At 72.5% G+C, this 42,423-nt stretch carries 45 protein-coding genes; 26 read left to right on the top strand and 19 right to left on the bottom strand.

Going from position 1 to position 42,423, the window contains the following annotated elements; all coding sequences use genetic code 11:
• Positions 1–199 precede the first annotated feature (199 nt).
• From E1286_RS47945 to E1286_RS20945, 6 genes are all read left to right on the top strand, one after another.
• Positions 200–355, top strand: coding sequence for a hypothetical protein (locus E1286_RS47945; protein ID WP_165969823.1), 156 nt, complete (start codon positions 200–202; stop codon positions 353–355).
• A gap of 125 nt (positions 356–480) precedes the next feature.
• Positions 481–1,434, top strand: coding sequence for a hydroxyacid dehydrogenase (locus E1286_RS20960; protein WP_165969822.1), 954 nt, complete (start codon positions 481–483; stop codon positions 1,432–1,434).
• A gap of 96 nt (positions 1,435–1,530) precedes the next feature.
• Positions 1,531–3,492, top strand: a complete 1,962-nt coding sequence (locus E1286_RS20955) for a ligand-binding sensor domain-containing protein (RefSeq protein ID WP_132615051.1) — start codon at positions 1,531–1,533, stop codon at positions 3,490–3,492.
• Positions 3,493–3,557: 65 nt separating this feature from the next.
• Positions 3,558–5,558 (top strand): ligand-binding sensor domain-containing protein, encoded by a 2,001-nt coding sequence (locus E1286_RS20950; RefSeq protein ID WP_132615049.1) that lies wholly within the window; start codon positions 3,558–3,560, stop codon positions 5,556–5,558.
• Positions 5,559–5,666: 108 nt separating this feature from the next.
• Positions 5,667–5,885 (top strand): hypothetical protein, encoded by a 219-nt coding sequence (locus E1286_RS47940; protein WP_165969821.1) that lies wholly within the window; start codon positions 5,667–5,669, stop codon positions 5,883–5,885.
• Positions 5,886–5,895: 10 nt separating this feature from the next.
• Positions 5,896–6,567 (top strand): histidine phosphatase family protein, encoded by a 672-nt coding sequence (locus E1286_RS20945; protein ID WP_132615047.1) that lies wholly within the window; start codon positions 5,896–5,898, stop codon positions 6,565–6,567.
• A 2-nt stretch (positions 6,568–6,569) separates the two neighbouring features.
• On the opposite strand, the gene E1286_RS20940 is transcribed toward E1286_RS20945, so the two are convergent.
• On the bottom strand, positions 6,570–7,100 hold the full coding sequence (locus E1286_RS20940) for a uridine kinase family protein (RefSeq protein WP_132615045.1): 531 nt from the start codon (positions 7,098–7,100) through the stop codon (positions 6,570–6,572).
• Positions 7,101–7,175: 75 nt separating this feature from the next.
• Between E1286_RS20940 and E1286_RS20935 the strand changes: the two genes are divergently transcribed.
• From E1286_RS20935 to E1286_RS47930, 6 genes are all read left to right on the top strand, one after another.
• Complete coding sequence (locus E1286_RS20935) at positions 7,176–8,333, top strand: CaiB/BaiF CoA transferase family protein (protein WP_132615043.1); 1,158 nt, start codon at positions 7,176–7,178, stop codon at positions 8,331–8,333.
• A gap of 115 nt (positions 8,334–8,448) precedes the next feature.
• Positions 8,449–9,939, top strand: coding sequence for a carboxyl transferase domain-containing protein (locus tag E1286_RS20930; protein ID WP_132615041.1), 1,491 nt, complete (start codon positions 8,449–8,451; stop codon positions 9,937–9,939).
• A 57-nt stretch (positions 9,940–9,996) separates the two neighbouring features.
• Positions 9,997–10,149, top strand: coding sequence for a hypothetical protein (locus E1286_RS47935; RefSeq protein WP_165969820.1), 153 nt, complete (start codon positions 9,997–9,999; stop codon positions 10,147–10,149).
• Positions 10,150–10,408: 259 nt separating this feature from the next.
• Positions 10,409–11,395, top strand: coding sequence for an aldo/keto reductase (locus E1286_RS20925; RefSeq protein WP_132615039.1), 987 nt, complete (start codon positions 10,409–10,411; stop codon positions 11,393–11,395).
• A 499-nt stretch (positions 11,396–11,894) separates the two neighbouring features.
• Complete coding sequence (locus E1286_RS20920; protein WP_132615037.1) at positions 11,895–12,392, top strand: Hsp20/alpha crystallin family protein; 498 nt, start codon at positions 11,895–11,897, stop codon at positions 12,390–12,392.
• Positions 12,393–12,394: 2 nt separating this feature from the next.
• Positions 12,395–12,895 carry a YflT domain-containing protein gene (locus E1286_RS47930; protein WP_165969819.1) on the top strand — a complete coding sequence of 167 codons (501 nt, stop codon included), beginning with the start codon at positions 12,395–12,397 and terminating at the stop codon, positions 12,893–12,895.
• A 10-nt stretch (positions 12,896–12,905) separates the two neighbouring features.
• Here E1286_RS47930 and E1286_RS20910 read toward each other — a convergent pair whose 3' ends face one another.
• From E1286_RS20910 to E1286_RS20890, 5 genes are read right to left on the bottom strand one after another with little or no spacing between them, the layout of a single operon-like run.
• A complete protein-coding gene (locus E1286_RS20910) occupies positions 12,906–13,301 on the bottom strand; it encodes a hypothetical protein (RefSeq protein WP_132615035.1) in 396 nt (131 codons plus the stop codon).
• Positions 13,298–13,744, bottom strand: a complete 447-nt coding sequence (locus E1286_RS20905) for a hypothetical protein (RefSeq protein WP_246075011.1) — start codon at positions 13,742–13,744, stop codon at positions 13,298–13,300. The genes E1286_RS20910 and E1286_RS20905 overlap by 4 nt, the downstream gene beginning before the upstream one ends.
• 30 nt (positions 13,745–13,774) lie before the next feature.
• Positions 13,775–14,557, bottom strand: coding sequence for a carbon-nitrogen hydrolase family protein (locus E1286_RS20900; RefSeq protein ID WP_132615033.1), 783 nt, complete (start codon positions 14,555–14,557; stop codon positions 13,775–13,777).
• Positions 14,517–15,437: a DUF418 domain-containing protein gene (locus E1286_RS20895; protein ID WP_223190171.1), complete on the bottom strand. Its 921-nt coding sequence runs from the start codon at positions 15,435–15,437 to the stop codon at positions 14,517–14,519. Before E1286_RS20895 ends, E1286_RS20900 begins: the two co-directional genes overlap by 41 nt.
• A complete protein-coding gene (locus tag E1286_RS20890; protein WP_132615029.1) occupies positions 15,434–17,122 on the bottom strand; it encodes an alpha/beta fold hydrolase in 1,689 nt (562 codons plus the stop codon). Before E1286_RS20890 ends, E1286_RS20895 begins: the two co-directional genes overlap by 4 nt.
• 25 nt (positions 17,123–17,147) lie before the next feature.
• Between E1286_RS20890 and E1286_RS20885 the strand changes: the two genes are divergently transcribed.
• On the top strand, positions 17,148–18,314 hold the full coding sequence (locus E1286_RS20885) for a pyridoxal phosphate-dependent aminotransferase (protein ID WP_132615027.1): 1,167 nt from the start codon (positions 17,148–17,150) through the stop codon (positions 18,312–18,314).
• Between the two features lie 124 nt (positions 18,315–18,438).
• On the opposite strand, the gene E1286_RS20880 is transcribed toward E1286_RS20885, so the two are convergent.
• The 3 genes from E1286_RS20880 to E1286_RS20870 form a co-directional block, all read right to left on the bottom strand.
• Positions 18,439–19,527: an FUSC family protein gene (locus E1286_RS20880; protein WP_132615025.1), complete on the bottom strand. Its 1,089-nt coding sequence runs from the start codon at positions 19,525–19,527 to the stop codon at positions 18,439–18,441.
• Positions 19,528–19,580: 53 nt separating this feature from the next.
• Entirely contained in the window at positions 19,581–20,612 is a 1,032-nt protein-coding gene (locus tag E1286_RS20875) for an FUSC family protein (RefSeq protein ID WP_246075010.1), read from the bottom strand.
• A 255-nt stretch (positions 20,613–20,867) separates the two neighbouring features.
• Positions 20,868–21,533 (bottom strand): alpha/beta fold hydrolase, encoded by a 666-nt coding sequence (locus E1286_RS20870; protein WP_132615021.1) that lies wholly within the window; start codon positions 21,531–21,533, stop codon positions 20,868–20,870.
• 160 nt (positions 21,534–21,693) lie between these two features.
• Between E1286_RS20870 and bar the strand changes: the two genes are divergently transcribed.
• The 7 genes from bar (at position 21,694) to E1286_RS20830 (ending at position 27,719) form a co-directional block, all read left to right on the top strand.
• Positions 21,694–22,785 carry a barbiturase gene (gene bar, locus E1286_RS20865; RefSeq protein WP_132615019.1) on the top strand — a complete coding sequence of 364 codons (1,092 nt, stop codon included), beginning with the start codon at positions 21,694–21,696 and terminating at the stop codon, positions 22,783–22,785.
• An 87-nt stretch (positions 22,786–22,872) separates the two neighbouring features.
• Positions 22,873–23,403: an SseB family protein gene (locus tag E1286_RS20860; RefSeq protein WP_132615017.1), complete on the top strand. Its 531-nt coding sequence runs from the start codon at positions 22,873–22,875 to the stop codon at positions 23,401–23,403.
• Between the two features lie 57 nt (positions 23,404–23,460).
• Entirely contained in the window at positions 23,461–24,045 is a 585-nt protein-coding gene (locus tag E1286_RS20855; protein ID WP_132615015.1) for a prepilin peptidase, read from the top strand.
• A 43-nt stretch (positions 24,046–24,088) separates the two neighbouring features.
• Positions 24,089–25,270: a chorismate synthase gene (gene aroC, locus E1286_RS20850; protein ID WP_132615013.1), complete on the top strand. Its 1,182-nt coding sequence runs from the start codon at positions 24,089–24,091 to the stop codon at positions 25,268–25,270.
• A complete protein-coding gene (locus E1286_RS20845; RefSeq protein ID WP_132615011.1) occupies positions 25,267–25,767 on the top strand; it encodes a shikimate kinase in 501 nt (166 codons plus the stop codon). Before aroC ends, E1286_RS20845 begins: the two co-directional genes overlap by 4 nt.
• A complete protein-coding gene (gene aroB, locus E1286_RS20840; protein WP_132615009.1) occupies positions 25,764–26,834 on the top strand; it encodes a 3-dehydroquinate synthase in 1,071 nt (356 codons plus the stop codon). Before E1286_RS20845 ends, aroB begins: the two co-directional genes overlap by 4 nt.
• Positions 26,835–26,963: 129 nt before the next feature.
• Positions 26,964–27,719, top strand: coding sequence for an SGNH/GDSL hydrolase family protein (locus E1286_RS20830; RefSeq protein WP_132615007.1), 756 nt, complete (start codon positions 26,964–26,966; stop codon positions 27,717–27,719).
• An 89-nt stretch (positions 27,720–27,808) separates the two neighbouring features.
• Here the strand turns inward: E1286_RS20830 and E1286_RS20825 are convergent, their stop codons facing one another.
• The 3 genes from E1286_RS20825 to E1286_RS20815 form a co-directional block, all read right to left on the bottom strand.
• Complete coding sequence (locus E1286_RS20825) at positions 27,809–28,567, bottom strand: restriction endonuclease (RefSeq protein WP_223190169.1); 759 nt, start codon at positions 28,565–28,567, stop codon at positions 27,809–27,811.
• Positions 28,564–28,803: a hypothetical protein gene (locus tag E1286_RS20820; RefSeq protein ID WP_132615005.1), complete on the bottom strand. Its 240-nt coding sequence runs from the start codon at positions 28,801–28,803 to the stop codon at positions 28,564–28,566. The genes E1286_RS20825 and E1286_RS20820 overlap by 4 nt, the downstream gene beginning before the upstream one ends.
• A gap of 209 nt (positions 28,804–29,012) precedes the next feature.
• Complete coding sequence (locus tag E1286_RS20815; protein WP_132615003.1) at positions 29,013–30,989, bottom strand: ATP-dependent DNA helicase; 1,977 nt, start codon at positions 30,987–30,989, stop codon at positions 29,013–29,015.
• 240 nt (positions 30,990–31,229) lie between these two features.
• Between E1286_RS20815 and E1286_RS20810 the strand changes: the two genes are divergently transcribed.
• Positions 31,230–32,411, top strand: coding sequence for a hypothetical protein (locus E1286_RS20810; protein WP_132615001.1), 1,182 nt, complete (start codon positions 31,230–31,232; stop codon positions 32,409–32,411).
• A 78-nt stretch (positions 32,412–32,489) separates the two neighbouring features.
• Positions 32,490–34,109, top strand: coding sequence for a Na+/H+ antiporter (locus E1286_RS20805; protein ID WP_246075009.1), 1,620 nt, complete (start codon positions 32,490–32,492; stop codon positions 34,107–34,109).
• Here the strand turns inward: E1286_RS20805 and E1286_RS20800 are convergent.
• Together E1286_RS20800 and E1286_RS20795 are read right to left on the bottom strand one after the other, a co-directional pair.
• On the bottom strand, positions 34,106–34,363 hold the full coding sequence (locus tag E1286_RS20800; protein WP_132614999.1) for a UBP-type zinc finger domain-containing protein: 258 nt from the start codon (positions 34,361–34,363) through the stop codon (positions 34,106–34,108). The genes E1286_RS20805 and E1286_RS20800 overlap by 4 nt on opposite strands.
• Positions 34,364–34,744: 381 nt before the next feature.
• Positions 34,745–35,221, bottom strand: a complete 477-nt coding sequence (locus E1286_RS20795) for a nucleoside deaminase (RefSeq protein ID WP_132614997.1) — start codon at positions 35,219–35,221, stop codon at positions 34,745–34,747.
• Positions 35,222–35,442: 221 nt separating this feature from the next.
• Between E1286_RS20795 and E1286_RS20790 the strand changes: the two genes are divergently transcribed.
• Positions 35,443–37,167 (top strand): ABC transporter ATP-binding protein, encoded by a 1,725-nt coding sequence (locus tag E1286_RS20790; RefSeq protein ID WP_132614995.1) that lies wholly within the window; start codon positions 35,443–35,445, stop codon positions 37,165–37,167.
• Positions 37,164–39,014: an ABC transporter ATP-binding protein gene (locus tag E1286_RS20785; RefSeq protein ID WP_132614993.1), complete on the top strand. Its 1,851-nt coding sequence runs from the start codon at positions 37,164–37,166 to the stop codon at positions 39,012–39,014. The genes E1286_RS20790 and E1286_RS20785 overlap by 4 nt, the downstream gene beginning before the upstream one ends.
• Here E1286_RS20785 and E1286_RS20780 read toward each other — a convergent pair.
• From E1286_RS20780 to E1286_RS20760, 5 genes are all read right to left on the bottom strand, one after another.
• Complete coding sequence (locus tag E1286_RS20780; protein WP_132614991.1) at positions 39,011–39,436, bottom strand: hypothetical protein; 426 nt, start codon at positions 39,434–39,436, stop codon at positions 39,011–39,013. The two genes, E1286_RS20785 and E1286_RS20780, sit on opposite strands and share 4 nt — an antisense overlap.
• Before the next feature lie 119 nt (positions 39,437–39,555).
• Entirely contained in the window at positions 39,556–39,906 is a 351-nt protein-coding gene (locus tag E1286_RS20775; RefSeq protein ID WP_132614989.1) for a hypothetical protein, read from the bottom strand.
• Between the two features lie 22 nt (positions 39,907–39,928).
• On the bottom strand, positions 39,929–40,264 hold the full coding sequence (locus E1286_RS20770; protein ID WP_132614987.1) for a DUF202 domain-containing protein: 336 nt from the start codon (positions 40,262–40,264) through the stop codon (positions 39,929–39,931).
• 7 nt (positions 40,265–40,271) lie between these two features.
• Entirely contained in the window at positions 40,272–40,604 is a 333-nt protein-coding gene (locus tag E1286_RS20765) for a YidH family protein (RefSeq protein ID WP_132614985.1), read from the bottom strand.
• Between the two features lie 50 nt (positions 40,605–40,654).
• Entirely contained in the window at positions 40,655–41,050 is a 396-nt protein-coding gene (locus E1286_RS20760) for a hypothetical protein (protein ID WP_132614983.1), read from the bottom strand.
• A gap of 129 nt (positions 41,051–41,179) precedes the next feature.
• Here E1286_RS20760 and E1286_RS20755 point away from each other — a divergent pair, with 129 nt between their 5' ends.
• Both E1286_RS20755 and E1286_RS20750 read left to right on the top strand, forming a co-directional pair.
• Positions 41,180–41,773 carry a helix-turn-helix domain-containing protein gene (locus tag E1286_RS20755; RefSeq protein ID WP_132614981.1) on the top strand — a complete coding sequence of 198 codons (594 nt, stop codon included), beginning with the start codon at positions 41,180–41,182 and terminating at the stop codon, positions 41,771–41,773.
• 31 nt (positions 41,774–41,804) lie between these two features.
• Positions 41,805–42,423: MFS transporter (locus E1286_RS20750; protein ID WP_132614979.1), on the top strand; the 619-nt coding region annotated here is incomplete at its 3' end.

Below are 42,423 nucleotides of genomic sequence, written 5' to 3'. Positions count from 1 at the left end.
ATCACCCCCTGACCCCGCCGACCGCCGGTCAGGCCGGTTCCGGAGGACAGGCCCGTCGATCTGGCGATCGGCGGGCCTGTTCAGCGGGCGAGCGCGCGGTCGCGGGCATCGACGCGCTAGCGGTCCGGCGCCTGACTGTGGGGGTAGGCGGGGACCGGGCCCACGCGGACGCGGTTGTGGCGGCGCACTCCCGGACGGCGTGCTGAAGGTCCCGGTCGAGATCGTCCGCACCGCCCTCGACGGGGTCGAGGCCGGGAAGGTCGAGATCCTCGCCGGCGGCTTCGGCGCTGCGGCGAAGGCTTCCCTCGCCGGCGACCCGCGCCCCTTCGTCCTGGAGCCGTCTGCCGCCGGGTGACGCGCCGCCGCCCCGCAGGAAGCCGCCGCCTCGGATCTGGGATGCTCGGCCCTGTGTCCCGGCGTCCGGGTGCGCGGACCCGCGTCCGGACCGCCGGTCTCCCCGCCCCGTTCGAAAGGACTCCCATGATCGCTCTCTCCCTCACGCCTGAGTTGCGGGAGATGTTCCTGCCGTCGCCGATCTGGGATGACCTGGTGAAGCTCGGGCCGATCGTCCCGCTGGAGGAGGCGGAGGTGCTCGTCACCGGGTGGGAGACGCCGCGGCTCGACGCCGAGGCGCTGGCCCGGGCGCCGAGGCTGCGGCTCGTCGCGCACACCGGCGCCGCCGTGGGCTTCCTGGTCAGCGACGCCCTGTGGGATCGCGGCATCCGGGTCACCCAGACGGGGGCGGCGATGGCGCCCGCCGTCGCGGAGGTGGCGCTCACGTTCACCCTGAGCCTGCTCCACCAGGTGCACCGCTTCGACCACGCCCTGCGCTCGGGCACGGGCTGGGAGAAGGCCAGGGCCGCCGCGCGGCCGGCGCGCGAGCTGCGCGGCAGCGTGGTCGGCGTGGTCGGCGCCTCGCGCACCGGCCGGGCGTACCTCGAACTGGTCCGTCCGCTCGGTGCGAAGCTCCTGCTCGCGGACCCGCTCGTCGACGCCGCGCAGGCGGCGGCGCTGGGAGCCGCGCTGGTGCCGCTGGACGAGTTGCTGTCCCGCAGCGACGTCGTCGCCCTGCACGCCCCCGCCATCCCCGCCACCCGCCACCTGCTCGGACGCAGGGAGCTGGCGCTGCTGCGCGACGGCGCGGCGCTGGTGAACACGGCCAGATCGTGGCTGGTCGACTCCGGCGCCCTGCTGGACGAGCTACGCGCGGGCCGGATCGACGCGGCGCTCGACGTCTTCGACGAGGAGCCGCTGCCGCCCGACAGCCCGCTGCGCGCCCTCCCGAACGTGCTGCTCACCCCGCACCAGGCGGCGGCCACCGTGGAGGGGCACGAGCGGCAGGGCAGGTCCACGGTGGACGAGATCGCCAGGTTCCTGTCCGGCGAGCCCCTCCAGCACGAGATCACCAGGGAACGGCTCCGCTGGACGGCCTGACATTTCCTGATATCGGGCAGCTCCGTAACCTGCCTCTCTTGACGTGGCAATCTTCGCGATCTAGGTTTCGGTCTTAGCCGAAATTAGGGGAATGTCGTGAAACATGGGTTATTGGCGCTGCTCATGGTCCTGACGGTGTGCGCGCTGCCGGGCACCTCGTACGCGGACACGGGAGAGGAGAATCTCGGCCAGCCCATCGCCAACAGGATCCTCTCCCAGGAGCAGTCCCAGGGAGTGGACGCGGACGGACGCCCGCAGGCGTACTGGGTGACCGCCGGGAACTCCTACATGAACGCCATGTTCCAGGCGACCGACATCCGCTCGGGTGAGGTCGTCTTCAAGCAGCGCGTGCCCGACGGCGGGACGGACAGCTGGGCGAACACGTTCTCCGCCGCCGACGGCACCGTCTACTTCGCGATGACCAGCGGCCAGATGTACCGCTGGAAGCCCGGCGACGCCGCGATCACCTCGCTCGGCACGCCCTTCCCCGGCGAGGGCGTCTGGCGGCTGGCCGCCGCCCCCGACGGCGTGGTCTACGGCGGTACCTACCCCGGCGGGCTGCTGTTCTCGTACGACCCGGGAACGGGCGAGTTCACCGACCACGGGCAGATCGTCCCGGGAGAGACGTACGGCCGCGCCCTCGCCGTCGACGACACCTCCGTCTACTTCGGCACGCAACCGCGCGCCAGGCTGGCCAGGTTCGACCGCGCGACCGGACAGGTGGAGCAGATCCCGCTGCCCGCCGAGTACGGGACGAGCGAGGTCGTCTACGACATGACCCGCGCCCGCGACCTCCTCCTGCTGCGCGTGCAGCCCTCCAACGACCTGCTGTTCTACGACACCGCCGGGAAGACGTTCGTCAACGTCGTCAAGGGCATCAGCGCGCGGGCCGTCTCCACGCCCGACCCCACCGGCAAGTACGTCTATTTCCGGATCGCCGCCGACGGCATCGTCCAGTACGACCTGGACACCCACACCTACACCCCGGTGGGCTGGGGCCCGAACGCGTTCCCCGGCACCTGGGCCTGGATCGAGCTGAACGACCCGGACTTCCCCGGCAGGTCGCTGTCCATGACGTACTACTACGGCCGGATCTACATCTGGAACCCGCAGACCGAGAAGACCCGCTACCTGGGCGAGTCCGGGCTCGAAGGCTCGGCCAATCCCATCCAGGCGATCGGCGCCGGCCCCGGCGGCGAGGTGTACGCCGGCGGGTTCCTCTCGCCGCCCGGCATCAGCCGCTTCGACCCGGCGACGGGCGCGTACACGCTGCTCTCCTCCGGCGGGCAGGTCGAGGGCTTCGGCCGGTACGGCGACCACGTCGTCTACGGGCGCTACCCCAACGGTGAACTGCTCGACTACGACCCTGCCGAGCCGTGGACGTACGGCACCAACCCGGCGCCCGTGACGATCGGCGAGGAGCAGGACAGGCCGCAGGCGTTCGTCCAGGTCGGCGACCGGGTCGCGGTGGGCAGCGTGCCCAAGTCCGGCCGGCTCGGCGGCGCGCTCACGCTCTGGGACCCGCGGACCCGCGCCCTGGACGTGCACCGCGACGTCGTCCCCGGCCAGAGCGTGGTCTCCCTGGCCACCCGCGACGGGCTCGTCTACGGCGGCACCTCCATCCACGGCGGCTACGGCATCGATCCGGCCGCCACGAGCGCCCGGCTGTTCGTCTTCGACCCCGTCCGGGGCGAGCTCGTCTCCTCGGTCGTGCCGGTCGAGGGCGCCCATTCGGTCAACGCCCTGACAGTGGACGCGAAGGGCCGGATCTGGGGCCTGGCCGACGGACACCTGTTCACCTACCTCCCCGAGGCGAAGCGGGTGACCAGGGCGGCCGCCCTCTTCCCGCGCCAGTCCTCGCGGTACGGCGCCGACCGGGCCCTGGTCTTCCGGGGGAACGACCTGTACGCCGCCATGGCGGGCTCGCTGTGGCGCATCGACGTCCGTACCTGGAAGGCGACGGCCCTGGCCGGGGACGGCGTCTCCCAGCTGGTCACCGGCGGCGACGGGCACCTCTACTTCTTCCGGGGCACGGAGCTGTTCCGCCGGCGGCTCTGATTTTCGGCCCCAGCCGAAACCGGCGAACCATTGACGGAACCCTCGATGATTTCTAGGTTTCGGTCATGACCCTAATAAGAAGAGCGTTAGCCGCCGGCCTGGCGGCGCTGCTGCTGGCCGGGCCGGCCGCCCCCGCGCACGCCGACGACCGGGTGACCGACCTGGGCGTCCCGCTGCAGGACGTCCTGCTCATCGGCGGCACCGTCGCCCCCGGACCGGCCGGCGACCCGGTGATCTGGTCCGTCTCCTCCGGATCGCCGGCGCACCTCAACGCCGTCGATCCCGTCACCGGCGCCGCGGCGGCCTGGTACGACCTGCCCGGCGCCGACGGCTCGTGGGCGGTGACCGCGACCCCCGACGGCAGCGTCTACACGGGCACGTACGGCGCCGGCCACCTCTACCGCTGGACCGGCGACGGCGGCGTCACCGACCTCGGCCGCCCGATCGCCTCGGAGAGCTTCATCTGGTCGGTCGCCGCCGGCGAGGGCGCCACCGTCTACGGCGGCACCTACCCGGGCGGGCGCCTGTTCGCCTACGACCCCGCCACCGGCGTGCGCGACTACGGCCGGATCTCGCCCGACCACGTCTACGTGCGCAGCATCGCCTACGCCGGCGGCAAGATCTACGCCGGCACCGAGAACCCCGCCGCCGTCTTCGAGGTGGACGCCGCGACCGGCGCGATCGAGCGGCTGCCCGCGCCGCCCGGCATCGACCTGACCGACGCGTGGGCGTACGACGTGGACGTCGTCCAGGGCCACCTGTACGTCAGGTTCGGCAGCGCCTTCCCCGGCCCCCTGCACGTGTGGGACATCGCGGCGGGCGCGTGGGTGGACGTCGTCGAGGCCGCCCACGGACTCGACGTGTCACCGCCGGACGACCAGGGCGGGGTCTACCTCATCAAGGGGGGCGAGCTCGTCCGCTACGACCCGCGCACCCGGGAGACCACCTCCACCGGGATGCCGTTCACCGGCCGGGTGGCCAACGCGCGCGGCATCGGCTGGGCCGAGCTGAACCTGCCCGACTACCCCGGCAAGAGCCTGGTCGGCCTGCTCTGGCGCGGCATGATGTTCCGTTACAACCCGCAGACCGGGGCGCGGGAGTTCCTGCAGTCCGGCGTCCAGGGCGAGCCGATCGACATCACCGCCATCGCCGAGGGCCCGGACGGCCGCGTCTACACCGGAGGCTTCCTCAACGGCGGCTTCGCCGCGCTCGACCCGCGGACCGGCGAGCGCGAGGAGTTCCACACCTTCAGCCAGACCGAGGGCCTGGCGGCGCACGACGGGAAGCTCTACGTCGGCGCCTACCCCGACGCCCGCGTCTACGCCTACGACCCCGAGCTGCCCTGGCACAGCCCCGAGTACTCGCCCAACCCCGACCCCGGCGCGGCGGAGAACCCGGAGCGGCTCTTCGACCTCCACGCCGACAAGCAGATCAGGCCGCGCGCCCTGGCCTCCGCCGGTCGCTACCTCGCCGCCGGGACCATGCCGGACCTCGGCCACCTCGGCGGCGTGCTCGCCCTCTGGGACCCGGAGACGGGCGAGCTCAAGCACTCCGAGCGCAACGTGGTCCAGGACCAGAGCATCGTCTCCCTCGCCTACCGCGACGGCGTCCTGTACGGGGGCACCTCCATCCACAGCGGCCAGACGGCCACCCCGCCCACGCAGCCGGAGGCCAAGCTCTTCGCCTGGTCCGTCAAGCACGACCGGCTCCTGTGGGAGCTGGTCCCGGCCCCGGGCAAGCCGGCCATCCCGGCGCTGACGTTCGACGACCGCGGCCGCCTGTGGGGCATCGCGGGCGGCACGGTCTTCGCCGTGAACGTCCAGGCGCGGAAGGTGGCCACCAGCGTCACGCTGTCGGCCGGCGCCTCCACGAGCGGCGAGCTGGCCTACAACCCCGCGGACCGGCTCCTGTACGGCGCGCACGCCGGCCAGGAGCTGTTCACCCTCGACCCCAGGACGGAGAAGCGGACCGTGGTGCGGCAAGGGCCGGTGAGCCAGCTGGCGGTGCACGGGTCCGGCGACGTCTACTTCGCCGAGGGCGCGAACCTGTTCAGATACCGCCCCTGACGGACCGGCCGGGCGGCCGGGCGCGACGCGCCCGCCGTCAGGCAAGGCGACCGGAACAGGGTTCAACGGCGCCGAACGGGGGTCCACTGAAGGGAACCCCCCGACAGCGTGAGGCGCATCCGGGGGCTCCGCCGTGTCCCACGGGTCTGGTCCAACAGGTGCGGGCGGCCCCGTCGCACCCACCGGCGCCGCACCTCGGCCGGGGTCGCCGCGGAGCTGCCCGTGCCGCTGCCCGATCGCCGCGACCTGGCGCGCAAGCGGATGCCGTCGGGCCTCGCGCCGAGGCCCGACGATCTCAGCAGGGGACACGCCCGCGGCCGCGTGTGAGGATGGGGGCATGGGCCCCACCCTGATCATGGCGGTACGCCACGGCGAGAGCGAGGCCAACCTCGCCCACCGCGAGGCCGGCCAGGCGCCGCTGGTCTACGAGCGCGGCGACGACCAGGTGACCCTGACGGAGCTGGGCCGCGCGCAGGCCGCCGCGCTCGGCCGGCTGCTCGCCGCGCTGCCCCCGGACGAGCGGCCCGAGCTGGTGTGGTGCTCGCCCTACCTGCGCGCGCTCGACACCTGGAAGCTCGCCCAGCAGGAGTGGGGCACCGCGCCGCTCCCCGTCACCGTGGACGAACGGCTGCGCGACCAGGAGCCAGGGCGGTTCGCCGGCCTCAACCCGGCGGCCGTCGAGCAGCGCTTCCCCGAGGAGGCGGCCCGGCGGCGGGCCGAGGGCGCCTACGCCTACCGTCCGCCGGGCGGCGAGTCGCTCGCCGACGTCGTGGTCAGGCTCCGCGGATTCCTCGCCGACCTGCGCGAGCGGGTCGGCGGGCGGCGGGTGCTGATCGTCGCCCACGACTCGGTGGTGCTGGCGCTGCGCCACGTCATCGCCGGAGCGCCGGACGCGGAGCTGGCCGCCGTGCTCGACTTCGCGCCGGTGCTGAACGCCTCGGTATCCGTCTGGCGCACCGACGGCGGCCGGTTCGAGCTCGTACGCTTCAACGACGTCGCCCACCTCTGACGTCAGGTCGTGACCACCAGGTCGGCCCGCTCCCGCGTACGATCTGCGGCGAACCAGGCGCGCTCGGCCGCGAACCACTCCCGCCAGCGCGGCTCCAGCTCCGCCCCGTCCCGCTCCAGGACACGGCCCAGCCGGACGGGCTCGGGCGCCTCCACCCAGACGGTGTACGCCAGCAGGTCGGCCACCGACGTGCGCGCCGTGCCGACGCCCTCGATCACCAGGGCCGGCGCCACGGGCACCGCCACGTGCCCGGCGTACGCCCCGCGCACCCAGTCGTACCTGCGGAAACCCCCTGGAAGCCCCCGTTCGAGAGGGCGCAGCACCTGGGACTCCAGCAGGTGGAACCAGCCGCCTGGACCTTCCTCCCACGGCACGGGGAAGTCGTCGCTGTGGATCACCTGGCAGCCCAGCGCCGCCCCCAGCCGCCCGGCGAACGTCGTCTTGCCCGACCCCGCCGGGCCGTCGACGGCCACCAGGCGGACCGGGCCGCACGAAGGAGGCAGAGCCCTGATGCGGCAGGCCAGGACGTTCACCGGACCCAGGGTAGAGGAACGGAAACGGACAACTGAGAGAATGTTCCTTCACCAGACACGAGGAGGAGGCTGATCTTGCTCGGACCCCTCGATGGCATTGTCGTACTCGACCTCTCCAGGGCCCTGGCGGGCCCGCACGCCGCGCAACTGCTGGGCGATCTGGGCGCCCGGGTGATCAAGGTGGAACACCCCGACGGTGGTGACGAATCGCGCGGCTGGGGGCCGCCGTTCGTCGGCCCGGACCACGAGATCTCCACCTATTTCCTGGCGGCCAACCGTAACAAGCAGTCCATCGCCGTCGACCTGAAGTCGCCCGACGGCAAGCGGCTCGTCGAACGCCTCGCCCGCCAGAGCGACGTCCTGGTCGAGAACTTCCGCACCGGTGTGCTCGACCGCCTCGGATTCTCCGTCGAACGCCTGCACGAGCTCAACCCCCGCCTCGTCATCCTGTCGATCACCGGTTTCGGCCACGACGGGCCCGAGGGCGGCCGTCCCGGCTACGACCAGATCGCCCAGGGCGAGGGCGGCCTCATGTCGCTGACCGGCCCCTCACCTGAAGAGCCCACCCGCGTCGGCGCCTCCATCGCCGACCTGCTGGCCGGCATCCACGGCGCGTACGGCGTCGCCGCCGCCCTCTACGAGCGTGAGCGCACCGGCAGGGGACGCGTCGTGCGCACCTCGCTGCTGGCCGCGATCACCGGCGTGCACGCCTACCACGGCACCGCCTGGACGGTCGGCGGCCAGGTGCCCAAGGCCAACGGCAACCACCACACCTCCATCACCCCCTACGGCTCCTTCCGCTGCGCCGACGGCATGCTGCAGATCGCCGCCGCCAACGAGGGCCAGTGGCGCAAGGTCGCCGAGCTGCTCGGCATCGACCCCGAGACGCCGCGGTACGCCACCAACCGCGACCGGACGGCCCACCGCGACGAGCTCATCGCCGACATGGAGAAGGCGCTGGCCGCCCACGACCGCGGTCACTGGCTGGCCCGGCTGGCCGAGGCGGGTGTGCCCGCGGGCGCGATCAGGTCGATCGACGAGGTCTACTCCTGGGATCAGACCCGTTCCCAGGGGCTCGTCGTCACCGTGGAGCATCCCGTGCTCGGCCCGATCGAGCTGCCGGGGCCGCCGCTGCGCTTCGACGGGCTCGACGGCGTCCGGCACACCGCGCCGCCCATGCTCGATCAGGACGGCGAGGCCGTGCTCGCCTGGCTGGAGGAACGCGAACGATGATCCCGGACGATGATGCCCGGCGTGGGAGAGCGTACGATGATCGGCAATTCGCGGCGCCGCCCCGAGCACTCGTGCGTCACCATTGCCTCGTTGGCTGACCTGTAGGGAGCGATAAGTGAGCCGTCCGGACGCGCGCACACTGATCGACACGGTCCTCGACCGGGGGTCGTGGAAGTCGTGGGACGCGCCGCCCGCGGACCCGGCGCCGCCCGGCTCCTCCTACGCAGAAGAGCTGGCCGCGGCCCGGGTCAAGTGCGGCTACGACGAGGCCGTGATCACGGGGGAGGGGTTGCTCGGCGGGCGCAGGGTGGCCATCGTGGCGTCGGAGTTCTCCTTCATGGCGGGCTCGATCGGCGTCGCGGCGGCCGAGCGGATCGTGGCGGCGATCGAGCGGGCCACCCGCGAACGGCTGCCGCTGCTGGCCGCCCCCGCCTCCGGCGGCACGCGCATGCAGGAGGGCGCGCTCGCGTTCGTCCAGATGGTCAAGATCAGCGCCGCGATCCAGGAGCACCGCGGCGCCGGGCTGCCGTACCTCGTCTATCTGCGCCATCCCACGACGGGCGGGGTGTTCGCGTCGTGGGGGTCGCTCGGGCACGTCACGGCGGCCGAGCCCGGGGCGCTGATCGGGTTCCTCGGGCCCCGGGTGTTCGAGTCGCTGCACGGCTACGCCTTCCCCGAGGGCGTGCAGGTCGCCGAGAACCTGCACCACAAGGGGCTGCTCGACGCCGTCGTGCCGGCGGAGGAGCTTCGTCACATCGCGATCAGGGCGCTGGCCGTGCTGGGCGCGGGTGGCACCGCCGTCGAGGCGGGGGAGCCGCCCGAGGAGGACCTGCGTCCCGTGGAGGCGTGGGAGGCGATCACCCGCTCCCGCCGCGACGACCGGCCGGGCGTACGCTCGCTGCTCAAGCTGGCCGCCTCCGACGTCACGCCGCTCAGCGGCTCCGGGGCGGGCGAGAACGAACCGGGGTTGCTGCTCGCGCTGGCCAGGTTCGGCGCCGCGCCGGCCGTGGTGCTCGGGCAGGACAGGCGGCTGCAGCGCGTCGCCTCCCCGCTCGGGCCGGCCGGGCTGCGGGTGGCCAGGCGCGGCCTGCGGCTCGCCGCCGACCTGGGGCTGCCGCTGGTCACCGTGGTCGACACCGGAGGGGCCGACCTGTCGAAGACGGCCGAGGAGGGCGGGCTGGCCGCCGAGATCGCCCGCTGCCTGGCCGAGCTCGTCACGCTCGACGCGCCCACCGTCTGCCTGCTGCTCGGCGAGGGCGCGGGCGGGGCGGCGCTGGCGCTGCTGCCCGCCGACCGGGTGTTGTGCGCGCAACACGCGTGGCTGGCGCCGCTGCCGCCCGAGGGGGCCTCGGCGATCCTCTACCGCTCGGTCGACTTCGCCCCCGAGATCGCGCAGGCGCAACGCATCCGCGCCACCGACCTGCGCCGCGACGGCATCGTCGACCGGGTCATCCCGGAGTTGCCGGACGCCGCGTACGAGCCGCGGCAGTTCTGCGAACGCGTCGGCCGCGCCCTGGAACACGAGATCGCCCTCCTGCTGGCCGTGGACCCCGCCACCCGCCTGGCCGCCCGCAAGACCCGCTACCGCACCCTCGGCACCCCCTGACCATCCCCACCTCGTACGACCTTCGGGGGTCCTGGTACCGGTTCGGGACGGGTGTTCATGCGTCAAGAGGTGACGCGGGCAGATCCCCCTCTCGCCCTGTTCGCCCGCTTCCCCGGCCTGGGCCTCGCCGTCCCCGTCGGTGGACTGACGCCTCTGGACTCCTTCATCGCCAACGGCCGCCGCGCGCTCCCCATGCTGCTGCGCCCCTGACCCGCCGGGCGCCCGGATCGATCCGCGCAACGTTGTCACGACCTATCAGGTCGGCTTCGGCCTCCATGCCTGAGGTGCTGTGGCCATGCCAGGACGCCGCCGCCGGCTCCAGACGCGACCGTGCGGTACGGCGGCCCGTTTGAGCCGCCACGCACACGAAGCGGACCATTAAGTCTGACGCTGAATTGATGGGCCGCCCCACCCGAGGCTGTGATCGTGAACGCGTCAAGGCGCACGGTTGTCAGGAAAGGACGGCGGGATGGACTCCAAGCGGCTCGGGCACAGCGCGGTAGAGGTCACGGAACTGGGCTTCGGCGGCGGTCCGCTGGGCGGGCTGTTCGCGCCGCTCACCGACGACGCGGCCGCCGAGGCGCTGGCCGCGGCGTGGGAGGGCGGGATCCGCTACTTCGACACCTCGCCGCATTACGGGATCGGGCACTCCGAACGCCGGATCGGCGAGTTCTTGCGCCAGGTGCCGCGCGAGCAGTACGTCCTGTCCACCAAAGTAGGCCGGCTGCTGCTCCCACAGGACCCGGCCGGCCGGATGGACGAGTTCTTCCAGGTGCCCGCGACCCACCGGCGGGTTTGGGACTTCTCCCGCGACGGCATCCGGCGCAGCGTCGAGGACTCCCTCACCCGCCTGGGCGTTGACCGCATCGACCTGCTGTTTCTGCACGACGCCGAAGAACACTTCGAGACCGCACTCCGTGACGGGTACCCCGCGCTGGCCGAACTGAGAGCAGAGGGCGTGGTCGGCGCCATCGGCGCGGGCATGTACGACACCCGCATGCTCACCCGGCTCGTCCGGGAGGCCGACGTCGACGCCGTCATGCTGTCCGGCTACTACACGTTGCTGGAACAGTCCGCCCTCGGCGACCTGCTGCCCGCATGTGCCGAACGCGGTGTCTCGATCCTCGCGGCTTCCATCTTCAACTCCGGTGTCCTCGCCACGCCACGCCCCGGACCTGATGCGCGATTCGAGTACCGGCCCGCCTCCGAGGAGGTGCTCAGGCGCGCGCACCGCATCGCCGACGTCTGCGAGGCCCACGGCGTGACACTGCCCGAAGCCGCGATGGCCTTCCCCCTGCGGCACCCGGCGGTCGCCGGCATCGTGGTCGGCATGCGCTCAGCCGAGGAGGCACGGCGCAACCTGGCCGCGTTCACCAGGCAGGTGCCGGAACGGCTGTGGACCGACCTGGTGGCGGCCGGGCTGATCGACGAGCGGGCATCGCAGCCGGCCTCGTGAATCCACGGCCCTTTCCCTGACGTTCAGCGGGACGGCCGGTCATGACCTCACGCCTGCCGTTCACCGACTCCCTTCCGGTGCAGGCCGGGGCCGCCTGGCCGGCGGCGCCGTCCGCCGGGTGGACCGCAGGCGGTCCCGGCCTCACCCGCCTCGCCGGGCGCCGCCCCGCCCGGAGACGTCGGCACGCGGCCGTCGCCGCAGGGGAAGCTGTGCGGACGGTCGCGCGCGTACGGGCGGCGAGCCACCCGGCCACGGCACGCGGCGCCAGGCCCGTCGGAGTGCGCACTCCGAGTCCGCACGCGGGCCCACCGCGGTGCGGATCCCGGTTCCGCTGCGCGGTGTACATACCTGTAACCCGCTCTCCGGTCGTAACGGAGGGCTTTGGGGGTAGGGCCAGAGGTGAAGACATGCGGAGGAGTTGACAGAAACCTCTAAGTCGATTTATAACTTTTATAGAGTCGGACATGTAGATATTCGTCCGGCGTGCGAGGTGGTGATGATGACGCTGTTCTCGTCGATCGACTCGGTCATGCGTGGCATGGAGCGCCGGTTCGATCGGCTGGCCGGCCGGATCCTCGACAGCGCCACGGTGACGATGCCGATGGACGCCGTCCGCCGCCCCGGCGAGATCCTGCTGCGACTCGACGTCCCCGGCGTCGACCCCGGCTCGATCGAGGTCGCGGTCGACCGCGGCGTCCTGTCCGTGAGCGCCCGCCGCGAGGAGTCGTACGGCAAGGACGACGGCGTGTTCGTCCGCGAGCGCGCCAGCGGCACCTTCACCAGGCGGATCCACCTGTCGGAGCACCTCGACGCCGACCGTGTCGAGGCCGCCCACGACAACGGCGTGCTGACGGTACGCGTGCCCGTACGTGAGCGGGCCCGGCCGCGCAAGATCGACATCACCGGGGGTGCGGCCAGGGTGATCTCGAAGCGATCAGGCGATCCTGACGCGGGCGGAGCGGCGATCGCCGCCCGGCCCGCCGGGAAGGAGTGGTGACCATGATGTTCAAGACGGCCCCGACGGTCATCCTGCCGGGCGCCGACGAGCGTCCGGTGGTGAGCTCCTACCAGACGGCGGAGCAGGCGCAGAAGGCCGTCGGCTTCCTGGCCGACAACGGCTTCCCGGTCGAACGGGCCGGCATCGTCGGGCACGACCTGCGCCTGGTCGAGACCGTGCTCGGCCGCGCGACCGCGCTGCGCGCCGCCGGGGCCGGAGCGGCCACCGGCACGTGGTTCGGACTGATGGCCGGGCTGATCCTGCCGTTGTTCACCGGGCCGCAGGGATCGGCGCTCGCGTTCATGGCGGGCGGCCTGCTCTACGGCGCGGTGTTCGGCGCGATCTTCGGGCTGACCAGCTACTGGACCACCCAGCGGGGCCGCGGCTTCGTCTCGCGCCAGGCCGTCGTGGCCGACCGCTACGACATCGTGGCCGACACCGCGGTCGCCGACGACGCCCGCAACCTGCTGGTGAAGCACAACTGGCGTTCGCAGGGCGGGTGAGCCGCCCGCCCTACGGCACGGGGATGCGCTCGACGCGGATGGAGAAGACCTCCTCGCGCGGCACCACGACCTCGTACGCCCCGTGGTCGACCATCCAGTAGCCGAGCGCCTCCGCCTTCATACCGCTGTGCCCGGTGTAGGCGATGTGCAGGCCGTCGTCGTCCTCGTCGAGCACGATGCACGGCTCGCCGCCGAACGCGCCGACCGTGCGCACCAGCACCAGCCATTCGACCTGCGACCTCGGCACGACCCGCCGCCAGTAGCCGGAGCCCTGCTCGAAGCCCTCCAGCTCGACCTCGCTGAACAGCACGACCCGGTCGCTGTCGGGGCCGAGCGCGGCGGGCAGCGTGTGATCGCCGAAGCGGGCCACGAAGCCGGAGGCGACCGGAGTGATCTCGTCGCTCATGACCAGGGCCGCCAGGTCAGCCCGTCGTACTCGGCGAAGCGGCGCTCGCCGTCGCCGGTGACGTGAATGATCTCCGCCCCGGCCGGGATCGGCATCGGAACGGTGTGGAACTGCGGCACGACGTGCTCCGACGACGTCGTGAACCCGTTGCCGGCGAACGGCGGCGCGTCACTCCAGTCGCCGCCCATGTGTGGCCCGTACGGCACCGCGTAGGTGTCGACGTCGCGGGCGTGCCAGCGCATGACGTAGAGCTCGGGCACCTCGGCGAACAGCTCCGATCCGTCGAAGGACAGGTCCAGCCCGTAGTAGAGGGCCTCTGGGGTGGTCAGCCTGACGCAGTCCTGCACCCGGTAGACGTATCCCGAGATGACCGTGCGCTTGCCCGACAGGTATGGCACGAGCAGACGCGGCGGGACCACCTTCTGCATCTGCGTTCCGCTCACACCTCTACTTTACGATCGCTTGACCGTTGTTCATCCCGCGAGCATCCGGTGTTCGAGTGACGGGAGGGTCGCGCGGGCCGTGCGGGTGAACTCGTGGTCGACCTCCACGACCTGCACGCCGGGCCCCGTGCCCAGGTCGGCGCGCACCACTCCCAGCGGATCGACCAGCATGCTGCGGCCCACCCCGTAACCGTCGGACGACTCGCCCGGGTTGGGCGCCTGGCCGACGGCCGCCGTCCACATGGTGTTCTCCAGCGCCCGCGCGCGCACCAGGGTCACCCAGTGGTCCTCCTTGAGCGGCCCGGAGCCCCAGGCGGCGATCACCGCGAACATCTCCGCCCCCCGGTCCACCAGCGCCCTGGCCAGCTCGGGGAAGCGCACGTCGTAGCAGGTGATCAGACCGACCCGCACCCCGGCCACCTCCGCCACGACTGGCTCCGCGCCGGGCGCGACCAGATCGGACTCCTTCGCGCCGAACGAGTCGAACAGGTGGATCTTCCGGTACGCCGCCGTGAGCGCTCCCTGCGCGTCGATGACCACGGCCGTGTTGTGCACCCGGTCGTCGCCCGGCTCGAACACCCCGGCGATCACCGAGACGCCGTGCTCGCGCGCGGCCTCCGCCAGCCCGGACACGAACGGCCCGTCCAGCGGCTCGGCCAGGCTCGTGATGCGCCGGCCGTAACGGGTGAGCGTGGCCTCGGGGAAGACGGCCAGGTCGGCGCCCTCGGCGCGGGCGAGCGCCTGTCTGGCCCTCTTGAGGTTGACCGACGGGTCAGTGGACACCGGGACCTGGCAGAGGGCGATTCTGGTCACGGCCCGACTCTAGCCGGTTGGGCACCACTCGAAACCAGGTCAGGCAACGCCAGATCCACTCGAGGGGGCCGTACCTGTAACGGGTGAGCCACCACCGGCTGAGCAGCACCTGCGCGAGCAGGGTGACCACCGTCAGCCCGATCACGGACCAGCGGGTCGGGTCGGTGTTGAGCAGCGGCACGGCCAGCACGATCACCACGGTGCCCGAGACGTAGTTGGTCAGCGCCATCTTCCCCAAGGGCTCCAGCACCGCCGACAACCACGGCCGCAGCAGCGCCAGCAGCCCCAGCGAGTACGCCGCCGCGCCCGCCACCGCGGCCACGCTGTAGAGCGCCCAGTCGCCGGTCTGCGTCCAGGCCAGGCTGAGCAGCGCCATGGCCAGCGCCGCGACCGCGAACCCCGGCAGCAGCAGCTCCCTGGACGGCCGCAGCTGCCACAGCCCCATGCCGACCAGGAACAGCCCCGGGATCAGCAGCACCCCGCCGCCCACCATCAGCGCCCACGCGACGCCCACCAGCCCGAGGAGCAGCACCGGCAGGCCGCCGGGCAGGAACGTGGCAGGCAGCAGCACCACCGCGCCGTAGAAGGCGTAGTCGGTCAGCACCTCGCCCTCGTACCAGGAGTGCTGGATCTTCCCGATGCAGAAGAGCCAGAACAGCCGGCTCAGCAACGCCCAGCGGCTGTTGCCGCGCAGGAACAGCATGAAGCTGATGCCGAACAGCATCGAGAAGATCGGATAGAACCGGCTCTGGAAGAGCGCCTCGATGATCCAGTCGATGCCGGCCGGCGGCTGCTTGTCGGTGTGCTGCCAGGTGTTGACCAGCATGATGCCGCCCACCGCGAAGCCGCGGAGGGCGTCGAGCTCACGGATGCGCGTCACAGGAACCAGGTGAACCACCATACGAGGAAAGCGCCGCTGATGGCACATGTCATGATCTGCGGCCACGCGCGGCGTTGGAGCAACGTCGCCGCGGTCAACACGCCCGATACCCCCGCGAGCCACGTGTACGCCCCCACGACGGCAGGAACGCCGACCGCCGCCGCTGTCGCGCTCTCCGCGGCCAGCCCGGCGGCCGACTGAACGGCCAGCCCGGTGAACGCCACCCCCGCCAGTCCGGCGTACGCCGTCGTCGCCCGTCCCTTCAGCGCCCCGGCCGCCAGCTGCGCCAGCGACGCAAGCGCGAAGACGGCGAGCGGCGCGGCCAGCCACGGCGCCCGCGAGATCCGGTACGGTGCCGCGGTCACGTGCAGCTCGCCCAGCGGCCGGACCTCCGGGCAGGGGGTGACCGGGTGCCCGGCCGGGTCGCGCACGAACGCGGCGATCTCCCGCCGGGCGCAGGCGCTCGCCTCGAAGACGGCGTGGGCGAGGCCGGGGAACTCCTGGAACCGCCCCCGGGGCAGCGCCTCGGCTGCCTGCCGCGCGGTGGCGGGCGGGCCGATGGGGTCGTACCGGCCGCCGAGGACGTACACGGGAGCCTCGGGAGCGACTCGCACGGGCGCGGACGCGGGGAGCCGCCACGCGTCACACACCGCTTTTTCCGTTTTTTCTGTGAAAAGTCGGGAGATGTCGCCTGGGGCTCCGTCCTGGCACCGCACCGCGTGATACAGCCCCAGCTCCCGCGCCATCAGCTCCTCGCCCACGGCGTCGGCCAGCGGACCCAGCGGCTCCTCGCGGCCCTCGGCCAGGGCGTCCAGCACCGCCGGCACGGCCGCCGCCTCGCCGCCGCGCAGGGCCTGCGCCAGCACCGCGGCCACGTCGTCACCGCTCATCCGCGCCGTGAACGCCCGGCCGAGCAGCGGATCGGTCGCCGGGACGGCGGCGGGCGACCGGTTCAGCCGCGCCGTCACGGCCTCGAAACGTTCCCGCACTCCCATCCGCGCCAGCGCATCGGCCAGTGCCCGCCCGGCGTCGCCGGTCCCGGCGGGCATGAAGGAGTCCAGCACCACCGACCGCACACCCTCCGGGTCCGCCGCGGCCGCCTGCGCCATCACCCTGGTGGAGTAGCCGACCCCGAACAGGTTCCACGACGCGTACCCGAGCTTCCCGCGCAACGCGACCACGTCGGCCGCGATCTCCCCGGTGGCGTACCCGCGTAGGTCGACACCCGGCTCCGCGAGCCGCGCCCGGCACCGCCGGGCGGCGTCCGCGACGTCGGCTGGCGAGCGCCGCAGCCGGCCGAGCAGCGCTTGCGCGATCTCCGGGCAGCCCAGCGAAGGACGGGAGTGGCGGCCGCCGCGCTGCTCGACCGCGATCACGTCGCGATCGGGGAACATCCGGCTCAGCACGCCCATCAGCGGCATCGACGCCGCACCCGGCCCGCCGCCCATGAACACCACCGGATCGGGCCTGCGGCCGGCGACTGGGGCCTCGCGCACGGCGTAACCGACCCTGATCGTCCGCCCGGGCGCGTCGCGCCGTTCCGGCACCTCCAGGAACCCGCACGTCGTACGCGACGGCACCGCGACCGGGCAGGCGCTCGGCCCCGTACCGTCCGGCGTTGTGAGGGGCGGCGCTGTGACGGGCGGTACGGACAGGGCGACGGCGAGCACGGCCCGGAGGATCACGGCACGAGACTAATAGGCTGGGGCCGTGACCGAACCACTTGTGAGCAGGATGCGCTTCTTCGGCACGACGATCTTCGCGGAGATGAGCGCGCTGGCCGTGCAGACCGGGTCGATCAACCTCGGCCAGGGCTTCCCCGACACCGACGGCCCCGCCGCCATGCTCGACCGAGCGATGCAGGCCATCGCGGCGGGCGGCAACCAGTACCCGCCCGGGCCCGGCGTGCTGGAGCTGCGGCAGGCCGTCTCGGAGCACCGGGCGGCCCGCTACGGCCTGTCCTACGACCCGGTGGGCGAGGTCCTGATCACGGTGGGCGCCACGGAGGCCGTGGCGGCGAGCGTGCTCGCGCTGTGCGAACCCGGCGACGAGGTCATCGCGTTCGAGCCCTTCTACGACTCCTACGCCGCCTCCGTCGCCCTCGCCCAGGCCCGGCTGGTGCCCGTGACGCTCCGCCCGTCGCAGGGCCGCTTCACGTTCGACCCCGGCGAGCTGCGCGCCGCGATCACGCCGCGCACCCGCGCCATCCTGGTCAACTCCCCGCACAACCCGACCGGCACGGTGTTCACCCGCGCCGAGCTGACCACCATCGCCGAGCTGTGCCAGGAGCACGACCTGATCGCCGTCACCGACGAGGTGTACGAGCACCTCACGTTCGACGGGGTCGAGCACATCCCGCTCGCCACGCTGCCCGGCATGCGCGAGCGCACCGTGATGATCTCCTCGGCGGGCAAGACGTTCTCGGTCACCGGCTGGAAGACCGGCTGGGTGTGCGCCCCTCCCGCCCTGGTCACGGCGGTGCAGACGGTCAAGCAGTTCCTCACGTACACGGCCAGCGCGCCCTGGCAGCTCGCGGTCGCGTACGGGCTGCGGCACGAGCTGGAGTGGGTCGCGGCCCTCGCGGCGTCCCTGCAGGACAAACGCGACCGGCTGATGGAGGGCCTGACGGCTGCGGGGTTCGAGGTGCTGCGGCCGTCGGGGACGTACTTCGTGCAGACCGACATCCGGCCGCTCGGCTTCTCCGACGGCCTGGACCTCACCCGCCGCCTGCCCGACCTGGCCGGCGTCGTCGCCATCCCGACCCAGGTCTTCTACGAACGCCCCGAGCGCGGCCGCCACTACGTGCGCTTCGCGTTCTGCAAGAAGGACGAGGTCATCGACGAGGCCGTCACCCGGCTCAAGCGCCTGTCCACCTGAACGGAGAGTAGCGGCCTCGCCGTTGCCGTGGCCGCCGGGAATGACCGAGGTCGAGGAGATCGCCGACGTGCGGCGGACGCTCGTCCCCTTCCGGCCGCGCGGTTCCTGCGGTCAGTCCCGGCGGTCAGTCCCGGTGGGCGGGTTCGTCCAGCGGGGTCAGCGCCGCCGTGGCCTCCACGTGGTCCATGCCCGTCGCCTGCAGCAGGTCCACCACCACCGAGCGCAGCTGTGCGATGATCACGTGCGCCGAGAAGCCCAGCTCCCGGGGCCGTTCCCGGGCTGCCACCGCGAGCAGCGCCTGCCTGGCCAGGGTCGGTTCGCGCCCGGCCCCCAGCTCCAGCTGCAGCAGCAGCGCCGCCTCCGACACCTCGCGCATCGCCTCCGCCAGCGCGGCAGGGGGCGGGCTCGCCTCGCCCAGCGACGACAGCGTCCGCCTGGCCAGCACCCGCGCGTTGCGCAGCGCCAGGTCCACGGGCACGGCCGCGGTCTCGTAGCGGGCCAGGCGGGCCCGCCGGTGCCAGTGCAGCGGCGAGATCATGGTGATCTCCTTGCTGGTCTGCAGCGCCGCCCCGAACTCCTCGACCGCCGCCTGCGTCGTGCGCGCCTCCTCCAGCGCCTCGGCCGCAAGGTCCGCGTCCCGCCGTTCGATGGCCTGGGCCGCCTGCTCCAGCACCGTGGACAGGGCGTCGAGCACCGCCGACAGATGCTTGGCCGCGATCGCGAACGGGCTCGCGGGCAGCAGCGCCACCGCCGCGATCGCGATGACGCCGCCGGTGAGCGCGTCCGCCATCCGGTCCAGGCCGCCCGCCCCCTCGCTGGGCACCAGGGTCGCCACCAGCACGGCCGACGAGCCCGCCTGCGCCACGAACAGCGCCCCGCTGTTGAGCAGCACCGCCACGGTCATGGCGAGCCCCACCACCAGGGCGAGCTGCCAGGCACCCGAGCCGATCCACGACACCAGCAGGTCGCCCACGCCCACGCCCACACTGACCCCGACGACCAGCTCGACCACCCGCCGCAGCCGCTGCCCCAGGCCCACGCCGACGCAGATCAGCACGGAGATCGGGGCGAAGAACGGCCGCGGGTGGCCGAGCAGTTCGATCGCGACCACCCACGCGATGGCCGCGCCGGCCGCGCACTGCGCGATCGAGGGCGCGATGAGGCCGAACGTGCCCATCCGCTCCTTGACGAGATCGTTGAGCCGGGTTCGCACCACTCCACGATGGCGGATCTTTATGACATTGGGGTCACGTTTGCCCCTTTTCGTCAGGGCTGTGCGGGTGGGTCCAGCGGGGGCAGGGCGGACAGCGCGTTCTCCCGCTCCACGCCCGTGGCCTGGAGCAGGTCCACGATGATCGAACGGAGCTGCGCGTTCATCACGTCCGCGGAGAACCCCCACCGTCCGGTCCCCAGCCGGGACGCCGCCGCCCGCACCGCCGTGCCGGTCCTCTTCGGCTCCCGGCCCTCGGCCAGCTCGTCGCGCAGCAGCAGCGTCGCCTCGGCCAGCTCGCGCAGCGTCCCGGTGAACCAGGGCGGCAGCCGGTCGCCGTCGTCGAGCGCCACCATGGCCCGCCTGGCCAGCACCCTGGCGTTGCGCAGGGCGTGGTCGAGCGGGTCGGCCGCCCTCTCGTACTCCGCCGGACGGGAGCGGTAGCGGCGATGCATCGGGGAGAGCCTGGCGATCTCCAGGCTGGTTTCCAGCGCCTGGCGGAACACGTCCACGTGCGCCTGCGTGCCCCGTGCGGCCTCCAGCGCCGCCGCGGCCATGGCAGGGTCGGAGCGCTCGATCGCCTCGGCGGTCGAGCGCAGCACGCCCGCCAGTGAGCCGAAGAGCGCCGCCGCGTGCCGCGTGACCAGCCGGGACGGGCTCGCCGGCAGCAGCGCCACCGCGGCCAGCCCCATGAGACCGCCGATCAGGGCGTCCACCATCCGGTCGAGGCCGCCGGTGCCGCTCGGCGGCAGCAGGGTGGCGACCAGCACCGCCGACGACCCCGACTGCAGCACGATCAGGGTGCCGCGGTCGACGAACACCGCGACCGCCATGGCCAGCGCCACGACCAGCATGATCTGCCAGGCGCCCGTGCCGATCCACGACACCAGCAGGTCGCCCACGCCGATGCCCAGGCTGACTCCGACGACCATCTCGGCCGCCCGCCGCAGCCGCTGCCCGAGGCCCACGCCGATGCAGATCACCACCGCGATGGGGGCGAAGAACGGCCGGCTGTGCCCGACGACCTCCGTGGCCACGAGCCAGGCGAGCCCGGCGGCGACGGCGCACTGGCCGATCGAGGGCGCCATCAACCTCAGCCTGCTCAGCCGCTGGTGTACCTGCATGTCACGCGGCCACTACCCCCTCCACCCGCCGCCACGCCCCGGCGTCCAGGAAGCGGGGAAACGGTTCGCCGCCCCCTCGCGCCCGGCGCGTCCAGGCTCCCAGGATCGCGTCCGCCGCGTTCCGTGCCCGGCGCGTTGAGGCTCCCAGGATCGCGTCCGCCGCGTCCCGTGCCCGGCGCGTTGAGGCTCCCAGGATCGCGTCCGCCGCGTCCCGCGCGTTCAGACCCCCAGGAACGCGTCCACCGTGCGGAGGAACTCCTTGCGGGCGCCGACGTGGATCAGGTGGCCCGCCTCGATGGTGACCAGCTTCGCGCCCGGGATCCGCGCGGCCGTCTCTCCCGCGTCGAACGGGCTCGCCGCCCCGCCCGACAACACCAGCGTCGGCGCCGTGATGGCCGACAGCGCCTCCCGCCACGCGGGACCGGGGTGCAGGAACTGCCGCTCGGTCTCGTGCACCATCCGCCAGTCGAACCCGGTGGACCCGTCCTCCACGACAGGTGGGCGGTCGCGCAGGGGCAGCGCCGGCACGTCCTCCAGCACGAGCCGCTCGACGCGCTCCGGATGACCGCCCGCCACCAGGCAGGACAGCACGCCGCCCAGCGAGTGCCCGACGACCGTGGCACGCGCGGCGCCCACGTGGTCGAGCAGCGCGACGAGGTCCGCGGCCATCCCCGGCAGCGTGTACGTCCCCGGCCGGTCGCTGCGCCCGTGCCCCCGCAGGTCGGGCACGATCACGTGGTGGCGCGCCGCGAAGTGCTGGGTGATGCCGTTCCAGTCGTTGTGGTCGGCGGTACGGCCGTGGACCAGCAGCAGCGGGGGAGCGGCCGGGTCGCCCTCCTCCCGATAGACCAGCTTGATGCCGTCGAGCTGCGCTTCGCGAATCACGTCCGCGACCCTACCGCCGCGGGCGCTGAGCGCAGGTTGACATCATCGGCGGCCTTCATGGGCACACCTTGACCGTGAACACCGCCGACCGGGCCGGGCTGGCGTCGCCAGCCGCCCTCCGGGACAGGGCGGGTGACCGGTACAGGAGAAGGGGCGTGGCATGCCGGACCCGATCGAAGTGCGCAAGGTTCCCATCGAGAGCGTCACCGACGCCTCCGGGCTGTCGCGGCTCATCGCCGACGGCATGATCGAGGCCGAACGGGTGCTGGCCGTCATCGGCAAGACCGAGGGCAACGGCGGCGTGAACGACTACACGCGCATCCTCGCCGACCTCGCCTTCCGCGAGGTGCTCGCCGAGCACGGGCACCCGGCGCCGGAGAGCGTGCCGCTGGTGTGGTCGGGCGGCACCGACGGCATCCTCAGCCCGCACGCCACCATCTTCGCCACCACCTCCGACGCCCCCGCCACCGACGAGCCGCGCCTGTCGGTCGGGGTGGCGATGAGCGAGGTCATCCTGCCGGAGGACATCGGCCGCCCCGCCATGGTGGAGAAGGTCGCCGCCGGGGTCCGCGAGGCCATGAAGATCGCCGGCATCGACGACCCTCGTGACGTGCACTACGTACAGACCAAGACGCCGCTGCTGACCCTGGCCACCATCACCGACGCCAAGCGCCGCGGCCACGACACCGCCATCGAGGAGACCGGCCCCTCGATGGACCTGTCCAACTCCACGACCGCCCTCGGCATCGCCGTGGCCCTCGGCGAGATCGAGATGCCGCGCGCCGACCAGATCCACAAGGACCTGTCGCTGTACTCGTCCGTCGCCTCCTGCTCGTCGGGGGTGGAGCTGGACCGGGCGCAGATCGTGCTCGTGGGGAACGTGCGCGGCATCGGCGGGCGCTACCGCATCGGCCACAGCGTCATGAAGGACGCCCTCGACGCCGACGGCATCTGGGCGGCCATCCGCGACTCCGGCCTGCCGCTGCCCGAACGGCCCCACCCGTCCGACCTCGGGGAGCGGCTGGTGAACGTCTTCATGAAGTGCGAGGCCGACCCGTCCGGGCGGGTGCGCGCTCGGCGCAACATCATGCTGGACGACTCCGACGTCCACTGGCACCGCCAGATCAAGGCCGCGGTGGGCGGCGTGGCCGCCTCGGTCACCGGCGACCCGGCGGTCTTCGTCTCGGTCGCCGCCGTCCACCAGGGCCCCTCGGGCGGCGGCCCCGTGGCCGCCATCTCCGACCTGAGCTGACCCGGCCCCTCAGGTGACGTCGGCTCAGGTGACGTCGGCGCCCGCACTTTCCCGGACCGCCGGTGGGCGCCGGTAGTCTCCGGAGTTGTGCCGAGCATTCCGCAACCTCTCGACCCGCACGACGACGGCTCCGTCGCGCCGGCGGTGGCCGCCGCGCTGGCCGCCTACGACGCCGGTACGACCGGCCCCGCCGAGGTCCTCAACGCGCTGAGCGGCGCCCGCCTGCTCGTCCCCGTCGTCGCCCTGCTGACCGAGTCCGAGGTCGGCGCCCACGGGCTGCGGCAGGAGAAGGAGAGCGAGATGGCGCTGCCCAAGCTCGTCGGCCAGGACGGCAGGCAGGCGGTGCTCGCGTTCACCGGCACGGAGTCGATGGCCAGGTGGCGCCCCGACGCCCGCCCGATCCAGGCCGGCACGCTGCAGGTCTGTCAGGCCGCCGTCCAGGAGCAGGCCGCCGCGGTCGTGGTCGACGTGGCGGGCCCGGTGCAGTTCGTGATCGAGGGAGAGGTGCTGCGGGCTCTCGCCGCCGTCGAGTCCGGCACCGTCACCGACCTGCCCGGCGCGACCGTGGCCACGGTGCAGCCGGCGCCCCGCAAGCGCCGCTGGTTCTCCAGGCGCTGACAGGCGAAAACGGCATAGCCCCGATGCGGGGGAGCGGGGCCGGTCTAGGGTCTGGGCGTGGTCGCACTCATGGCGCTGCTCGGCCTGGTCTGCGGGGGCCGGATCAGGGCGCTGGCCGACTCCTACGACGACGGCGTCACCCCGGCGCCCGCCTGGCCGCCACTCACGGAGCTCGCGACCGCCGCCCTGGCCGCGCTGGTCGCCTGGCAGGCGGGCCTCCCGTACGCGTGCTTCGCCGTGATCGGGGCCGCGCTGGCGGTCATCGACTGGCGCACGTACACACTGCCCGACGCGATCACGCTGCCCGCGTACCCGATCATGGCGCTCGCGCTCGCGCCCACCGGCGAGCTGCCGCGCGCGCTGGCCGGAGGGGCGGTGCTGGCGGCCGCGTACGGGCTGCTCTGGTTCCTCAGGCCGGACGCGCTCGGGTTCGGCGACGTCAAGCTGGCCGGCCTGATCGGCATGGCCGCCGCCGCGCTGGGCTGGCAGGCGCTCGTGGTGGCGGCCTTCCTCGGGCAGCTGTACGGCGCGCTCTACGGCCTGTCCCTGCTGCTGACCCGGCGCGGCACCCGGCACACGCAGTTCCCGTTCGGCCCTTTCATGTTGCTGGGCGCGTTCACGACACTCTGTCTCACGTGGTGACCGACGGACATCCCACCCGGCGGCACGTGGAAGACTTGTACGCATGTTGCGCTGGTTGACCGCCGGAGAGTCCCACGGCCCCGAACTCGTCGCCATCCTGGAGGGCCTGCCGGCCGGGGTCGAGGTGACCACGGCCGCCATCGGCGAGGCCCTGCGCCGCCGCAGGCTCGGCTACGGGCGCGGCGCGCGGATGAAGTTCGAGGAAGACCAGGTGACGATCGCCGGCGGCCTGCGCCACGGCCGCACGATGGGCAGCCCGGTCGCCGTCCGCGTCGGCAACACCGAGTGGCCCAAGTGGGAGAAGGTCATGTCGGCCGACCCGGTCGACCCGGGCGAGCTGGAGGGCCTGGCCCGCAACGCGCCGAGGTCCCGCCCCCGCCCCGGCCACGCCGACCTGGCCGGCATGCAGAAATACGGCTTCGACGACGCCCGCAACGTGCTCGACCGGGCCAGCGCCCGCGAGACCGCCGCCCGGGTCGCGCTCGGCGAGGTCGCCCGGCGCTTCCTCAAGCAGGCGCTCGGCGTCGACATCGTCAGCCACGTCACCGAGATCGGCGGCGCCCGCACGCCGTCGGAGACGCTGCCCGGTCCCCACGAGCTGGCCCGCATCGACGCCGACCCGGTCCGCTGCGCCGACCCGGGCGGCAGCGCCGCCATGGTCGAGGTGATCGACAAGGCCCACAAAGACGGCGACACGCTCGGCGGCGTCGTCGAGGTGCTCGCCTACGGCCTGCCGCCCGGCCTCGGCAGCTACACCCACTGGGACCGCCGGCTCGACTCCCGGCTCGCCGGGGCGCTCATGGGCATCCAGGCCATCAAGGGCGTCGCGGTCGGCGACGGCTTCGAGACCGCGCGCAGGCCGGGCTCCCGCGCCCACGACGAGATCGAATACTCCGCCGAGGACGGCGTGCGCCGCATCACCAACCGCGCGGGCGGCGTCGAGGGCGGCATGACCAACGGCGAGATCCTGCGGGTCAGCGCCGCGATGAAGCCGATCTCCACGGTGCCGAGGGCGCTGGCCACGATCGACGTCAAGACCGGCGAGGCGGCCAAGGCCCACCACGAGCGCTCCGACGTGTGCGCCGTCCCGGCGGCGGGCGTCGTGGCCGAGGCGATGGTCGCGCTGGTGCTGGCCGACGCGGCGCTGGAGAAGTTCGGCGGCGACTCCGTCGAGGAGGTCGCCCGCAACCTGTCCGGCTACCTATCTTCAATGGTGATCAAATGACCAAGGCCGTGCTGATCGGGGCTCCCGGGTCCGGCAAGACCACGCTCGGGCGGATGCTCGCCGAGCGGCTCGGCGTCGCCTTCCGCGACACCGACGCCGACGTGGAGGCCGTGGCGGGCAAGCCCGTCCCCGACATCTTCGTCGAAGACGGCGAGGCCCGCTTCCGCGAGCTCGAACACGAGGCCGTACGCCGCGCGCTGGCCGAGCACGACGGCATCCTGTCGCTGGGCGGCGGCGCCGTCCTGCACGAGGAGACGCAGGCGCTGCTCGCCGGCCACCACGTCGTCTACCTCCAGGTGGGCCTGTCCGACGCGGTCCAGCGGGTCGGCCTGGCCTCGGCCCGGCCGCTGCTCGTGCTCAACCCGCGCAGCCAGCTGAAGAAGCTCATGGAGGAGCGCCGCCCGGTCTACGAGCGGCTGGCCTCCCAGACGGTGGTGACCGACAAGCGCGAGCCGGAGGAGCTCGCCGACGAGATCGTGCAGGGGCTGCCGTCATGACCGCCACGCGCATCCCCGTACGCGGCGACAGCCCGTACGACGTCGTGGTCGGCACCGGCGTGCTCGGCGAGCTGACCACCCTGCTCAAACCGGGCGTGCGCACGGTCGCGGTGATCTTCCCCGAGACGCTGCCGCAGATCGCGAAGCCGGTGTGCGCTGCGCTGTCGCAGGCCGGTTACACGGTGGCCGAGCTGCCCGTGCCCGACGGCGAGCAGGCCAAGACCGTCGAGGTCGCGGCCGGGCTGTGGTCCGCGCTCGGCCGGCACGGCGTGACCCGCTCCGACGCCGTGGTCGGCGTGGGCGGGGGCGCGACGACCGACCTGGCCGGGTTCGTGGCCGCCACCTGGCTGCGCGGCGTGCAGGTCGTGCTCGTGCCCACGACGCTGCTGGCCATGGTCGACGCCGCGGTCGGCGGCAAGAACGGCATCGACACCCCCGAGGGCAAGAACCTCGTGGGTACGTTCCTGCCGCCCGCGGGCGTGCTGTGCGAGCTGTCCACGCTCGACGGCATGCCGAGGGCCGACTACGTCGCCGGGCTCGCCGAGGTCATCAAGGGCGGCTTCATCGCCGACCCCGAGATCCTCACGCTCATCGAGGCCGACCCCGAGGCCGCCACCAGCCCCGCCGGCCCCCACACGCGCGAGCTCATCGAGCGCAAGATCCGCGTCAAGGCCGACGTCGTGGGCGCCGACCTGCGCGAGGCCGGCCTGCGTGAGATCCTCAACTACGGCCACACGCTCGCCCACGCCATCGAACGCGAGGAGCACTACGCCATCCGCCACGGCGAGGCCGTGGCCATCGGCATGGTCTACGCCGCCGAGCTGTCACGCCTGTCCGGCCGCGCCGACCTGGTGGCGCGCACCCGCTCGATCCTCACCGCCGTGGGCCTGCCCGTCTCCTACCACGCCGGGGCCTGGCCGCGGCTGCGCGACCACATGCGCCTCGACAAGAAGAACCGCGGCGCCAAGCAGCGCTTCGTCGTGCTCGACGGCCTGGCCGAGCCCGGCCGCCTCGAAGACCCCGCCGAAGACCTCATGGAGGCGGCGTACAAGGAGGTCTCTGCGTGACACCCGCGGCGAGGGAAGAGTTTCGCCATGCCTGTGTCGTGGCCGGGGTGGCGGCGCGCGCCCTCGCGGGCTTAGGACTACAGTCATACGTCCTTGCGCAGCCCCCTATCCCGGAGATAACACCACCTCATGAGGCACTACAAGTCCTTCGTCGCCCTCGGTGACAGCTTCACAGAAGGACTGAACGATCCCGGTCCGGACGGTCACTACCGTGGCTGGGCCGACCGGGTGGCCGAACGGCTCGCGGCCGACGACTCCTCCTTCCGCTACGCCAACCTCGCCGTACGCGGCAAGCTGCTCGACCAGATCGTGGCCGAGCAGGTGCCGCTGGCCGTCGAGATGGCGCCCGACCTGGTCAGCTTCTGCGCCGGCGGCAACGACCTGCTGCGGCCGGGCAGCGACCCCGACGTGATGGCCAAGAAGCTCGCCCGGGCCGTGCGCGACCTGCGGGCCGGCGGCGCCGACGTACTGCTCTTCACGGGGGTGGACCCGCGCGACACCCCGCTCATGCGCCGCCTGCGCGGCCGTTTCGCCATCTTCTACCTGCATGTCCGCTCGATCGCCGACCTGTACGGGTGCCGGCTGGTCGACCAGTGGTCGATGCAGGGGCTGCGCGACTGGCGGGCCTGGAGCCCCGACCGGCTGCACATGAACGAGGACGGCCACCGGCTCGTCGCCGCCCGGGTGCTCGACGTGCTGGGGGTGCCGTTCGAGGACTGGCGCAAGGACTGGCCCGAACGCTCGCTCGACCCGCGGGCCCGCCGCCGCGAGGACGCCCAGTGGATGCGCGAGCACCTCGTGCCCTGGGTCTCGCGCCGCCTGCGCGGCGTCTCCTCCGGCGACGGCCGCACCCCGAAACGCCCCGACCTCGACCCCTGGGCCTGACCCCAGGCACCCCGCGCCGCCATCGCGCCACCTGGCCCATCACCTGGCCCATCACCTGGCCCGCCGCGTCGGGCTGTCGCGTCTGCCCGTCACGTGCGTTGCCTCCTCGATGGCTCCGCCGCACCGATCCGGCGGTGGCGGCGGAGCCGTCCGCGGGGTCGGCGCCAAGGCCGTACGACCGAGTCCAGTCTGAGCAGCTCCTGTAGCCGGGCTCCTTCCTCGGCCCATGTCCGCAGCGCCTCGCGGTCGACGAGGTGAATGCCGACCTCGGCGGCGAACTCCACGGCCCCCTTGGTGAACGACCCATTGGTCACGACGGCGGCGACGTCGGCGCCGTGCGCGTGCTCCGCCGTGCCGTTGACCTGGTAGATGACCCGTGCGTCGACCTTCCTCCCGGTGATCGTGTGCTTGCACTGCACCACGATCACCCGTCGGTCCCCGTCGCGGCCGATCACGTCGGCGGCCCTGTCGCCGGCTCCGCCCACCCGCCTCGCGTCGACGCCGTCGCGGATCATCAGGTCGCGTACGGCGTACTCGAAGGCGGTGGGGTCTAGCCGGTCGATCTCGGCGGCGAGGTCGAGCCGCAGGTGGGCCAGTCGCTCGGCGCGACGGCGCCTGGCGGCCGCTCTCCAGCGCATGCGACCGGCCAGGACCACCGCCGGGACGCAAATCGCCGCGACGCCGGCGTACCACCTGCTGAGCAGCAGATCGACCAGGGCACTGATCGCCTCGACGGCGAGCAGCACCCCGAACAGCGCCGCGATCGCGGCGGCGATCCATTCGCCGCCGCCGGACGACGGGCGAAGCCGGACGCGCGACCGCAGCCACGTCCACGCGGCCCTGCTCACGGGTGGGGAGCCTGCTGCGCCGGGGCGACCTGCTCTGTGGGAGCCTGCTGCGCCGGGACGCCGGCCGGGGCGACCTGCTCTGTGGGAGCCGGGGCGGGAGCCTCGGACCCGACGGCCTGTACCGCCACCCAGGCCGCGACGACGGCGACCGCCGGCATCGCCCAGCCCGCGCCTTTCCTGGATTTGCGCCTGGGCTTATTCACCCAGTGGCCGCGCCGATAATACCGCTCTGCCATGGCCTGCCTCCGATGCGAATGTGGAGTGGTTCGCATGCAGGTAAACAAAGGCAGCCGACAAAAAGACGTCAAGTGCGGCCGGAAAAGCGCGCCGGGACGCGACCAATTCATTCTCCGACGTTCAGCCGGTCACCTGGAAGAGGCTCTGACCTGCCGCATCGCCGCAGATCCGCGATTTTTCCGCTCGACGAAGAAATCCGCTTCCTGCGTCAGGCGGATTCGGCCGAGAGGCGCTTGAGCGCGGCCCTCGGGACGGCCGGGTCGGTGGTGCGCCAGAACGGGGGCAACGAGCCCAGCAGGAAACCGCTGTAGCGGGCCGTGGCGAGGCGCGGGTCGAGGACGGCGATCACGCCTTTGTCGTCCTGCGACCGCAGCAGCCGCCCCACGCCCTGCGCCAGCAGCAGGGCGGCGTGGTTGGCCGCCACCGCCATGAACCCGTTGCCGCCCCGCGCCTGCACGTGACGCTGGCGGGCGGAGGTGAGCGGGTCGTCGGGCCGGGGGAACGGCACCCGGTCGATGATCACGAGCCGCAGCGACGGCCCCGGCACGTCGACCCCCTGCCACAACGACAGCGTCCCGAACAGGCACGTCGGCTCGTCCTCGGCGAACTGCTTGACCAGCAGCATCGTCGAGTCGTCGCCCTGGCACAGCAGCGGCACGTCGAGCCGGTCGCGCAGCGCCTCGGTGGCCGCCTTGGCCGCGCGCATCGAGGAGAACAGCCCGAGCGTGCGCCCGCCGGCCGCCTCGATCAGCTCGGCGATCTCGTCGAGGTACTGCTGGGGCAGGCCGTCGCGGCCCGGCTGGGGGAGGTGTTTGGCGACGTACAGGATGCCGGAGCGGGGGTGGTCGAACGGCGAGCCCACGTCGATGCCCTGCCAGCCCTTGCCGTCGCCGAGCCCCCACTGCGCGGCCAGCGCGTCGAAGGTGCCCCCGAGCGCCAGCGTGGCCGAGGTGAGCACGACCGTGCGCTCACCGAACAGCTTGTCGCGCAGCATGCCGGCCACGCTCAGCGGCGCCACCCGCAGCGCGGGCGGGCGCCGGTCGGTGCCGGCGTCGAGCCAGACGACCTCCGCCCGGTCGGCCTCGGTGGCGTGACCGTACGCCTCCAGCATGCGCACCGCCGTGTCGTGCACGTCGTCGAGCGCCGTGAACGCCGCCTTGCGCTGCCCGGCCTTGTCGGGGTCGTCCTTGTCGGCGTTGCGCGGGCCCAGGGCGGTGATGCAGCGCCAGGCCGTGTCGCGGACGAGCTGCAGGGTCAGCCCGAGCACCTGCGGCAGCTCGTCGATGCGCCCGGGCGGCGCGGCCGACAGCAGCGCCTTGAGGTCTTCGCCGGCCTCCAGCAGCTGGTCGGCGATGGGCTGCTCGATCAGCCGGCCGACCCGGCGGACGGCGAGCGTCACCGACGCCTCCGACAGCTCCGAGGTGACCACGGAGGTGACCCGGTCGGCCAGCTCGTGGGCCTCGTCGACCACGACGACGTCGTGCTCGGGCAGCACCGGCAGGTCGCCCATGGCGTCGATGGCGAGCAGCGCGTGGTTGGTCACCACCACGTCGGCGTCGCCGGCGCGGGCCCTGGCCAGCTCGGCGAAGCACTCGGCGCCGCTCGGGCAGCGCGAGGCCCCGAGGCACTCCTGGGCGCTCACCGAGAACTGCCGCCAGGCCTGCTCGCTCACCCCGGGGACCAGCTCGTCGCGGTCGCCGGTCTCGGTCTCCTCGCCCCACTCCTGGATGCGCTGCACCATGCGGCCGGTCGCGCTCACCTCGCGCGGGTCGAACAGCTGGTCCTGCTCGTCGTCCTCGGGCCAGCCCGCGGTGGCCTTGTAGCGGCACAGGTAGTTGCGGCGGCCCTTGAGTATCGCGTACGTCGGCTCGTGCGGCAGCTCCTTGCCCAGCGCCTCGGCCAGGCGGGGCAGGTCGCGGTCGACGAGCTGGCGCTGCAGCGCGATGGTGGCCGTGGAGATCACGACCGGCTTCTCGCTCTCCATCGCGTGGCGGACCGACGGCACCAGGTAGGCCAGCGACTTGCCGGTGCCCGTGCCGGCCTGGACGGCGAGGTGCTCCTCGGCGTCGAGAGCCTTCTGCACGGCCTGCACCATGGTGATCTGGCCCTGCCGCTCGCTCCCTCCGAGAGCGTTGACCGCGATGCTGAGCAGTTCGTCGACTGACGGGAGATGGGAGTCCGGCACGACAGTAAACGCTACCGGCAATCCGCCGTCGCCGCGCCGAACGGGCTGTGATCGGCCGGACGCATCCCGGCGTTCCCGGACCCCTACGCCGGGAGGCGTGGCAGACTGGACGATCGGGACTCCAGGTGGTCCAGGGCGTGGGACCGGAGGGGGCTCCCGGTGTAGGTGGGAAGGCCGGTTCATTAGGGTTTTCCGAGGTTGAGTGGACGAATAAAGGCTGGTTAAAGCAATATGTCCTCCATGTCGGAAGTTGTCCCGTTGCCGTCGTTCGGCGAAGTCTTCTTCGATGCCCGAGGTCAGGAGCGGTGTCTCCGGGTCACCTGGCACGAGGGGACACTGGTCCTCAGCCTGTGGCGCGGCGAGATGTGCACAGCGAGCTTCCGCATGCCGATGGAGGACGTCGGCCGGTTGCTCGACACCCTTGACGAGGGCTTCGCCGAGGCCACGGGCGAGCAACCCGCGGTGCCGGCCCAGGACCCGGGCACGGAGATCATCCCCGGCACCGGCCAGTACCACCGGCCGCCCCAGCACGCCCAGCAACCGCCGCCTGCGCCCCAGCAGGAGGAGCGGCAGGCGGCCTCCCTGTCGCCCACCGACGTGCTCGTGGCGCGCGGCAACCCGCCGCAGGACAAGCTCGTGGCGTCCTACAGCGAGACCACGGCGCCCAGGGACACGACTCCGGCCTACGGCGACCACCGGCCCTTCACCGGCCCCCAGTACGTCGAGCCGAACCAGTACACCGAGCAGCCCGCGCCGCAGTACGAGCAGACCGGGCCGCAGCGGGCCTACACGGGCGATCCCTTCAGCGGCCCGCAGCCGGCCTACACGGGCGACCCCTTCAGCGGCCCGCAGTACACCGGCGACCCGCTCAGCGGACCCCACTACGCGCAGCCCGACTCGTTCACCGGCCCCCAGTACAGCGAGAACGAGCCCGTCTACCAGATGCCCGGCGACCAGCGGCGCTCGTCGCCGCTGAGCACCGACCCGCTCGGCTTCCCGTCGCAGGCGGCCGACCCGTACCAGTCGTCGCCGGCGCGCTCCGACGCCTACCCTCCGTACCCGTCCGATCCGTACGGAAGCCGGGGTTCCGAGGCCTACGAGCAGCCGCAGCCCAGCGCGGCCGGCCTCGGCACCCCCATGCACGGCATCCCAGGAGCGGGCCGCCCCCGGCCGCCCATCCAGCAGCGTCAGCAGCCGGCGCAGCCCGCCCGCGACGACTACGCGCCCTACCAGACGCCGCCGCCCAACCCCGTGGACCCGCTGCTCGCCCTCGGCCGGCAGGAGTACACGCCCCAGCCCGGCCGGCAGGCCGACCCCAGCATGTCGCGGCCGTACATCGGGGACCCCATGTTCTCCACGGGCGAGCGCCTGCGCCCCGAGCAGCAGGATCACCTCGACGGAGGCGACCGCAGGGAGTGGTGAGAGCGCCCGCCGTCGCGGCGGGTACGCTCTGCGCGGGACGATCGGCCCGCCCGGACCGACCTGGCCACACCGTGGCGCGTGATCGGCCCTGACGGATCGTGCGGGGAGGGGCTGCCGGTGGACGCGACCATGGGCCTGCAGTTGCTGCTGGTGGCCGCCGGGGCGATCGGCGTGGCCGCCGTGGCCCGGCGCAAGGGCTGGCCGGCGCCGCTGCTGCTGGTGGCCGCGGGCCTGCTCCTCTCGCCGCTGGTGCCGCCGGTGCCGCTGGAGCCCGAGCTCATCCTGTACGTCTTCCTGCCGCCGCTGCTCTACTCCGCCGCGTTCGAGAGCTCCTACCTGCGCCTGCGCGACGTCAAGCGCACGGTCGGCCTGCTGTCGGTGGGGCTCGTGCTGTTCACCGCGGCCGCCGTCGGGACGGTCGTCCACCTGATGCTGCCCGACCTGCCGCTGGCGCTGGCGTTCGCGCTGGGCGCGATCGTCGCGCCGCCCGACGCGGTGGCCGCCGTCGCGGTCGGCCGCCGGCTGGGCCTGCCGCGCAGGGCGCTGACCGTCCTCATCGGCGAGAGCCTGTTCAACGACGCCACCGCGCTGACGCTCTACCGGGTGGCGATCGGGGCGGCCCTCGGCGGGGCCGTCAGCCTCTGGGAGGGCCTGGGGCAGTTCCTGCTCGCCGCGGTGGGCGGTGTGATGATCGGGCTGGCGCTGGCGTTCGCGTTCGCCTGGTTGTTCCGTTACACGCGTGACTCGCTGGTCGAGAACACGCTGATGCTGCTGATCCCGTTCGCCGCCTACCTCGCCGCCGAGTCCGTGCACGCCTCCGGCGTCATCGCGGTCGTGATCATCGGCCTCTATCTCGGCAACCGCATGCACCTGCAGGGGTTCGGCACCCGCCTGGTGTCCACCGCGGTGTGGCGGGTCACCGACTTCCTGCTCGAAGCCGTCGTGTTCGCCCTGATCGGGCTGCAGTTCGTCACCGTGACCGAGGGCATCATCGGCTACGGCGCCTGGGAGGTCGCCGGCTACGCCGCCGCGGTGCTGGTGGTGACGATCCTCAGCAGGTTCGTGTGGGTCTTCACGGTGACGTCCCTCGTCAGGTTGCTGAGTCGTGCGGAGTCCAGGCCGCCGCCGGGGCAGCGGGTGGTCCTCTCGTGGGCCGGCATGCGCGGCGTGGTGTCGCTGGCGGCGGCGTTCGCCATCCCGCCCGATGTGCCCGCGCGCGACCGGGCGCTGCTGCTGTTCCTGACGTTCACCACCGTGATCGGCACGCTGCTCATCCAGGGCACCACGTTCCCCGCGCTGATCAGGCGGCTCGGCGTGTCGAGCGAGCGGGAGCGGTACGAGGACCGGCTCGCCGAGGCGGCGGCCCAGCAGGCGGCGCTCGACGCCGGCGTGGCGGAGCTGGAGCGGCTCATCGCGCAGGAGGGGGAGCCCGACGAGATCCAGGCGCAGGTGATCGGCAACCTGAGGGACAAGTCGTGGCGGCGTTCGCTGAGCGCGTGGGAACGGCTGGGCGGCGGCACCTCACACGGCGGCGCCGAGACGCCGAGCGCCCTCTACCGGCGCCTGCGCCGGCAGATGCTGCAAGCCGAACGGCAGGTCTTCGTCCGGCTGCGCGACGAGCGCCGTCTCGACGACGAGGTGCTGCACGAGGTGATGGCGCAGCTCGACTTCGAGGAGGCGATCCTCGAACGCGACTAGGCCATCTGGTTGTCCACGAAGCACCAGCGCCATTCCTCGCCGGCCTCGAACGACTGGATCACCGGGTGGCCGGTGGAGTGGAAGTGCTGGGTCGCGTGCTTGTTCGGCGAGGAGTCGCAGCACCCGATGTGGCCGCAGTCGAGGCAGCGCCGCAGGTGGACCCACCGGCTGCCGGAGGCCAGGCACTCCGCGCAGCCCTCGGGCGTCTGCGCGGAGGGGTCGTCGGCGTGGGAAAGATGCTCACATATTGCCATACGGCAATCCTAGGACCAGCGTTCCGACCGGCTCACGGCCGGTTCCCGCCGGTGAGCCGCGGGGCACGCGCGGCCGGAGCTCCCGGGGCATGGCGTCGGCACCCGTGTTCCGGTTTCGTCACCGAACTGTAGATCTGAGGCGGGTGTCCGGACACCGGTCCGGCGTTCAGACTGAGAGCAGGTAGCGGGTGGGTACCGCCCGTCCCCCAAGCCGAGGAGGGCCGATGCTTCCGGGGTGTGGCTCGTGCAACTGCTCAGATCCCCTGTCCACCGCCAAGCCGCCGTGGTGGCAGTCGTACCTGACGTCACAACTGCGATGACGTGACGGCGGAGCCCCGTCCGGGAGGCCGGACGGGGCTCCGCCGCCGCTCCGCCCGCCGGTCAGCGCGCGTAGAAGCGGCGGTGCAGCTCGCGGATCTCCTCGGCCAGCTCCGGCACGGGGCCCTCCACGGTCACCCCGGGGGCCACCTCGTTGACCGGCAGGGTGCGCACGGGCGGCGCGGGCACGCCCAGCTCCGCCAGCCAGGCGCCGAGCTGCGCGGAGGAGGCGGCGTAGACGATCCGCCCCAGGCCCACCCAGGCGTGTGCCGCCGCGCACATCGGGCAGTGCTCGCCGGAGGTGTACACCGTGGCGGCCGCCCGCTCCTCGGGCGGCAGGTGCTCGGCCGACCACCGGGCGAGCGCGAACTCCGGATGCCGCGTACGGTCGCCGGCGGCCACCCGGTTGTGGTCCTCGGCCAGGATGAGGCCGTCGCCGGAGACCAGCACCGAGCCGAACGGCTCGTCGCCCAGCTCCAGCGCCCGCGCGGCGAGGTCGACGCAGCGGCGCAGGTACGGCAGCTCAGACGAGTCGATCATGAGTCCCTCAACGTCCCAGCCTCGGCATTTCTCATCATTACCCAACGAAAGTAACGGACTTCCGAAAGTGCACGAAATCTCGCATTTCCCCATGTCATGTACGGGAAACCCACCTTGAGGTCACTGAAAATCGGTTGATTCGCCGTACTAATCTGGTGGGGATGCCTCCCGATACGCACATACCTCGCCGTCCCCTGCTCTCCTCCAACTCCCTGTGGCGGATGAAGTCGTATCTCCGCCCCTACGTCGTCAGATTGGTGCTCATCTGGCTGATGGCGATCGTCGGCATCGCCGCCGCCATCTCGCTGCCTCTCATCATCGAGAGGGTCGTCGACGGCCCCGTCGCCCAGGGCGACACCGGCGCGCTGCTCCCGCTCGGGCTGCTCGCGATCGGCGTCGGCGTGGTCGAGGCCATGCTGATCTTCCTGAGGCGGTGGCTCCAGGTCAAGCCGGTCCTCGGCCTGGAGACCGCCATCCGCAACGACCTGTACGCCCACCTGCAGCGCCTGCCCATGGCCTTCCACGGCGACTGGCAGTCAGGTCAGCTGTTGTCACGGGCCACCACCGACCTGTCGACCATCCGGCGCTTCCTGGGCTTCGGAATGCTCTTCCTGGTCATGAACATCCTGCAGGTCGTCACGGTCATCGTGCTGCTGCTGAACAAGTACTGGCCGCTCGGGCTGCTGGTGGCCGCCTCGGCCGTGCCGATCGTCTGGACCTCGCTGCGCTTCGAGAAGCGCTACATCAAGATCTCCCGCCAGGTCCAGGACGAGCAGGGCGACCTCGCCACGTTCGTCGAGGAGTCCGCGATCGGCGTCCGCACGATCAAGGCCTTCGGCCGCCGGCACCACGTCTACGACCGCTACGACGACGCCGCGCTCAAGGTGTACGGCACCTCGATGGACAAGGTCAGGTTGTCGGCGCGGTTCTTCTCCTTTCTGGAGATCATCCCCAACATCACGCTGGCCATGGTGCTGCTGCTCGGCGCGCTGGCCGTCGGCACGGGCGGGCTGACGCTGGGCGCGCTGGTCGCCTTCACCACGCTGATGCTCCAGCTCGTGTGGCCCATCGCGAGCCTCGGCTACATCCTGGCCATGGGGCAGGAGGCGATGACCTCCGCCGACCGCGTCATGGAGGTCCTGGACACCGTCCCCGCGATCGAGGGCGGCACCGAGACCATCGACGAGCCGCGCGGCCACCTGCGCTTCGAAGGTGTCGGGTTCCGCTTCCCCGACTCCGACGAGCCGGTGCTGCACGACGTCCGGCTCGACGTCCGGCCCGGTGAGACGGTCGCCGTCGTGGGCGCCACCGGGGCGGGCAAGACCACCCTGACCGCGCTCGTGCCGCGCCTGATCGACCCCACCTCCGGCCGCGTCACGATCGACGGCCACGACATCCGCGACCTCGACCTGAGCACGCTGCGCTCGGTGGTGGCCACCGCGTTCGAGGAACCGACGCTGTTCTCCATGAGCGTGCGGGAGAACCTCATGCTCGGCCGGGCCGACGCCACCGAGGAGGAGCTGGCCGACGCGATCCAGACCGCGCAGGCCATGTTCGTCTACGACCTGCCGTGGGGCCTCGACACCCGCATCGGCGAGCAGGGCCTGTCGCTGTCCGGCGGGCAGCGCCAGCGGCTCGCCCTGGCGAGGGCCGTGCTGAGCAAGCCGCGCATCCTGGTGCTCGACGACACCCTGTCGGCGCTCGACGTCGAGACCGAGGCCCTGGTGGAGGAGGCGCTGCGGCATGTGCTGCGCGAGGCGACCGGCATCGTGGTCGCCCACCGCGCCTCCACCGTGCTGCTGGCCGACAAGGTGGCGCTGCTGCGCGGCGGCACCATCACGCACGTCGGGAAGCACCACGAGCTGCTGGCGCGGGTGCCCGAATACCGCGAGCTGCTGGCGCAGGACGCCGACTTCGACGACGCGGCGGAAGGGGCTCTGCGATGACCGCGACCGCTCCCGAGACCAAGCAGTCCGCCGGATCGTGGCGCGGCGTCGCCGCCGAAGACCAGGACGAGCTGTCCGAGAAGGTCTCCGTCCTGCTGCGGGCCCGTTCGCGGCGGCTGCTCGGCGACTTACTGGCGCCGCACCGGAAGAAGATCGCGCTGCTCGTGGCGATCATCGTGGTCTCCAACGCGGCCGGGTTGTCGATCCCCTTCCTGGTGGCGATCGGCATCAACGAGGGCATCCCGCCGATCACGAACGGCGACGGCCCCCGTGTGCTGCTGACCGTGGTCGGGGTGATCGTGGGCGCGGCCGTCACTCAGGCGATCACCCGGCAGGCGTTCCTGCGCCTGGCGGGCACCATCGGCCAGAGCGTCCTGCTGGAGCTGCGCCGCCGCGTCTTCGACCACTTCCAGCGGCTGTCGCTGAGCTTCCACGAGAACTACACCTCCGGCCGGGTGATCTCGCGGCTGACCTCCGACATCGAGTCGATCGCCGAGCTGCTCCAGTCGGGGTTCGACGCGCTGGTCAAGGCCGTGTTCACCATGGTCGGCACGGCCGTGCTGCTGCTCATCATGGACGTGCACCTCGGCCTGGTCGCGCTGGTGCCGATCCCCGTCCTGCTGGTGTTCACCCGGTGGTTCCGGCAGCAGTCCACGATCGTCTACCGGCGCACGCGCGAGACGGTGGCGCTCGTCATCGTGCACTTCGTGGAGTCGATGACCGGCATCCGCGCGGTGCAGGCCTTCCGCAGGCAGCCGCGCAACCAGGAGATCTTCGAGCAGCTCAACGACGACTACCGTGAGGCGAACGCGCGCAGCATGCAGCTCGGCGCGACGTTCATGACCGGCATCAAGCTGATCGGCAACTTCACGATCGGCGCCGTGCTGCTCTACGGCGGCCACCTGGCGATCCAGGGCGAGGTCGAGGTCGGCACCCTGGCCGGCTTCCTGCTCTACCTGCGCCAGTTCTACGAGCCGATGCAGGAGGTCAGCCAGTTCTACAACACCCTGCAGTCGGCGGGCGCGGCGCTGGAGAAGCTCTCGGGCGTCCTCGAGGAGGAGCCCGGGGTGCCCGAGCCGCGCGAGCCCGCCGCGCTGCCGGGCGGCCGGGCCCGCGGTCAGGTGCGCTTCGACGACGTCAGGTTCGCCTACGTCGAGGAGATGCCGATCCTGCCGCGCCTCGACCTGACCATCCCGGCCGGGCAGAGCGTGGCGCTGGTCGGCGCGACGGGCGCGGGCAAGACGACGCTGGCCAAGCTGATCTCCCGCTTCTACGACCCGACCGGCGGCCGCGTGCTGCTCGACGGCGTCGACCTGCGCGACCTCGACGAGCCGACGCTGCGCCAGGCCGTGGTCATGGTGACGCAGGAGAACTTCCTGTTCAGCGGTACGGTCGCCGACAACATCCGGTTCGGCCGCCCCGACGCCACCGACCGCCAGGTGCGCGAGGCCGCCAAGGCCATCGGCGCGCACGAGTTCATCTCCGCGCTGCCCGACGGCTACGACACCGAGGTCGGCAAGCGCGGCGGCCGCATGTCGGCCGGGCAGCGCCAGCTCGTCGCGTTCGCCCGGGCGTTCCTCGCCGACCCGGCGGTGCTCATCCTTGACGAGGCCACCTCCAGCCTCGACGTGCCGAGCGAGCGGCTCGTGCAGCGCGCGCTGCGCACGATCCTCGCCGACCGGACCGCGCTCATCATCGCGCACCGGCTGTCGACCGTGGAGATCGCCGACCGGGTGCTGGTGATGGAGCGCGGCCGCATCGTCGAGGACGGGCCGCCCGCCCAGCTCATCGCGGCCTCCGGCCGGTTCGCCGGGCTGCACCGCGCGTGGCTGGAGAGCCTCAGCTAATGGCCCGCGTGCGCCGCCGCGATGATGTACAGCTCGTACCCGAGGAACAGGACGAGCGGGACGCCGAACGCGATCAGCAATCGGCCGGGCAGTTTGCTCCGCCGGGCGGCGGGCGCACTGTCCGGCCAGGACACCGGCGCCGGTGCGAACACCGGCGCCGGCCCCGGCTCGGGCTCGGCGACGAGCTCGGGGTGGCGGGCCAGATACCCGCTGGGAAACGACGTCAGGTGGTGCGCGCCGCAGCTCGGGCATGAGCTACCCGCCCACGGCGGCTGCACCGGCACTCCCGCGCTGAGCCAGATCTCCGCGCGCTTGCCGTAGGCGTCACAGAGGCGTCTGACGACGAACTCCTCTTCCCAGACGTATAAGCAGCGCAGGCATTCGTAGGGCCACATCTCGCGGGTCTCGAACCCGTCCAGCACTCGGACCACCCCCCGGATCGCCGTTCGCGTCCCGAGTGTCCGTCCGGTCTCCTACGCCCTTCAAGACGGGCTTGTGACACTGTTAGTTATGGAATGCTCACCAGGTGTCAAGTTATGGGTCAGTACGCCGGCCTTCGCACCGGCCGTCGCACTGGGCTGAGCAGCGGCGTCGGGTCGGGAGCGGGCGGCTCGGGCGGCGGGGCCGCCGCCGGGTGGTGCGCCAGGTAGCCGTCCGGGAACGTGGTGGCCTGCTCGCAGCCGCACTTCGGGCAGCCGGCGCCCGACGACGGCGGTGGCACCTGCACGCCGGCCTGTAGCCGGACTTCGCCCTCGTTGCCGTGGTGGTCCTCGATGCGCCTGACGATGGAGTGCTCTTCCCACACATGCCAGCAGCGCCGGCACTCGAAGGGCACGGTCCTGTGGATCTCTACCGATGAGGTCACCCCCTTCGTCCGGGTCTTCGCCTCCATGCCGCGCTCTCGGAACCGGAGGTCATCGAAGGGTGAGCACAAAGGTGAACGCGCCCGCGACCAGGCACAACGTGCCGAGCCAGGCGAACCGCGCGTCGAGGTCGTCGTCCAGCGGCCGCCCGGAGTGCAGGGCCTCCTGCACCCGGCGGAACCGCAGCCTGGTCCTGATCAGCAGCACGCCGCCGCAGAGCGCCGCCAGCGCGAAGCCGGCGGCGCCGATCTCCGGCAGGCCGTGCCTGAGGGACAGCCCGGCCGCGCCGAGCCCGGCGGTGGACAGGGCCACCGCCGTGCGCACCCAGGCCAGCCGGGTGCGCTCGCTCTGCAGCCCGCGATCCCAGACCTCGTCCTCGGCGTTCATGCCGCGCTCATGTGCGGGCGGACACGATGATGAGGACGAGTGCCGCCACCGCCACGAAGGCGACGCCGTAGCCGAAGACGGCGGCGAGCGCCGGGGGCGGGAGCGGCTCCTGCGCGCGCAGGGCGCGCTGGATGTTGCGCCAGCGAGGGTAGGCCATGCCCGCCGCCAGCGCCGACAGGCTCACCAGCACCACGGCCAGCGCGGTGCGGATCCACGGCACGAACACGTCGGCCGGCACCGCCGCCATGGCCACCCCGCCCGCGCTGAGCGCCAGCGCCGTGCTCAGCCAGGTGAGGAAGGTGCGTTCGTTGGCCAAGGTGAAACGCGGGTCGGGTTCCATGGGAAAACCCTAATTCGACCCCATTTCCCCTAGAGATGTTGGGATTGCGGTCAGCCGCCGCCCCCGCAGGCCTGTGCGACCTTCTGCGCGTACGCGGTCGCCTCGGTGCCCACCTTCTGGGCCGCGTCGACGGTGTCGTTGACGTCGTTGACGGTGATGCCGGTCAGCGTCGTGGCGAGCTGGTCGGAGGCCTCCTTGAGCGTGGTGTTGGAGGCCGTGTCGGCCACGCCGTTGAGCTTGGACGCGGCGTCGTCGATGGCCTTGTCCATGGCCTGTGGGTCGTTGGTCAGGTTTGCTATGTCGGCGACCAGCTCCGTCATGATCTTCGGCGCTTCCAGGCATGCCTGGGCACGGTCGATGGTGTTGTTGACGTCGCTGCAACCGGCGGCGAGCACACCGGCGGTCACGACGGCCAGAGGCACGAGCAGGTTCTTGAGGAGACGCATGTCATTGACCCTACCCAAGCGCTCGGCCACGTGGCGTGACCGGAAGATTTCGGACGGCATCCGTCTGTTCGCTGGTGTATCCCAAAGAGATCCTTGACTTCTCTTTGCCTAAGCTTGATGATCCCAAGCATGTCTTTGGAATCCTTGGGGCCGCGGCGCGTGCTCGACAACCCGGCGGCGATGCGGGCCTTCGCCCATCCCGTCCGGCTGGCGCTGCACGAGCTGCTGCTGCGCGGGGGGCCGGCCACGGCCGCCGAGGCCGCCCGCGAGGTCGGCATCAGCCAGGCGCTGGCCTCGTACCATCTGCGGCAGCTGGCCAGGTACGGCTTCGTGGAGCAGGCCGAGGCGCGCGACGAGCGCGAGCGGCCGTGGCAGGTGACCGAGGCCGTCCAGGAGTGGTCCGACGCCGAGCCAGGCTCCGAGACCTCGGCCGCCCGGGGGCTGCTGGAGCGGGTCATGGCCGAGCGGGCGCTGTCGCGGCTGGTCGAATGGCAGCGCCGCCGCCAGGACGAGACCGGTGAATGGCGGAACGCCGGCGGCATCGGCAACAGCTACGTCTACGCGACGACTGAGGAGATCGCGGCGCTCGGCGAGGCGCTCAAGGGGCTGCTGGAGCCGCTGATGGCGCGGGCGTTCGACCCGTCGGACCGGCCCGAGGGGGCCCGGCCGGTGCTGCTGACGCAACTGGTGGTCCCGCTCCCACCGACCGGCCGCCCGGAATGAGGGCCGGGATGGGCGCCCGTACGAGAGCCGGATGAGGCGGCTGCTCGCGGGAAACCCGGACTACCGGCGGCTGCTCGCGGCGGGGCTGATCTCGCAGACGGGCGACTGGGCGATCAGCACCGGCCTGGCCTTCCACGTCTACCAGCTCACCGGCTCGGCGCTGTCCACCGCGACGATGCTGCTGGTCTCGCGGCTGCCGGACGTCGTGCTCGGCCCGGCCGCCGGGGCGCTGGCCGACCGCTGGGACCGCCGCCGCCTGCTCGTCGCCGCGGACCTGCTGCTCGCGGTCGCGCTGCTGCCCCTTCTCGCGGTACGCGAACCCGGCCAGGTGTGGATCGTCTACACCGTCGCGCTGGCGACCGGCGTGCTCGGCACGGTGCTCGTACCGGCGCAGAAGGCGTTGCTGCCGCAACTCGTCACCGGGGCGCAGCTCGTCCGGGCCAACGCCCTGCACGGCCAGAGCGGCCAGGTCGCCCGGCTGCTGGGGGCGATGGCCGGCGGGGTCGCGGTCGAGGCGGGCGGCCTGGCCGCCGTCGTCTGGATCGACGTGGCCAGTTTCCTGCTGTCGGCACTGCTGCTGTGGCGGGTGCGCCCGCCGGTCGCGGATCCGGCGCCCGCCCGGGAACGGGGCCCGGCGGGCGGGGCGTGGG

Origin of the sequence: Nonomuraea terrae, from assembly GCF_004348995.1 — a bacterium.
GTDB classification, from domain to species: domain Bacteria; phylum Actinomycetota; class Actinomycetes; order Streptosporangiales; family Streptosporangiaceae; genus Nonomuraea; species Nonomuraea terrae.
This window is presented reverse-complemented; position numbering and strand designations above follow the sequence as displayed.

Excerpts from the sequence above, each read along its gene's own strand:
- E1286_RS47930 (WP_165969819.1), top strand. The coding sequence starts at position 12,395 with ATGATGTTCAAGACGGCCCCGACGGTCATCCTGCCGGGCGCCGACGAG.
- E1286_RS20950 (WP_132615049.1), top strand. The coding sequence starts at position 3,558 with ATGACCCTAATAAGAAGAGCGTTAGCCGCCGGCCTGGCGGCGCTGCTG.
- E1286_RS20830 (WP_132615007.1), top strand. The coding sequence starts at position 26,964 with ATGAGGCACTACAAGTCCTTCGTCGCCCTCGGTGACAGCTTCACAGAA.
- E1286_RS20925 (WP_132615039.1), top strand. The coding sequence starts at position 10,409 with ATGGACTCCAAGCGGCTCGGGCACAGCGCGGTAGAGGTCACGGAACTG.
- E1286_RS20760 (WP_132614983.1), bottom strand. The coding sequence starts at position 41,050 with ATGCGTCTCCTCAAGAACCTGCTCGTGCCTCTGGCCGTCGTGACCGCC.
- E1286_RS20770 (WP_132614987.1), bottom strand. The coding sequence starts at position 40,264 with ATGAACGCCGAGGACGAGGTCTGGGATCGCGGGCTGCAGAGCGAGCGC.
- E1286_RS20910 (WP_132615035.1), bottom strand. The coding sequence starts at position 13,301 with ATGAGCGACGAGATCACTCCGGTCGCCTCCGGCTTCGTGGCCCGCTTC.
- aroC (WP_132615013.1), top strand. The coding sequence starts at position 24,089 with ATGTTGCGCTGGTTGACCGCCGGAGAGTCCCACGGCCCCGAACTCGTC.
- E1286_RS20945 (WP_132615047.1), top strand. The coding sequence starts at position 5,896 with ATGGGCCCCACCCTGATCATGGCGGTACGCCACGGCGAGAGCGAGGCC.
- E1286_RS20765 (WP_132614985.1), bottom strand. The coding sequence starts at position 40,604 with ATGGAACCCGACCCGCGTTTCACCTTGGCCAACGAACGCACCTTCCTC.
- aroB (WP_132615009.1), top strand. The coding sequence starts at position 25,764 with ATGACCGCCACGCGCATCCCCGTACGCGGCGACAGCCCGTACGACGTC.
- E1286_RS20960 (WP_165969822.1), top strand. The coding sequence starts at position 481 with ATGATCGCTCTCTCCCTCACGCCTGAGTTGCGGGAGATGTTCCTGCCG.
- E1286_RS20810 (WP_132615001.1), top strand. The coding sequence starts at position 31,230 with ATGTCGGAAGTTGTCCCGTTGCCGTCGTTCGGCGAAGTCTTCTTCGAT.
- E1286_RS20775 (WP_132614989.1), bottom strand. The coding sequence starts at position 39,906 with ATGGAGGCGAAGACCCGGACGAAGGGGGTGACCTCATCGGTAGAGATC.
- E1286_RS20755 (WP_132614981.1), top strand. The coding sequence starts at position 41,180 with ATGTCTTTGGAATCCTTGGGGCCGCGGCGCGTGCTCGACAACCCGGCG.
- bar (WP_132615019.1), top strand. The coding sequence starts at position 21,694 with ATGCCGGACCCGATCGAAGTGCGCAAGGTTCCCATCGAGAGCGTCACC.
- E1286_RS20795 (WP_132614997.1), bottom strand. The coding sequence starts at position 35,221 with ATGATCGACTCGTCTGAGCTGCCGTACCTGCGCCGCTGCGTCGACCTC.
- E1286_RS20800 (WP_132614999.1), bottom strand. The coding sequence starts at position 34,363 with ATGGCAATATGTGAGCATCTTTCCCACGCCGACGACCCCTCCGCGCAG.
- E1286_RS47935 (WP_165969820.1), top strand. The coding sequence starts at position 9,997 with ATGCGTCAAGAGGTGACGCGGGCAGATCCCCCTCTCGCCCTGTTCGCC.
- E1286_RS20820 (WP_132615005.1), bottom strand. The coding sequence starts at position 28,803 with ATGGCAGAGCGGTATTATCGGCGCGGCCACTGGGTGAATAAGCCCAGG.
- E1286_RS20845 (WP_132615011.1), top strand. The coding sequence starts at position 25,267 with ATGACCAAGGCCGTGCTGATCGGGGCTCCCGGGTCCGGCAAGACCACG.
- E1286_RS20875 (WP_246075010.1), bottom strand. The coding sequence starts at position 20,612 with ATGGCGCCCTCGATCGGCCAGTGCGCCGTCGCCGCCGGGCTCGCCTGG.
- E1286_RS20790 (WP_132614995.1), top strand. The coding sequence starts at position 35,443 with ATGAAGTCGTATCTCCGCCCCTACGTCGTCAGATTGGTGCTCATCTGG.
- E1286_RS20785 (WP_132614993.1), top strand. The coding sequence starts at position 37,164 with ATGACCGCGACCGCTCCCGAGACCAAGCAGTCCGCCGGATCGTGGCGC.
- E1286_RS20920 (WP_132615037.1), top strand. The coding sequence starts at position 11,895 with ATGACGCTGTTCTCGTCGATCGACTCGGTCATGCGTGGCATGGAGCGC.